Annotated in this window: 52 protein-coding genes and 1 tRNA gene (1 of these 53 running past the window's edge); 32 read left to right on the top strand and 21 right to left on the bottom strand. The window is 42.4% G+C overall.

Translation table 11 applies throughout. The annotated features are described in order from the left end of the window. Positions 1–139 precede the first annotated feature (139 nt). From BI198_RS15635 to BI198_RS15615, 5 genes are all read left to right on the top strand, one after another. A complete protein-coding gene (locus BI198_RS15635; protein WP_201243540.1) occupies positions 140–1,306 on the top strand; it encodes an HlyD family secretion protein in 1,167 nt (388 codons plus the stop codon). Between the two features lie 8 nt (positions 1,307–1,314). Next, complete coding sequence (locus BI198_RS15630; protein WP_070050448.1) at positions 1,315–2,337, top strand: FUSC family protein; 1,023 nt, start codon at positions 1,315–1,317, stop codon at positions 2,335–2,337. Positions 2,338–2,412: 75 nt separating this feature from the next. Beyond that, positions 2,413–2,742, top strand: coding sequence for a hypothetical protein (locus BI198_RS15625; protein WP_070050446.1), 330 nt, complete (start codon positions 2,413–2,415; stop codon positions 2,740–2,742). 405 nt (positions 2,743–3,147) lie between these two features. Further along, on the top strand, positions 3,148–3,309 hold the full coding sequence (locus BI198_RS16305) for a hypothetical protein (RefSeq protein WP_235605361.1): 162 nt from the start codon (positions 3,148–3,150) through the stop codon (positions 3,307–3,309). Then, complete coding sequence (locus BI198_RS15615; protein WP_201243538.1) at positions 3,297–4,265, top strand: glycosyltransferase family 4 protein; 969 nt, start codon at positions 3,297–3,299, stop codon at positions 4,263–4,265. Before BI198_RS16305 ends, BI198_RS15615 begins: the two co-directional genes overlap by 13 nt. A 102-nt stretch (positions 4,266–4,367) precedes the next feature. Here the strand turns inward: BI198_RS15615 and BI198_RS15610 are convergent, their stop codons facing one another. Beyond that, positions 4,368–5,030: a hypothetical protein gene (locus tag BI198_RS15610; protein ID WP_070050443.1), complete on the bottom strand. Its 663-nt coding sequence runs from the start codon at positions 5,028–5,030 to the stop codon at positions 4,368–4,370. Positions 5,031–5,400: 370 nt separating this feature from the next. Continuing rightward, positions 5,401–6,012, bottom strand: coding sequence for a DNA-3-methyladenine glycosylase I (locus BI198_RS15605; protein WP_070050439.1), 612 nt, complete (start codon positions 6,010–6,012; stop codon positions 5,401–5,403). A 171-nt stretch (positions 6,013–6,183) separates the two neighbouring features. On the opposite strand from BI198_RS15605, the gene BI198_RS15600 reads away from it, so the two are divergent. From BI198_RS15600 to BI198_RS15585, 4 genes are all read left to right on the top strand, one after another. Beyond that, positions 6,184–7,122, top strand: a complete 939-nt coding sequence (locus BI198_RS15600; protein WP_070050438.1) for an ABC transporter ATP-binding protein — start codon at positions 6,184–6,186, stop codon at positions 7,120–7,122. Then, the gene (locus BI198_RS15595; RefSeq protein ID WP_070050436.1) at positions 7,119–8,297 is read left to right on the top strand and encodes an ABC transporter permease; all 1,179 of its coding nucleotides are present in this window, start codon (positions 7,119–7,121) and stop codon (positions 8,295–8,297) included. The genes BI198_RS15600 and BI198_RS15595 overlap by 4 nt, the downstream gene beginning before the upstream one ends. Before the next feature lie 170 nt (positions 8,298–8,467). Next, complete coding sequence (locus tag BI198_RS15590; RefSeq protein WP_070050435.1) at positions 8,468–9,076, top strand: hypothetical protein; 609 nt, start codon at positions 8,468–8,470, stop codon at positions 9,074–9,076. 39 nt (positions 9,077–9,115) lie between these two features. Continuing rightward, complete coding sequence (locus BI198_RS15585; RefSeq protein ID WP_070050433.1) at positions 9,116–9,325, top strand: helix-turn-helix domain-containing protein; 210 nt, start codon at positions 9,116–9,118, stop codon at positions 9,323–9,325. A gap of 93 nt (positions 9,326–9,418) precedes the next feature. Here BI198_RS15585 and BI198_RS15580 read toward each other — a convergent pair whose 3' ends face one another. After that, a complete protein-coding gene (locus BI198_RS15580) occupies positions 9,419–10,801 on the bottom strand; it encodes an L-cystine transporter (protein ID WP_070050431.1) in 1,383 nt (460 codons plus the stop codon). Positions 10,802–11,167: 366 nt separating this feature from the next. On the opposite strand from BI198_RS15580, the gene BI198_RS15575 reads away from it, so the two are divergent. Further along, the gene (locus BI198_RS15575) at positions 11,168–11,839 is read left to right on the top strand and encodes an alternative oxidase (RefSeq protein WP_074467429.1); all 672 of its coding nucleotides are present in this window, start codon (positions 11,168–11,170) and stop codon (positions 11,837–11,839) included. Positions 11,840–11,849: 10 nt separating this feature from the next. Here the strand turns inward: BI198_RS15575 and BI198_RS15570 are convergent, their stop codons facing one another. From BI198_RS15570 to rpsU, 5 genes are all read right to left on the bottom strand, one after another. Then, the gene (locus BI198_RS15570; RefSeq protein WP_070050430.1) at positions 11,850–12,515 is read right to left on the bottom strand and encodes a peptidoglycan recognition protein family protein; all 666 of its coding nucleotides are present in this window, start codon (positions 12,513–12,515) and stop codon (positions 11,850–11,852) included. Positions 12,516–13,217: 702 nt separating this feature from the next. After that, positions 13,218–13,294: transfer RNA gene (locus BI198_RS15565), tRNA-Ile, on the bottom strand. Between the two features lie 321 nt (positions 13,295–13,615). Then, complete coding sequence (rpoD, locus tag BI198_RS15560; RefSeq protein ID WP_070050428.1) at positions 13,616–15,466, bottom strand: RNA polymerase sigma factor RpoD; 1,851 nt, start codon at positions 15,464–15,466, stop codon at positions 13,616–13,618. 85 nt (positions 15,467–15,551) lie between these two features. Further along, positions 15,552–17,306, bottom strand: a complete 1,755-nt coding sequence (gene dnaG, locus BI198_RS15555) for a DNA primase (RefSeq protein ID WP_070050426.1) — start codon at positions 17,304–17,306, stop codon at positions 15,552–15,554. Between the two features lie 180 nt (positions 17,307–17,486). Then, entirely contained in the window at positions 17,487–17,702 is a 216-nt protein-coding gene (gene rpsU / locus BI198_RS15550) for a 30S ribosomal protein S21 (protein ID WP_027671378.1), read from the bottom strand. Positions 17,703–17,881: 179 nt separating this feature from the next. Between rpsU and tsaD the strand changes: the two genes are divergently transcribed. After that, positions 17,882–18,895, top strand: a complete 1,014-nt coding sequence (gene tsaD, locus BI198_RS15545; RefSeq protein ID WP_070050424.1) for a tRNA (adenosine(37)-N6)-threonylcarbamoyltransferase complex transferase subunit TsaD — start codon at positions 17,882–17,884, stop codon at positions 18,893–18,895. Positions 18,896–18,957: 62 nt separating this feature from the next. Here the strand turns inward: tsaD and plsY are convergent, their stop codons facing one another. After that, positions 18,958–19,563, bottom strand: coding sequence for a glycerol-3-phosphate 1-O-acyltransferase PlsY (gene plsY / locus BI198_RS15540; protein WP_070050422.1), 606 nt, complete (start codon positions 19,561–19,563; stop codon positions 18,958–18,960). A gap of 137 nt (positions 19,564–19,700) precedes the next feature. Between plsY and folB the strand changes: the two genes are divergently transcribed. From folB to BI198_RS15525, 3 genes are read left to right on the top strand one after another with little or no spacing between them, the layout of a single operon-like run. Then, complete coding sequence (folB, locus tag BI198_RS15535; protein ID WP_070050420.1) at positions 19,701–20,099, top strand: dihydroneopterin aldolase; 399 nt, start codon at positions 19,701–19,703, stop codon at positions 20,097–20,099. Continuing rightward, on the top strand, positions 20,099–20,593 hold the full coding sequence (folK, locus tag BI198_RS15530; RefSeq protein WP_070050418.1) for a 2-amino-4-hydroxy-6-hydroxymethyldihydropteridine diphosphokinase: 495 nt from the start codon (positions 20,099–20,101) through the stop codon (positions 20,591–20,593). The genes folB and folK overlap by 1 nt, the downstream gene beginning before the upstream one ends. Next, complete coding sequence (locus BI198_RS15525) at positions 20,590–21,390, top strand: undecaprenyl-diphosphate phosphatase (RefSeq protein WP_070050416.1); 801 nt, start codon at positions 20,590–20,592, stop codon at positions 21,388–21,390. Before folK ends, BI198_RS15525 begins: the two co-directional genes overlap by 4 nt. 74 nt (positions 21,391–21,464) lie before the next feature. Here BI198_RS15525 and BI198_RS15520 read toward each other — a convergent pair whose 3' ends face one another. Beyond that, the gene (locus BI198_RS15520; protein ID WP_070050415.1) at positions 21,465–22,703 is read right to left on the bottom strand and encodes a multifunctional CCA addition/repair protein; all 1,239 of its coding nucleotides are present in this window, start codon (positions 22,701–22,703) and stop codon (positions 21,465–21,467) included. 79 nt (positions 22,704–22,782) lie between these two features. Here BI198_RS15520 and BI198_RS15515 point away from each other — a divergent pair, with 79 nt between their 5' ends. Next, positions 22,783–23,706 carry an ExeA family protein gene (locus BI198_RS15515; protein WP_070050413.1) on the top strand — a complete coding sequence of 308 codons (924 nt, stop codon included), beginning with the start codon at positions 22,783–22,785 and terminating at the stop codon, positions 23,704–23,706. Positions 23,707–23,748: 42 nt separating this feature from the next. Continuing rightward, positions 23,749–24,585, top strand: coding sequence for a general secretion pathway protein GspB (locus BI198_RS15510; protein ID WP_070050412.1), 837 nt, complete (start codon positions 23,749–23,751; stop codon positions 24,583–24,585). Positions 24,586–24,639: 54 nt separating this feature from the next. On the opposite strand, the gene BI198_RS15505 is transcribed toward BI198_RS15510, so the two are convergent. Continuing rightward, positions 24,640–25,770, bottom strand: coding sequence for an HD-GYP domain-containing protein (locus tag BI198_RS15505; RefSeq protein ID WP_070050411.1), 1,131 nt, complete (start codon positions 25,768–25,770; stop codon positions 24,640–24,642). 301 nt (positions 25,771–26,071) lie between these two features. Beyond that, positions 26,072–29,848 carry a bifunctional proline dehydrogenase/L-glutamate gamma-semialdehyde dehydrogenase PutA gene (gene putA / locus BI198_RS15500; protein ID WP_070050409.1) on the bottom strand — a complete coding sequence of 1,259 codons (3,777 nt, stop codon included), beginning with the start codon at positions 29,846–29,848 and terminating at the stop codon, positions 26,072–26,074. Between the two features lie 144 nt (positions 29,849–29,992). Here putA and BI198_RS15495 point away from each other — a divergent pair, with 144 nt between their 5' ends. After that, a complete protein-coding gene (locus BI198_RS15495; protein WP_449421110.1) occupies positions 29,993–30,490 on the top strand; it encodes a winged helix-turn-helix transcriptional regulator in 498 nt (165 codons plus the stop codon). A 52-nt stretch (positions 30,491–30,542) separates the two neighbouring features. On the opposite strand, the gene BI198_RS15490 is transcribed toward BI198_RS15495, so the two are convergent. Continuing rightward, a complete protein-coding gene (locus BI198_RS15490) occupies positions 30,543–31,148 on the bottom strand; it encodes a TIGR04211 family SH3 domain-containing protein (protein ID WP_070050407.1) in 606 nt (201 codons plus the stop codon). A gap of 132 nt (positions 31,149–31,280) precedes the next feature. Between BI198_RS15490 and BI198_RS15485 the strand changes: the two genes are divergently transcribed. Then, positions 31,281–32,183 carry a CYTH domain-containing protein gene (locus BI198_RS15485; protein WP_070050406.1) on the top strand — a complete coding sequence of 301 codons (903 nt, stop codon included), beginning with the start codon at positions 31,281–31,283 and terminating at the stop codon, positions 32,181–32,183. A 12-nt stretch (positions 32,184–32,195) separates the two neighbouring features. Next, complete coding sequence (glnE, locus tag BI198_RS15480) at positions 32,196–34,976, top strand: bifunctional [glutamate--ammonia ligase]-adenylyl-L-tyrosine phosphorylase/[glutamate--ammonia-ligase] adenylyltransferase (protein WP_070050404.1); 2,781 nt, start codon at positions 32,196–32,198, stop codon at positions 34,974–34,976. Between the two features lie 17 nt (positions 34,977–34,993). Here glnE and BI198_RS16300 read toward each other — a convergent pair whose 3' ends face one another. The 4 genes from BI198_RS16300 to tolC all read right to left on the bottom strand — a co-directional run bounded on the left by BI198_RS16300 (position 34,994) and on the right by tolC (position 38,117). Next, positions 34,994–35,227: a toxin co-regulated pilus biosynthesis Q family protein gene (locus BI198_RS16300; RefSeq protein WP_235605390.1), complete on the bottom strand. Its 234-nt coding sequence runs from the start codon at positions 35,225–35,227 to the stop codon at positions 34,994–34,996. A 23-nt stretch (positions 35,228–35,250) separates the two neighbouring features. Next, on the bottom strand, positions 35,251–35,580 hold the full coding sequence (locus BI198_RS16295) for a hypothetical protein (protein WP_235605360.1): 330 nt from the start codon (positions 35,578–35,580) through the stop codon (positions 35,251–35,253). A 195-nt stretch (positions 35,581–35,775) separates the two neighbouring features. Further along, positions 35,776–36,702 (bottom strand): LpxL/LpxP family Kdo(2)-lipid IV(A) lauroyl/palmitoleoyl acyltransferase, encoded by a 927-nt coding sequence (gene lpxL, locus BI198_RS15470; RefSeq protein WP_070050402.1) that lies wholly within the window; start codon positions 36,700–36,702, stop codon positions 35,776–35,778. A gap of 113 nt (positions 36,703–36,815) precedes the next feature. Then, complete coding sequence (gene tolC, locus BI198_RS15465; RefSeq protein ID WP_070050400.1) at positions 36,816–38,117, bottom strand: outer membrane channel protein TolC; 1,302 nt, start codon at positions 38,115–38,117, stop codon at positions 36,816–36,818. Positions 38,118–38,237: 120 nt separating this feature from the next. Between tolC and nudF the strand changes: the two genes are divergently transcribed. The 13 genes from nudF to BI198_RS15400 all read left to right on the top strand — a co-directional run bounded on the left by nudF (position 38,238) and on the right by BI198_RS15400 (position 53,611). Next, positions 38,238–38,870 (top strand): ADP-ribose diphosphatase, encoded by a 633-nt coding sequence (nudF, locus tag BI198_RS15460; RefSeq protein ID WP_070050398.1) that lies wholly within the window; start codon positions 38,238–38,240, stop codon positions 38,868–38,870. A gap of 6 nt (positions 38,871–38,876) precedes the next feature. After that, positions 38,877–39,680 (top strand): metallophosphoesterase family protein, encoded by an 804-nt coding sequence (locus BI198_RS15455; RefSeq protein WP_070050397.1) that lies wholly within the window; start codon positions 38,877–38,879, stop codon positions 39,678–39,680. A 40-nt stretch (positions 39,681–39,720) separates the two neighbouring features. After that, positions 39,721–40,320, top strand: a complete 600-nt coding sequence (locus BI198_RS15450; RefSeq protein WP_201243536.1) for a YqiA/YcfP family alpha/beta fold hydrolase — start codon at positions 39,721–39,723, stop codon at positions 40,318–40,320. A 115-nt stretch (positions 40,321–40,435) separates the two neighbouring features. After that, positions 40,436–42,328, top strand: coding sequence for a DNA topoisomerase IV subunit B (parE, locus tag BI198_RS15445; protein ID WP_070050981.1), 1,893 nt, complete (start codon positions 40,436–40,438; stop codon positions 42,326–42,328). Positions 42,329–42,356: 28 nt separating this feature from the next. Continuing rightward, positions 42,357–43,766: a tetratricopeptide repeat protein gene (locus BI198_RS15440; RefSeq protein ID WP_141728895.1), complete on the top strand. Its 1,410-nt coding sequence runs from the start codon at positions 42,357–42,359 to the stop codon at positions 43,764–43,766. Next, the gene (gene parC / locus BI198_RS15435; RefSeq protein WP_070050394.1) at positions 43,763–46,033 is read left to right on the top strand and encodes a DNA topoisomerase IV subunit A; all 2,271 of its coding nucleotides are present in this window, start codon (positions 43,763–43,765) and stop codon (positions 46,031–46,033) included. Before BI198_RS15440 ends, parC begins: the two co-directional genes overlap by 4 nt. A 168-nt stretch (positions 46,034–46,201) precedes the next feature. Further along, complete coding sequence (locus BI198_RS15430; RefSeq protein WP_235605359.1) at positions 46,202–46,846, top strand: 1-acylglycerol-3-phosphate O-acyltransferase; 645 nt, start codon at positions 46,202–46,204, stop codon at positions 46,844–46,846. A gap of 4 nt (positions 46,847–46,850) precedes the next feature. Next, complete coding sequence (gene rraB / locus BI198_RS15425; RefSeq protein WP_070050392.1) at positions 46,851–47,240, top strand: ribonuclease E inhibitor RraB; 390 nt, start codon at positions 46,851–46,853, stop codon at positions 47,238–47,240. Positions 47,241–47,468: 228 nt separating this feature from the next. Continuing rightward, positions 47,469–48,821, top strand: a complete 1,353-nt coding sequence (gdhA, locus tag BI198_RS15420) for an NADP-specific glutamate dehydrogenase (protein ID WP_070050390.1) — start codon at positions 47,469–47,471, stop codon at positions 48,819–48,821. A gap of 332 nt (positions 48,822–49,153) precedes the next feature. Further along, a complete protein-coding gene (gene gshA, locus BI198_RS15415) occupies positions 49,154–50,698 on the top strand; it encodes a glutamate--cysteine ligase (protein ID WP_070050388.1) in 1,545 nt (514 codons plus the stop codon). Between the two features lie 117 nt (positions 50,699–50,815). Continuing rightward, positions 50,816–51,205 carry an MmcQ/YjbR family DNA-binding protein gene (locus tag BI198_RS15410; protein WP_070050386.1) on the top strand — a complete coding sequence of 130 codons (390 nt, stop codon included), beginning with the start codon at positions 50,816–50,818 and terminating at the stop codon, positions 51,203–51,205. A 37-nt stretch (positions 51,206–51,242) separates the two neighbouring features. Further along, a complete protein-coding gene (locus BI198_RS15405) occupies positions 51,243–51,644 on the top strand; it encodes an ACT domain-containing protein (RefSeq protein WP_070050385.1) in 402 nt (133 codons plus the stop codon). A gap of 305 nt (positions 51,645–51,949) precedes the next feature. Beyond that, positions 51,950–53,611 (top strand): sensor domain-containing diguanylate cyclase, encoded by a 1,662-nt coding sequence (locus tag BI198_RS15400; RefSeq protein ID WP_141728894.1) that lies wholly within the window; start codon positions 51,950–51,952, stop codon positions 53,609–53,611. 123 nt (positions 53,612–53,734) lie between these two features. Here the strand turns inward: BI198_RS15400 and BI198_RS15395 are convergent, their stop codons facing one another. From BI198_RS15395 to BI198_RS15380, 4 genes are all read right to left on the bottom strand, one after another. Beyond that, complete coding sequence (locus BI198_RS15395) at positions 53,735–55,474, bottom strand: TIGR03545 family protein (protein ID WP_083256648.1); 1,740 nt, start codon at positions 55,472–55,474, stop codon at positions 53,735–53,737. 10 nt (positions 55,475–55,484) lie between these two features. Beyond that, a complete protein-coding gene (locus tag BI198_RS15390) occupies positions 55,485–55,976 on the bottom strand; it encodes a TIGR03546 family protein (RefSeq protein ID WP_070050383.1) in 492 nt (163 codons plus the stop codon). A gap of 114 nt (positions 55,977–56,090) precedes the next feature. Beyond that, positions 56,091–56,951 (bottom strand): DMT family transporter, encoded by an 861-nt coding sequence (locus BI198_RS15385; protein WP_070050382.1) that lies wholly within the window; start codon positions 56,949–56,951, stop codon positions 56,091–56,093. 104 nt (positions 56,952–57,055) lie between these two features. After that, positions 57,056–57,671, bottom strand: the 3' portion of a protein-coding gene (locus BI198_RS15380; RefSeq protein WP_201243534.1) for a Na+/H+ antiporter NhaC family protein. The gene runs 839 nt beyond the window's last position; 616 of the gene's 1,455 nt are visible here — the last part of the coding sequence; its start codon lies off the right edge, out of view; it ends in the stop codon at positions 57,056–57,058.

Below are 57,671 nucleotides of genomic sequence, written 5' to 3'. Positions count from 1 at the left end.
TAGTTTGCGCTATCGCTGTAGTGATAATCAGTATCAATGCTTATTAAACTTAAATAGGCAGTGGATAAAATAAAGACTATTCTAACATTATGTATTATGTATAGTTTTAAGCATTGTAAGATGATATTGGGTATGAGAAATGGATAAAGATAATCAGCTACAACAAAGCACCGACAAACCAACGGAACAAACTGCTGTTAAAACAGATACTAAAGATGAAGTAATAGCGGCACCAAAAGAGTCGAATAGTGCAAAAATGATGAGCCTATTTGTGTTGGGCTTATTGTTGGTATTAATAATGTTATATGCCTTAACCGATCGGATTGCGCCGAACAGCTCACGCGGTATTGTGTCTGCCCATGTGGTGCAAATAGCGCCTCGCGTATCGGGTGAAGTAATACAAGTGCTAATTGATGACGATGCCTTTGTACAAGCTGGCACACCATTATTTACTATAGATCCCTATCCATTTCAATTGGCGGTTAGGCAAGCAGAAGCTAATTTTAAAAGTACCCTACAAAGTGTTGATGCATCCGGTGCCGCTATTGTTGCTGCACAAGCAGGGGTAACTCAGGCACGCGTGGCACGAGATAATGCTCGTACAGAAGCAGAGCGCACTTTACGACTGGCTGAGCGAGGCTTAGTGTCTCAGGCTCAAGCTGATAGCGCTAAAGCTAGTGTTGATGATGCGAATGCGCGTTTAGTCAGTGCAGAGGCTAACTTAGATAGCGCTAAAGTAGAATTAGGATCTTTAGGTCGAGATAACCCCGCCATTGAAGCGGCGGCAGTGCAGTTAGAGCGCGCTCAATATGATTTAACTTCAGCAACCGTTACCGCCCCACATAAAGGTGTGGTAACTAATGTGTTGTTATCTGCCGGCCAGTTTATTAATGCCGGAGCGCCCTCGTTAACCTTTATTGATGCCGAAGCCGCTTGGGTCACAGTTGATCTGCGAGAAAATCAATTACAATTAGTCAATCCTGGCGATGCGGTACATTTATTATTTGATGCCGTACCCGGTAAGATTTTTGTAGGCAGGGTGCAAAGTATTGCTTGGGGCATAGATTCTGGCCGCAGTATGCAAGGTGGCTTGGTGGTGAACCAACATACTAATAGATGGTTTGAACCAGCACGGCATATCCCTGTTCGTATTGAACTAGAAGGTGGGATGGCAGCTTGGCCGAAAGGCGTCCGTGTCGGCGGTAAAGTACATACCGTGGTGTTTGCCGGAGGCAAAGACAATCCAATAAGCTGGTTAGCAAATGGATTACAACGCGCGCGCTCTATCACTAGTTTTTTACATTAAGGCAGGCCATGTATATTACGCCAGCACCTAGTATAAATGACGATCCTTTATATGCATTACGCTTAGGCTTAATTGGTATGCTTGCTTATGCCATGATCCCTATTATTGATCCGGCATTACCGTCAATGATAGCGGCTTTACCCATAGGCTTAATTGCGGCTCAGCGTAAAGCCTTTGAACCGGTTAAAGCTATAGCTGGGCCCATTACAATGATTGTTGCGGTGTTAATTATTAGCTGGCTAGTAGAACAACTGCGGCCAATGCCCTTAGTTTATGTCAGTGTAATATGGCTAATTTACTTTAAAGGATTTCACATGATCCTGAAAAGTGGCTCACCTGCAGGCATGTTATTGCTGATTATTACGGTATTAATGTCCATCATGGGCATGAATGGTAATGCGACGTTAGAGAGTATGCGCGATGGCTTTATCCAAGCATCCTTAGTCGCATTGGTACTGGCACCTATTGCTTATATGGTTTTTCCTGCTCGTACTAAACAGAAGCATGTCGACAAGCCTGTTCCTAGCGAAGGCAATATTGTGTTGGGTGCAGCTATTAGAGCCTCGGTATTATTGATGTTAAGCTTTTGGCTTTATTTAGTGATGCAACCATCTGATATGATGATGGCCATTATTGCGGCTATGGTATTGGTATTTCCAACAAGGCATGCAGTATTCTTTGAAGCTAAACAACGCGTTCGAGCCACCTTATTGGGTGGGGTAACGGCGTTAATTATATTGCTAATTTTTACGTTTTCTCAGCATCTATTGGTGTTGTTGGGCTTAATTTTTCTAGCAGGCATATGGTTTGGCACTAAAATGTTACACTCTTCTCAGCCAAGTATGGTGTATCAGTATGCTTTTTCAGTCGCATTGGCGCTCATTGCTGGCGCTTTATCTACACAAGATGCCGGTTATGCCACTTTTACCCGTATAATATTAACCATCATCGGCGCGTTTAGCGCAGCGTTTTTGGTGGCAGCATTAGATGCCCTGACTAACTGGCAACAACAGCGCACTGATATCGCTTAGCAATACGGTACTTATCAAAATAGTATTTATTATAATTGCGGCGACTTAAACAATTAACTCAATGAAGCTTATTAAATGAAATTAACAAAAACCTGCAGAAAAATAGATGGTTATATCCAAAAAGCCGTAGCAGTTGTTGAAGAACAGGCAAAGGCCGAGATAGAGGGTTTTGTCTCGCTAAGTTATACCGCCAGCTTTAACCATTTTCCGGCTAGCCTACGAGTAATCTGCTTATTTACCGATGATAATGCCTTGGCAACCGCTAAAACGTCTGGCGCTGAACAACTGCTACAAAAGTGGGTGCATAAGCAAATGTTTAAAGTCGGTTTTGTACTTAAAGATGCTCGGAATAATGTGATATTACAAAGTGTAACTGACACAGCGGGCACAACTACCTTAAACTAAAGCTTAGATTTCAGGTTGTTATATGCCTAATATTTATATTATTTACCGTGCTATGTTTGCCAATGATGGCACTATGCATACCCTTGGCGGTATCGAAAATTATATCTTAAATTTATGTGATGTTTTCAGCCAACAAGGCTGGCATTGCCATATTGTGCAACCGGCGAAAAAAATGTTTAGCCTAGCACAACCGCAATATACTGTTCATGGCGTAACAACCGGCTTATACCGTGGTAATTTAAAGAAACATGCTTTAGCAAAGTGGGTAAGCAAACAAGCCAATAAACATAACGATATTGTTGTTTTTGCGACGGACTCTTACTCCGTAACAATGGCTGACTATAAAACGTTAGCCATCCAGCATGGTATTTCTTNTAAACTAAAGCTTAGATTTCAGGTTGTTATATGCCTAATATTTATATTATTTACCGTGCTATGTTTGCCAATGATGGCACTATGCATACCCTTGGCGGTATCGAAAATTATATCTTAAATTTATGTGATGTTTTCAGCCAACAAGGCTGGCATTGCCATATTGTGCAACCGGCGAAAAAATGTTTAGCCTAGCACAACCGCAATATACTGTTCATGGCGTAACAACCGGCTTATACCGTGGTAATTTAAAGAAACATGCTTTAGCAAAGTGGGTAAGCAAACAAGCCAATAAACATAACGATATTGTTGTTTTTGCGACGGACTCTTACTCCGTAACAATGGCTGACTATAAAACGTTAGCCATCCAGCATGGTATTTCTTGGGATAAGCCACGCCGCTCAAAACTACGTTTAGGTCAATATTTTACGTCGCTACTAAATCAGTATAAATATTTGTCGCATATCAAAGCAGGCTGCAGTTTAGTTTGTGTCGACCATAACTTTGTTAACTGGTATCGCACTTGGTTTAATATCGAGCAGCAGCATATTAAAGTTATTTATAATTTTTATAATGAAAAAATTACCGAAAACGAATTTGAACAAAAGTGGTCTGAACAAAATACCACAATAAAAATTATTATTGCCCGTCGTTTTGTTGATTATCGCGGCATTAAACTTATTGCTCCTATTATTAAGCAATTATTACCGCAGTATAATATTCAGGTCAGCTTTGCCGGCGATGGCCCATTAAAGCCATATTTAGCAGAGCTATTTGCAAATGAGCCAAAAGTTAACGTAATCCAGTATGGCCCAGATGAGAGCTTTAAGGTGCATAAAAGCCAGCATATTGCGATTATTCCTACCTTAGGCTCTGAAGGTACCTCGCTATCTATGATAGAAGCCATGGCCGCGGGTTGCATGGTAATTAGCAGTAATGTGGGTGGTTTGTCGAATATTATTATTAACGGCTTTAATGGCCGTTTAGTGATGCCTAATAGACAAGAGTTCACGCAAGTATTAACGACAAGCCTAGATAGCTTTGAGCAAAGTAAAGTGCTGGCGTATAACGGTATAAAATCAATTGAACAGGTGTGTGCAAAAGCGAATTGGGCCCAACATTGGGTTGAAACTATAAATGAACTGCGTTGACATCATTAAGTTTATTGTTAATTCACCATTGTCAGCTTTCTTTAAAAATAAAAGGTACAAAAAAAGCACTTAACTAATAGCTAAGTGCTTTTTTATTTCTTATTATTTTTTAAAACGACGTAGCAGCAGTAAACCAAAGCCTAATAAAGCTAAGCTAGCAGGTGCTGGCACCCTAGCAGGGTCGGTAGTGTCATTTGGATTACCTACATCAACAGTTGAAGCAGTGCCATATACACTTAAATTAGCGCTATATAAATTAAACTGATCTTTGCCCCAAGTTTCTTCAGCAAACCATAAATAGAATTTTTTGTTATCAACAATATCACTGAATATTGAGGATAAATTACTAGAATTAAAAGTAAAAGTTTCGGTAATAATAGTACCTTGAGTTTGCGTTAATTGTTGCATCTCTGCAGTTGTCGCTGCTACCGATGTACTGCTAGCAGGGCGAACATTCCAGTCTTCAAATAAATGAAAAATATCTAAAGGACTGCCAGTCCTAGAAAAAGTAAGCTCTAACTCAAAATAATCAATGCTAGTAAAATCTAACGCTGTAAATTCAAACACATCAACAAAACGTTGGCAGCCCGTAGGACCATTATCTTTTATTGTTATGCTATCTGCATGTTTAGTATCGCAAGCACCTGAATTTAGGAAACTTGGAATATAGGTATCTGTGCCATAATTATGTTCAATATTGCCAATTAGGCCAGCAAAAGCGCTGCTGCTGAACAACAATACTAGCGACAATAATAATTTACTCATTCATAACTCCATTTATTTTTATTGTAATAGCCTGATTACATTGACTAGATTTTCTTAGCACTAGCTTTTAGCGCATAGTACTTAGCAAAGTGTACTTTGCACAAAGTAAGCCAACATTATTTAAGCGTTAATAAAGCCTGTGTTTATCACTGTTTTAGGGGCAAATGTTAATTGTAGTTATATTAGGAAATAATGAAGTTGTAAAAAAAGCTGACTAATACCTAAGTAAAAGAAATATATACATTTAATCTGGTTTTGAAATCGTGTAACGGAGCGGGTAAGCGTAACACGCTATCTATATTGAGCGATTATCATGCTGTGAAAGAGTGTAATAAATGCGGCTTTGACATCTTTAAGTGGTTTTAGGACGTTAAATCGCATAAGAGTGGTGTAAAAAGCATTGACGGCTGTGATCATTTACCAAGCCACAGGCCTGTAGATGGGCGTAGCAGATAGTAGAACCGAAAAAAGCAAAGCCACGTTGTTTTAAATCTTTACTAATTTTATCAGACAACGCTGTTGTCGCGGGATAGTCAGCTAAAGCGGCCATGTCATTAATAATCGGTTTATGATCAACATAGGCCCATAAGTAATTACAAAAGCTACCAAATTGCTGCTGAATTTCCATAAAGACTTTGGCGTTACCAATAGCGGCTGTAATTTTTGCCCGGTTGCGAATAATAGAAGCATCTTGCATTAGCTGCTCTATTTTCGCGTCGTCAAACTTAGCTACTTGCTCAACATCAAAATCAGCAAAGGCGTGTTTATATCCGGCGCGGCGCTTTAATATGGTGTACCAGCTTAGGCCAGCTTGGGCCGACTCTAATACTATAAACTCAAACATTTTTTTATCATCATAAACCGGCACGCCCCATTCCTGATCATGATAGGCAACGTAATCCGGCTTAGAGCAATCTAGCCAACGGCAACGAGTAAGGGAATCATCAAGGCTGTTAGCAATACTTTGCTTAGGTTTGATCATCAGTTTTGTCCTAAAATTATTAATGTGGCTTAAGAAATATATTACAGCGTCGATTTTAGGTTGCCGTTAGGCAGTTATATTTGCTTGCAATTAAGCAATAGTTACTCAGATTTTTAATGGTACGATAACTATACACTACTATAACGATAAATTAATAAGCAGGGTGTCTGAATGCAGTTGATTGTTACCGCAATTAGTAAGGCTTACAGTAAGGTACAAGCTGTACAGCAGGTAAGTTTTCAAATTAACAGCGGTGAAATTTTTGCGCTATTAGGGCCTAATGGTGCCGGTAAATCATCCATTATTCGTATGTTGGTCGGGATGACTAAGCCCGACAACGGTAGCATTATGATTAGTTATCAAGATCAACATTATGATCATGTACCACGGCGTTTATTGGGCTATTTGCCAGAAGACCGTGGCTTGTATCCAGATAAAAGCATTGAAAAAAACCTACTATATTTAGCGCAGTTGCACGGTTTATCTAAAGCGGCGGCACTTATTGAAATGAATGATTGGCTGGCGGTGTTTGAACTTACAGACCGTAGGCATGATGAGTTAAAGCAGCTGTCTAAGGGTAATCAGCAAAAAGTACAACTTATCGCCGCAGTGTTACATCGCCCCGCGCTGGTCATTTTAGATGAACCTTTTTCTGGACTAGATCCGGTTAACCAAGAAAAAGTGGTCGATTTTTTACAACAATTAAAAGCGCGCGGCATGACTGTTATTTTAAGCGCCCACCAGATGGCATTGGTGGAAAAGCTTGCCGATCATATGCTGTTAATGGCACAGGGCCAGGTAATATTAGCGGGCACTTTGCAAAGCATTCGCGACCAAAGCCAGTGCCAACGACAGATGAAAGTCGGTTTTAGCACAGAGTTAAGCTTACACCAGTTACAGCAGCTTGAATCTTTGGCAACGGTTGCAGCGCTAAATCCTCACCAATGGCTACTAACACTTACTGATAGCGTTAGTGTATCGGACTGCTTACAGCAACTATTACAACTAGCAGAGTTAACTCAGGTAGAAATGCAAGTGGCGGACCTACATCAGTTATATTTAGCGGCAATGGCTAAGCATCAGCAATATAAGTCGGAGGTGTCGGTATGATTTCACGCCAAAGTTTATTGGTTGCTCGCTGGGAGTTTTTGCGTTTTTTTAAATGGAAGCAGCAACTCGTGTCCTATTTACTTATGCTGGGTATATTAGGTGCAATAGTATTGTGGAGCTTTTTTACTGATGAAAGCCAGCAGCAATATCGTATCGCCGTGCCCGCTGACTTTAATATTGAAAACACTGAGCAGTTTCAGTTTCAGCGACCAAGCATTAGTTTTGATACCCAATTAACCCAGATGCAAAGTGATAACTCTTGGCATGCAGTGCTAAGTAAACAAGATGCGGGTGTTAGTATTCATACTTTGACCGGTAAAAAGTGGTTAACCCAGTTAGAGCAGGTACTACAGCAGCATTATCGTAAGCGCGCAGCTAACGAGATGGGGCTTGACGATGCGCAATATGCCCAACTGGAGCAACCGCTAAGCATTAATACTCAATATCTAGATCCCTCTTACAAAGGTAAAGACAGGCCCGAAAAAAAGGTCGCCATGGGCTTATTGATCTTGTTATTTGTTGGCTTAACTACCGCCTTTGGCCATATGCTGACCAGTATTACCGGAGAAAAGCAGCAGCGGGTAACCGAGCAGTTATACGCTATTTTAACCCCACAGCAGTGGATGGATGGCAAAGTGTTGGGTCATAGCTTCAGCGCATTAAAAGCCATGCTAACTTCGGGGTTAATCATGCTGATGAGCATTGTTGTAGTAAGCATGTTTACGAAAAAAGGACTGAATTTAGGCTGGTTGGATTTTAGCGTGATATTTTGGCTGCTGCCTTTTGCGCTGCTTGGCGTGGTGTTATGCGCAAGCTTTATGGGCGCGATTGCCGCGTCTATTGACGATCCCAATAATAGTGGTAAAAGCGCAGTTATGTTGCTTACTTGGCTGCCAATGGTATTCACCTACTTAGTAATAGACAGTCCCGCTGGCTGGGGCATGACGCTACTGAGCTTTTTACCGTTAACATCTTTTGCCGCGATGCCGGTAAAAATGTCGATGGTGGATATAGCTTGGTGGCAACCGGTATTGTCGTTGTTATTACTACTGGCGACAGTGTGGTGGATGCGCCGTGTTGCAGGGCGGGTATTTTTACGCGGTATGCAGCAGTATGGTAAAGAACCATCGTGGAGCCAGATTGTCCGTTGGGCACTTAGCAATAAGGCGGATTAAAACAGCAAGGATATCTAAAGGCCTGATCCTATTTTCATACCATTTAAACAGGGGCAGGTCTGTCAAATCCCATATATTTTACGTTTATCATAAAATATTTATTGATAAATGATGCTTTCTCGCTTAAATTAATAGGTGTAAGCACTGTTAATGTCGCCAAGGAGAGAGTCATGATGTCAAAATCAAATGTTTTAGCCGGTATAGCTGCAGCTAGTTTAGCTGTATTGTTTCCTATCTATTGGATTTACGCTTTTGGCGCTATCTTTAGCACCAATAGTGCCGAATTAATTGCTGATGATTTTTTAACGTTAAATGGCTGGGATGCGCTGTTTGTTATTATCGGCCTACTTGAAATAATCGTTTATATCGGTCTTTATAAACTGTGTCGTGAACAACTCAATGGTGGACTTTCAGCAATATTATTACTGATTATGGCTGCCGTTATTGCTGTATTCCATAGCACGGTTATTATTGATATTTTGCTTGCTAGCGGCATGGTAACTAGCAATAGTGAAGCTTGGATGAGTTGGGGAGTGGTAATCAGTTTAAGCTTACTATTTTTCTACGCTGTTGTTGCGTTTATCCTTGCCGTGGCATTTTTAACCCGCTTGAGTGAACTGAGTAATATTATGAAAGCATTTGCTTTCGGTTTATTAGTCATGTGTATTTTACAGCTTACAGTTGTGTTCGCAGCAGCAAATATTGTGCTTTTCCCGATACTGATGGCGTTGGTTGCTATCCAGTTTTTTCGTAACGACCATAGTGTTGAAATTGTCTAACTGAGCCACTAAAGCCAACAAAATCGGGGCGAATTATCCATGTCCATTAGAATTAATCTTGACGTTGAGCTGGCGAAAAATAAGATGTCATTAACTGAGCTTTCAATGCGAGTAAATGTTTCAATGACAAATTTATCGCTGCTAAAGAATGGCAAAGTTAAAGCTATTCGTTTCAGTACATTAGAGGCTATTTGCCAAGTATTGGGTTGTCAGCCAGGTGACATACTCGTCTACGAACCAACAGAGTAGACGTTTGGTTGAAAACCTAACAGGGCAAATACTGACTAAAACATTTAAAACTAAATGAATAGCTTCTCAATATTTGCCCGTTTTAGCCTGTGCTTAATCTTGAGTTAGAGCTGCTGTCGGTAGCGGCTGCTCTTGTTGCGACGGGCCGATTAACTTGCTGGTGATAACACCTGAGGTCATTGAACCCGACACATTTAAAGCTGTACGAGCCATATCAATTAAAGGCTCTATTGAAATTAATAACGCGACAATTTCGATTGGTAGGCCCATTGTCGGTAATACCACTAACGCGGCAAACGTGGCACCACCACCGACTCCAGCAATACCAAAAGAGCTAATGACAACAATACCCACTAACGAAGCGATAAATTCAAAAGTCATCGGGTCAATGCCAACACTCGGTGCCACCATGACGGCTAGCATAGCAGGGTAGATACCGGCACAGCCATTTTGGCCAATAGTGGCACCAAAAGAGGCCGATAAGTTCGCAATAGCAGGCGGCACTTTAAGTTGATTGACTTGAACATCAATATTCATCGGTATTGACGCTGCCGAACTGCGCGAGCTAAACGCAAAGGTTAATACTGGCCAAATCTTTGTAAAATATTGTTTTGGGTTGACGCCAACTAAGCTAAGCAACAAGCCATGTACCATAAACATAATTAAAATGGCGACATAAGAAGCGACAATAAATGCCAGCAAGTTAAAAATATCGTTACTACTCGATTTAGCCACAACACTCGTCATAAGGCCTGCAACACCATAAGGCGTTAAGGCAATGACCATTTTCACTAAACTCATCACTGTGGCTTGTAAGGCGTTAACAGCCGTACGAATAGGAGTAGCAAGTTCGGACCGCTCCTGCATTACTTTGCGAGCAGCTATGCCTACCAACACACCAAAAATTACTACAGCAATAATCGAGGTTGAACGCAGGTTACTTAGATCGGCAAATGGATTTTGCGGAATAAAACTCAGCAGCATCTGTGGCACAGTTAAATCGGCTACCGTAGCGGCTCTGCTTTGCAAGGTGGTCATCTGTGCCGCTTCGCGTGTGCCGGCCACTAAACCATCAATACTAAGATCAAAACCATAAGTGACTGCTATACCCACCAGAGCCGCAATGGCTGTGGTAAACAGTAAAATCGAAATGCTGACGAAAGAAATTTTACCTAACGAGCCTTGGTCTTCAAGCTTAACCACCGCGGCAATCATAAATATCAATACTAAAGGCATAATGAGCATTTTTAATAGCCCAACATAGCCTTGGCCTACAACAGCCACCCAGCCTAAGACATCCTTGATCACTTGTGGTTGTTCGGCAAATAAAAACTGTAACAGCAAGCCAAATACACTACCCAGTATCAAACCAAATAAAACAGTGCGAGATAAGGTGTGATTTTTTTGCGAATACCAATAAATCGCGAACAGTAAGCCAACAAACAACGCCAACATTAACAATACAGCAAGCGACATAGCATCCTCTTAAGAAACAATAATGTAACGGGATACTCTAGCTCTTTGTAGCGCAATAAGAAAATACGCTTTCGCTATGAGTTAGATGAAATAGTTATGTATTGACCAGACGACTTTCTCATTTTTGTATAACATAATAAATACTGAAAAAACTTTTCATGTTAGGTGTAATAGACAAAAGCTCAGCGAGTCTCATCACCTTAGCAACTATGTATATGAGCTATACCCCAAGCAACTTTGCGACAACTCCCGTTTATGGAGTGGGTGAACCAGATCATTTGCCAATAGGTGAATGGCTAGAATCAGCTAGGGTTAAGCATAGTGCTGCCATCGTGGAAACCATCCTGTTTACTAAGAGAGCTACCGATGTCTGAACCTGAAAACAAGACTAAAAACGTTAACGCCAGCAACAACGCCAACAGTACCGATGATCCATTAGCCTCACACCACACGCCTGCCAATATCTCCGATCGCATCGCTTTTCGTCTGACTAAAATGCTACGCTTTTGCGCTGATACTTTTTTTGCTAAACGCTATGGCCATAGGGCAGTTATTTTAGAAACGGTAGCAGGAGTGCCTGGTATGGTTGCCGGTATGTTGCGTCATATGCGTAGCTTACGTCGGATGGAAGACGACAACGGCTGGATCCGCACTTTGCTGGATGAAGCGGAAAATGAGCGTATGCACTTGATGACTTTTATCGAAATTGCCAAACCAAGTTGGTTTGAGCGGTTGCTAATTTTATTAGCTCAAGGTTTCTTTTTTAGTGGTTTTTTACTGCTATATATTATTTCGGCGAAAACAGCGCACCGCCTAGTTGGCTACTTCGAAGAAGAAGCCGTATACAGTTACAGCTGTTATCTGCAGGAAGTTGACAGCGGCGCCCTCGACAACATTCCGGCACCGCAGGTTGCTATCGATTACTGGCAGCTGCCGGCCGATGCCCGCCTGCGCGACGTTATTATTGTTGTGCGGGCCGATGAAGCCGGCCATCGCGATGTCAATCACGATTTTGCTAATCAGTTGGCAAATAATTAGCGGCCAGCCATTAGGGTAGCGGCTTAAGCGACAGTGCGCTTAGGCTGCTGCGCAGCCGTTGCATAAACGCAATATCGGGGTCATTCTTTTCAGTAAAATAGTTGGCGTCTGTCTCTTTCCACCAGTCGGTATCCCGAAACCTGTGGTACTCGCTGTGGCCAAGCACATACTTTATCGGATACTTGCCCGCTAAATAAGTAATCAGTTTGGTATTAGCGGCTAATTGCGCCTCAGTCATTGGCAGGCTATTGCCGTCAGCAATATTTTCAATACCAATGGCGGTGTAATTAATGCCAATAGTGTGGCGAGCCATGGTAGTTTCCGGCATTAACTGGTAAACGGTACCATCCCGGTCAATCACAAACTGGCTGGACACATTTAAATTACCACCGGCCCGAATGCCATCGCGCGCAGCGGGCAATTCCGGCGGGTTAAACGCCGCGAAGGTTTGCTCAAAAGTTGGGATTACCGTCCAGTGTACCACCACCATCTTTGGATCAATAACGGGCTCGTCCTGCACCATGCCATAGTGTTGTTGCATATACTGCAAGGTTAAAGCCTTACGCATCTCATCAAAAATAATAGGCTTTTGAATAATCACTAAACCGTCAGGCATACTGTCGCCAGCATATAAAGGCGAGATTGATCCCAGCAAACATAATAGTAGTTTTTTCATTATAAATATTCCTTGTGACCATAATGCTCGGTGGAATTCGTGCTTAAGCGTTTATAACATGGAAATGTTGTCGCTGCTTAGAAGACAAAAGAGCAATCATTTTAACTCTAAATATTATCGTGCCTAGTGGAGGATTTATCTTAGCCATCACCACTTTTGTCTATGGTCATTAAGGAGGCAGGTGTAGTGGTTCAATTATTTGTTAGGGGGATTACCGATGGTGAGAGCAAATCTATGCTCGTGCTGGCCGTGTCTGGCCAGCTTGGGACCTCTACAGAAAGAATATACTTTCAATGGGCCCTAGTATAGCTAAATTGTCCATTCATAGTTCACTTGTAGGGCAAGCGATGAGCGACGAATTTAGAGCTGTTCTGAAAATGACTCCAGAATCCTGAAGTAGCTATATATTTGACTAACAATCGTGCCTGGATTTCAAAAGGAAAGAAAAATTGAAAATGGCGAAAAAGCTTTACAAGTTAGCTTGAGGGAAAACTGATTTGCCTCATCCTTATTGTCATCAAAACTCATCATAAACCTATCTGATATAGAAATATTTTATGTATGTCAGTGGCGTAAGGAAGTACACAAGCAGTTTTAGAGTTTTTCTTGAAAGAATGCTAAATATTTCGTTAGGATATCGGTAGCGTAGAGGTAGAATCGGGCTATTTTCAGAAAGTAGGTAAAGCAAAAAGACTTTAAGAATGGTGGCCCCACCTGGACTCGAACCAGGGACCGATCGATTATGAGTCGAGCGCTCTAACCAACTGAGCTATGGGGCCATGTGAAACTTTTTGTACATCTGCTAAGGTACGTCCTGTAGCATTGTTCCGGCTCGACCATCCACGGTCTCGCCTTTGTGTCTTTCGGCGTGACGTTAAGTCACCCCTCATCATCTTACGATGACCGACCCTCAGCCAACTGAGCTATGGGGCCATGTGAAACTTTTTTCTGCGCTTTTATTAAAGCGAGGGCAGTATAAAAACTTTTCACTGCTTTGTCATCTGACTTGTGGGGTTAATGTGGCTTAACTGCTTACTTTTTAAGCTTTAGTGATAAATAAATAATAAAGGCGCCGTTTGGCGCCTTTATTTGCACTGCTTTTATTCGTCTAAGAAGCTTTTTAATACTTCTGAACGAGAAGGGTGGCGTAACTTACGTAACGCTTTAGCTTCAATTTGACGAATACGCTCACGGGTAACGTCGAATTGCTTGCCCACTTCTTCTAACGTATGGTCGGTATTCATATCAATACCAAAACGCATACGTAGTACTTTTGCTTCGCGAGCGGTTAAGCCGGCAAGTACATCGTTAGTGGCGTTTTTCAAGCTTTCGATGGTTGCTGAGTCTAATGGTGACTCGCCGCCAGCATCTTCAATAAAGTCACCTAAATGTGAATCGTCGTCATCACCGATAGGGGTTTCCATTGAAATAGGCTCTTTAGCGATTTTTAACACTTTCAGAATTTTATCTTCAGGCATTAACATCCGCTCTGATAATTCTTCAGGTGTCGCTTCGCGTCCCATTTCTTGCAGCATTTGCCGTGAAATACGGTTTAGCTTGTTAATGGTTTCAATCATGTGCACTGGAATACGGATAGTGCGTGCTTGGTCAGCGATTGAGCGCGTGATAGCTTGACGTATCCACCAAGTAGCATAAGTTGAGAACTTATAACCACGACGGTATTCAAACTTATCTACGGCCTTCATTAAGCCGATGTTACCTTCTTGGATTAAATCTAAGAACTGTAAGCCGCGGTTGGTATATTTTTTAGCGATAGAAATAACCAAACGTAAGTTTGCTTCGACCATTTCTTTTTTCGCCCGGCGCGCTTTCGCTTCACCGATTGACATACGACGGTTGATATCTTTAATGCTTGCGATACTTAAACCGGTTTCTTCTTCAACTTTTTTCAGCTTGTCGATGCTGCGGAATAAATCTTCCTGCATTTCATCTAGTTTAGCTGAATAGGGTTTACCTGCCGCTAATTCGGCATCTAACCAAGCAGTTGATGATTCTGAACCGGTAAAGGCCTTAACGAAGGCTTTTTTCGGCATTTTTGCGTATTCAACACAATTTTTTAAGATTAAACGCTCTTGTACACGCACGCGGCCCATCATTTCGCGCATACTTTTAACTAAGCGATCAAACTGTTTTGGTACTAAACGGAAACAACGGAAGACTTCACTTAATGCTTCGATTTCGGTTTTAGTTGTCGCGTGTTCGCGGCCATTTTTCTCAATAGAGCGTCGAGTTACTTCATACTGATCGCGAAGTTCAGTGAATTTTTCACGCGCTAACTCTGGATCTGGACCGGTATCCGCTTCTTCTTCTTCCTCTTCTTCTTCCTCTTCTTCGTCGTCATCGTCTTTATCTTTGTCGTCACGCTTATTCTGTGGTACTTCAGAACCAATATTAGTACCAACAATAGGCGCATCTTCAATTTCATTAGGATCAATGAAACCGATAACGATGTCACTTAAACGAATTTCTTCAGCTTCGTATTTATCCCACTGTTCTAGTAGGTAAGTAATAGCTTCTGGGTATTCTGCAACTGAAGACTGGACAGTGTTGATACCTTCTTCAATGCGCTTGGCGATAACAATTTCGCCTTCACGGGTTAACAGTTCTACTGTACCCATTTCACGCATGTACATGCGAACAGGATCGGTTGTGCGGCCCAGTTCTTTGTCAACGCTAACTAATGCTTGAGCGGCTTCTTCAACTGCATCTTCATCAGTATTGGCATCGGCCATGATTAAGTCATCGGCATCAGGGGCACTTTCAAATACTTGAATGCCCATGTCGTTGATCATGCGGATTATGTCTTCAATCTGATCCGAATCAATAATATCTTGTGGAAGGTGATCGTTAACTTCAGCAAACGTTAGATAACCTTGCTCTTTACCTTTCACGATCAGGAGTTTTAACTGCGACTGAGGATTTTGATCCATAGAGACGTATCTTCCACCAATGTTGATTAATGTAAAATTGCGAACTAGTGATTATAGCAAACTGCGGCTTTTCTAGCCAGCAGCATTAGGTCGCAAGCTTTGGTTTTTTGCTTTTCAGCGCTTGTAACAGTAATTTGTATTCGTGCCACTCTACTTTTGACAGCTGTTCTAGCTTGTCTTTGCGTTCAAGGGCTTCAAGCCTTTGTTGTAGATATTGGTCTTCAATTGAGTGAAAAGTGTCTACAAACTCTTGTGACAACTGTTCAGGTTCAATTTGGTGCTGCCATGACGCCAGTTTTAGCAAAATATTATGTTCAGGTAAATCTCGCCAGTGTTCTAATAATTGCGCTGTTGTCAGTGACGGCTGCTGTTGCAGTCTTTGTTGTAAAGAAAGTAATAAGCCTATACCAGGGATATTACTGTGTGCCAGTTCAGGTGCATCTGGCATTATATTTACTAAGTTGGGGTACTGCAGCAATAAACCAATGGCTCGGCGCATTGGCGTGATTTTAATTTTAGCAGGTTTTAGTTTATTCGCTGCTTTAGTTGTCGATTTTTTTTGCTGCTGCCGGGTTTGTCCCAACAAGTTAGCGAGCTTATCTAACAGCGTTTCTCGATAAAACTCACTAGGAATTTGTTTAATTAACTCAGTCGCTTGCACTGATAGCGCTGATTTTCCGGCATCAGTAGCTGGATTGTGTTCTTGGATTAAGCGCTGGAAAAAATATTGGGTTAGCGGTACGGCATCAGTAATACGCTGTAAAAAGGCAGTTTTGCCTTCTTTTTGCACTAAAGAATCCGGATCTTCACCTTGGGGTAAAAATACAAAATTTAACTCTACACCGTCTTTTAGTTGCGGCAGGGCACTTTGTAGTGCGCGCCATGCGGCATCTAAACCGGCACGGTCGCCGTCATAACAACATACCACTCTTGGCGTGTAACGAAATAAAGTGTGCATATGGTCGCTAGTAGTCGCAGTGCCTAAGCAGGCTACAGCAAAGCGAATATCTTGCTCTGCTAACGCAACCACATCCATATAGCCTTCAACCACCAAGACTTGCTCTAAATGTCCTGGTTGTTGCCGCGCTTCATATAAGCCATATAATTCACGGCCTTTATGGAATAATCGGGTTTCAGGTGAATTTAAATATTTGGGTGTGCCATCACCTAAAATACGACCACCAAAAGCAATAACTCGGCCGCGACGATCTCGGATAGGGAACATTAAACGCTGGCGGAAAAAATCGTATTCACGGCCGCTATCACTGCGATTAATTAAACGTAGTTCAACCAGTTGTTCGCGTAGTGGCTTGTTATTACTTGGGCTAAGCCGTTTTAATATATTGTCCCAGCCATCAGGTGCATAGCCAATAGCAAAATCAGCCATCGTTTGCTGGTTAATACCACGTTGAGCTAAATAGTCTTTGACGCTAGGGCTATCAGGATGTTGTTGTAACTGTTGTTGATAGTAGTCAGCTGCTTGCTGCATTAAACTGTAATCATCGGCTTGGGCTGCTGGGCGTTGCGGATGAATACTTTGTTCTCGAGGAATTTCAAGATGATGTAGCTGGGCTAATTCCTCAATACTTTCAACAAACTCAAGTTGCTCAAATTCCATCAAAAAGCTTATAGCATTGCCGTTAGCACCACAGCCAAAACAATGATAAAACTGTTTATCTGGGCTTACGGTAAAAGACGGTGATTTTTCGCTATGGAATGGGCAACAGGCGGCATAATTCCTACCGGTTTTTTTTAACGGTACACGGTGATCTATAAGTTCGACTATATCGGTGCGGGCTAGTAAGTCATCGATAAATTGTCTTGGGATTTGTCCGGCCACCTTTTTCCTTCACAGTTATTCAGAAAAAGACAAACCGTGCCTTGCGAGCACGGTATGCAGATGTCGGCTTGTGCGATACTATTTTACTTTAAAGTAAGCTTTATTTAAAAAGATTACTTTAAAAGAAGACTTAAAAAGTCTTAATTAGTAAGGTTCGCGCAGCTTTTAACTAAGCAGATCTTAGTAAAGCTTGATACGACGTGCGTTTTCGCGTGACAGTTTTTTAGCATGACGCTTAACTGCTGCAGCTTTTTTACGCTTACGGATCCAAGTAGGCTTCTCGTAGAATTCTTTTGCACGTACGTCTGCTAAAACGCCAGCTTTTTCACATGAGCGTTTGAAACGACGTAATGCTACGTCAAACGGTTCGTTCTCTTTTACTTTAACTACAGGCATTAAATTCTCACCTCAGGCCAAATTGGTTATCATTGAACCAATAGTATTAAAAATGGTGCAGCATTTTACGCAAAAAGGCGGGGCGATGTAAAGGGATTCTGCGATCTAAATCTGATCTCTAGCTCTATAGCGGTAGAAACGATATAATATACGGCTATTTTACCCAATTTGAGACACAGATGCGAGTTTTAGGTATCGAAACTTCTTGCGATGAGACCGGTATTGCTATTTATGATGGTGAGCAAGGTTTACTCAGCCATGTACTTTATAGCCAAATTCCTATTCACGCTGATTATGGCGGCGTGGTGCCTGAGCTTGCTTCTCGTGATCATATTCGTAAAACCATTCCGTTAATTAAACAAGCGTTAGCAGAGGCTAATTGTGATGCTGCTAGCATTGATGGCGTGGCTTATACTGCAGGCCCTGGCTTAGCCGGAGCCTTATTAGTTGGCGCCACTATAGGCCGCTCGTTAGCTATGGCATGGCAAAAACCAGCATTAGCAGTGCATCATATGGAAGGGCACTTATTAGCGCCTATGCTAGAAGAGAATGCGCCAGGGTTTCCATTTCTAGCTTTATTAGTCTCTGGCGGCCATACCCAATTAGTGGCGGTTGAAGGCATTGGTCAGTATCAATTACTGGGCGAATCTATTGACGATGCAGCCGGTGAAGCCTTTGATAAAACGGCTAAGTTAATGGGTTTAGAATATCCAGGTGGGCCATTATTGGCGAAATTAGCCCTGCAAGGCGATGCCAAAAAATATCGTTTTCCACGCCCCATGACTGACAGACCTGGCTTAGATTTTAGCTTTAGTGGTTTAAAAACCTCTGCTGCTAATGTGATTGCTAAAGAAGGTAATAGCCCAGAAGTGCAGGCGAATATTGCAGCGTCATTTCAACAAGCGGTGGTGGATACCTTAGTCATTAAATGCAAACGCGCGTTAGAGCAAACGGGTTACAAACGCTTAGTGATTGCCGGCGGTGTCAGTGCCAATACGTCTTTACGTGAGCAGTTAACGCTGTTATTAAACCGTTTTGGCGGTGAAGTGTTTTATCCGCGCAAAGAATTTTGCACAGATAATGGCGCCATGATTGCTTTTGCCGGTTATCAGCGCTTAGCCGCGGGCCAACAGCAAGATTTAACTATAGGCGTAACACCGCGTTGGCCGATGCAGGATTTGCCGCCAATTTAGTTATTTAACTATTTAACTATTTAAGATTTAGTGCAAAATCTAAATGTTTCATAAAGCTGAAACTATTCGCGAATGCGTTTAGTTTTATCCCATACCTTGCTTTCTTTACCACGCCATAAGCGGACGATGTTTTCGTGGTGGCGCAAGATAATCAGAATGCTCAGCATAGAAACCGGCACGGTATACAGGGGTTTAATAAACCAAGTGAACAGTGGGGCCAAACTAACCGTAATAATGGCCGCTAAAGATGAATAGCCGGTTATACCAATTAATAATATCCAGCTGGCAAATAATAAACCGCCTAAATCTAAGCCGATAGGTAACATGGCACCAAAAGCAGTAGCAACGGCTTTGCCGCCTTCAAAACCAAAAAAGATAGGGAAAATGTGGCCGATACAGGCGCTTACAGCGACTAAGCCAAGGTAGAAAGGTTCGATATTTAAAAAGTATGAGCCCCAAACAGGGATAGTGCCTTTAAGTAAATCAAACACTAAAACTAAACTAGCCGGTAACTTACCGCCTAAGCGTAATACATTGGTAGCACCAGGATTACCTGAACCATGTTTGCGAGGATCGGGTAAACCAAACAACTGACTAACCAGCACTGCAGACGAGATAGAACCGCACAAGTAAGCACCAAGCAGCATAATTCCTATCAGCGGGGTCATTAATGCGGTTCCTCAACACCAGTTTTTACGTTAAGATTGCGACTTGCTTTTCAGCTAGCACAGTATAGGCTTTTAACGCTTTTACCTATCCGACCAGCCTACCTGAAACCAGAAATAACGCAATGCGGATTAACCAAATGGACATAGTTTTTATAAAACAGCTACAAATTAATACGGTAATTGGCGTTTATGAATGGGAAAAAAATATTCAACAGCGCTTATTAATCGATTTAGAGCTAAGTACCGATATTCGTATTGCAGCGGCGAATGATGATATTCGTCAGGCATTAGATTACGCCATTATAGCAGAGCGCATAAAGCAATTTGTTACCGCTAAACCGATTGAGTTAATTGAAACGGTGGCCGAGCAAGTTGCAAATTTGTTACTGACTGAGTTTGCTACGCTCAGCGTTAAAGTCACTGTTTGTAAACCAGATGCATTATCGGATGCCCAAACCGTAGGTGTGACTATTATCCGCAGTGCTACTGAATGCAGTGAAACTGTGGACATCGCCGTCGTAAGAGGTAACGGCTAATGGCGCTAATTTATATTAGCGTGGGTAGCAATATGAATCGTGACTATCATATTCGCCAAGGTGTAAGCGCCTTACAGCAACATTTAGGTGCTTTGCAATTATCATCGGTTTATGAAAGTGAAGCGGTTGGTTTTAGTGGCGATAGTTTTTATAATTTAGTGGTCGGTGCGACGACTACGTTATCTATAGCTGAGTGTAAAACTCTGTTTAAACACATTGAAGACCAATATGGCCGCGATCGTACCGCTGAGCGCTTTAGTGGTCGAACGTTAGATTTAGACTTGCTAACTTTTGATTCGTTAATTTGTCAGCAACCGGTGCAATTGCCGCGTGCAGAAATAACTGAAAATGCCTTTGTATTGTGGCCATTAGCCGAAATTGCCCCTGAGCAAATTCATCCCCTTACCCAGCAAACCTATGCCGAGTTATGGCAAAACTATGCTAAAGCGCAAAAATTATGGCCAGTGCCATTTGATTGGAGTCATCTGCAGTGAGTACAGTAGAAGTTATTATCCTTGCGATTATTCAAGGCATAACCGAGTTTTTACCTATTTCTTCCTCTGCCCATCTTATTTTACCGTCTGCTATTTTTGGTTGGCAAGATCAAGGTATTGTGTTTGATGTTGCCGTGCATGTCGGGACCCTATTTGCGGTGATGTTATATTTTCGTCAAGATATCGCCAATTTAACCGTGGGTTGGGTTAAGTCGTTAGGTGGCCAACATAGTACTGATAGCAAACTAGCGTGGTGGGTAATATTAGCCACGATACCCGCTGGTTTAGCTGGCTTGTTTGCTGCTGATTTAATCGAACTGTATTTACGCTCGCCTTATGTAATTGCTATTACCACTATCGTTTTTGGTTTAGCACTGTGGTTTGCCGATGCTAAAGCAAAACAAATTCAAACTATGGAGAGCTTAACCTGGCGCCAAGCATTATTAATTGGTATTGCCCAAGCTGTGGCGTTAATACCTGGTACCTCGCGCTCGGGTATTACGATGACGGCTGCGTTAATGTTAGGTTTAGACCGAATTAGTGCTGCGCGGTTTTCGTTTTTATTATCTATTCCGATTATTATTTTAAGCGGTGGTTATCAAGGCCTGAAGTTGCTTTCTACACCGGCAAATTACGATGTGAATGCCATATTATTAGGCACCGGCTTATCTTTTATTAGTGCCTTAATTTGCATTCATTTGTTTTTAAAAGTGATAAATCGCATGGGTATGTTGCCGTTTGTTATTTACCGTTTATTGCTAGGGGTATTATTAATTGCCGTATTAAACGGCGTCTAATGCGGCAAGGCATTTACAAACAGACTTAATTATAAGTGCAATGGCCTGTTTGGGCCGGAGCTAAGACTTATCGTCTAGCCCGCTTCAGCAGACCATTGTTGTTTAGCCAGCGTTAGCGCCTCTAAACGCAGCTGTTGTAAGGCTGGTTTAATATCGGCGCCAGTAATACCTTTTGCCATTACTTCTTGAGCATTTACTTTACTTGCCGCCTTGGCTAAATAAGTTAAGTATTCCGCTTGTGGATATTGCGCTTGTTCAAAACCAGTGCGACCACGTAAGTCGGCGGTACATGCTAATAATATGGCATTTAACCGCTCTGGCTTGCGCCATAAATCAATGCTATTAAACATTTTAAGCACGGTGGCCGGTTTTAGCTCAAGGGCGTTGTGAATAATTTGATGATACTTGCAGACCAGTAAGGCTAAATCTTTACAGTCATTGGGCACTCGTAGACGTTGGCATAATTGTTCAATTAATTTTAAACCGCTGTGATCGTGGCCATGGTGGGCAGGCCAGTTTGCTGGATTAGTAGCCCCTTTACCGACATCATGAACAACCGCCGCAAAGCGGATATCCAGCCGTTGGCTTAGTTTAGCGGCTTGCTGTAACACTAGTAAGGTATGAATACCGGTATCAATTTCTGGATGCCATTTTTCAGGTTGCGGCACGCCCCATAATGCCGCAACTTCAGGCATCAATTGCTCTAGTGCTGAAGTTTGCTGTAATACGCTAATAAAGGCGTCAGGCGTACGTTCTTGCAAAGCTTTGGCGGTTTCAACCCAAATACGCTCAGGGCTAATAGTCTTAAGCTCGCCGCTTTGGCTAATATCGTGCATTAAATTTAAGGTTTCGTCGGCCACGGTAAAGCCTAAATGGGCATATCGAGCATAGAAGCGGGCGACACGTAATACCCGAAGCGGATCTTCACTAAAAGCAGGGGAAACATGGCGTAATACTTTGTTTTTAATATCGTTAACGCCGCCAAAAGGGTCAACCAACTGGCCATTTTGATGCTTGGCAATGGCGTTTATAGTCAGATCGCGACGCATTAAATCTTGTTCTAGTGTAACATCGGGATCGGCATATACGGCAAAGCCGGTATAGCCTTGGCCATTTTTACGCTCAGTACGTGCCAGTGCATATTCTTCTTTAGTTTTAGGATGAAGAAAAACCGGAAAATCTTTGCCAACTTGTTGGTAGCCTAAATCTAAAAGCTGTTGAGGCGTTGCGCCGACCACCACCCAATCACGCTCAGTGAACGGATAGTTTAAAAGTGTGTCGCGTACTGCGCCCCCAACCAGATAAATTTGCATTGGCTTTCCTGTTAGCTATTTTTTTGCCATTATAGCGTTGTTGTAACAAATTGCAGTGACTTAACCGCTAGGAAGCAGCATGTATACCGGATTTTTCGGCTTAACCAGCGCACCTTTTTCAATTGCGCCTAATCCAGATTTTCTCTATTTAAGTCCGCGCCACGCCGAGGCATTAGCGCATTTGCGCTATGGCCTAGGGGATGCGGGGGGCTTTGTGTTATTAACCGGCGAGGTTGGCACCGGTAAAACCACGGTATCGCGTTGTTTATTACAAGAGTTAGATGATAGCGCTGAAGTGGCCTTTATTCTTAATCCTACGTTATCGGAGTTAGAGTTATTAGCCGCTATTTGTGATGAATTAAAAATCCGTTATAAAAAGTCGGATGCCAGTTTAAAGCTACTGGGTGATAAAATTAAAACTCGGTTATTAAAGAATCATCAACAAGACAAACAAACCTTACTGATTATTGATGAAGCCCAACATTTACAACCCGCAGTATTAGAACAGCTTCGATTACTAACCAATTTAGAAACCAATACCCGTAAATTACTCCAGGTCATATTAATTGGTCAGCCAGAATTACAGCAATTACTAAAACGCAATGATTTACGCCAGCTAGCCCAGCGTATTACTGCGCGCTATCATTTGTTGCCGCTTAATCAACATGAAGTACAGCAGTATTTAAGTTATCGCTTAAAAGTGGCAGGTTGTGAACGGCCCATCTTTACAAATAGCGCGATAAAAAAATTATTTCAACTTAGTGGCGGTATTCCGCGCTTAGTAAATTTAATGGCAGATAGAGCATTACTAGCGGCTTATAGCCAACAACAAGCGTTAGTAAATGAGAAATTAGTGTTACGCGCCGCCAGTGAAACTTTACCTCTGACTGATTCGGTGCAGCAGGCTAAGTTGCCCAGTTGGTTCTGGCCGTTGCTAGGTTGTTCGGCTATAGTGCTTGGCTTTAGTTTAGCGGTAATACTGTTACCCCTGTTACAAAAATAATTAGCTACCGGCAACAATCAAGGGTCACTATCAAGGGTCACTATGTCAATTCTAATGGATGCGTTAAAACAGCAACAACCCAGACCGGCTGAAGCACAAAACAGCAATCTTTGGCGGACTATAGCGCTAGTATTAGGCTTAGTGTTGGCCTTAATGGTAGGGGCTGCTGGCGGCTACTTTTTAGTATTAAAATCAGCAGTAACATCATCATCAACAACAACATCAGTACCGTTAGCTACAACGACTATACCCGCAGCAGAGGCGGAGCCTGAACAAATATTGGCAGCACTAGCTAGCCAAGAGCTAACAGCAGACATCAGCACAGAGCCTTTAGCTCAAAAAAAGCCTGCAGAAAATATAAGCGCCTTAGCCAATAAACCCCCAGCCGTTACAACCGACAGTTTTAAAGCAGACAGTTTTAAAACCCAGGCCGCGATAGTGACCGTTACCGCGCCTACGCCAGAAAAAAATTCAGTAACAACACCCGTAACAACAGCTGCAGCTACACCTGCAACAACAGAGGTAGAGATTTCTGCTGCACTGCGTGATAAGTTTTCTTCAGCGTTGCGAGCAACAGAAAATAATAATGCTAATCACAATTCAAAGCCAACTCGCAGCTTGACCGAGGCGCCGGCTGCCGATGTTAGTGAGCTTGCAGTTACTATAAGGCAGAGCATACCCAGTATTGCTTTTGAAGCCCATGTTTATGCTACGGCAGCTCGGCAACGTTGGGTAAAGGTGAATGGTAAAACCTTACAAGAAAACCAATGGGTCACGGCAGATATTAAAATTAAAGAAATTACCGCGCAATTTGTGCTATTGGAATATGGCAATACGCTATTTAGTATGGCCGCATTATCAAGCTGGACCCAGGGTTAAAGAAATGCTCACAGTTAAATAGCTAGCGGTTAAATAGTGGGTTAAGAATAGAAGTTAAAGGTAGTTTTTAATATCTAAATTATAATGTTTTAAATCTATACAAGCCTCGATGGTTTCATCTTGCTGTTTGGCTAAATCGACTACTTTTACCGGAATATGATGCTGGTGGACGCTGTGATAAAACAATTTTACTTTAGGTAATAATGGCTTTTTAACATTATTTTCTAATACTAATGCTAACTTTCCACTACTTAATTTGACCACTGATCCCGGTGGGTAAATGCCAATACACTTAATAAACTGCTGTAATAAAGTTGAGTCTAATTGCTGAGGTGATTGTTGTAATAATTGTCTTGATGCCGTTAGCGGGCCAAATTTACCCTGTTGTGGCGAAGTCAATTTTTCATAGTTATTGACAATCGCAAGCATCCTACTGCCATGATCAATATGCAAACTACTCATTTTAGGATGACCAGAGCCATCTAAGTGGGCACAATGCTGGCCGATCCACAATGAGACTACACCGGCTAAATGTGGATGTTTTTGCAGTAATTTCAACGTTTTAGAAATGGTTAAATGATCCGCTTGCTGCAACGGTTCGGCATAACTTGCTTTACCAATATCATGCAATAACGCAGCCGTAATTAATGCCTGCACTTTATCAATTGGCAAGTTTAGGTGGCGCGCAAAAGCAGCAATGTAGATGGCACAATTGATACTATGTTGCAGTAATGCATCACTTTGCTCGGCCATGCGGATTAAAAATAACAACACATCTTGATTACGGGCAATAGAATCGGAGATGCCCGCACTGACTTCATGCACTAAGCTAAGATCAATCATCTTGCCGTGTTTAGCTGCATCTAAAACATGGCTTTGTACCTGTTGGCTTTGTTGTATTAGCCGTTCTGCTCGGGGCATTTCATCAGCAAAAAGTATGGGATCAGCTGGCGCTTCTGCTATTGCTGGTTCAGTGTTGTCGGTAATTGGGCTAATTGCGGCGGCTAATTGCTTGCTGGGGTCGATTAGTACTACTTGTACCCCTTTTTTTTGCAATAGTGCAACTGCCGAAGCGGTTCTTACCCAGCCGGCATGTTTTACAGCAATATCACCGCTTTGCTGTAGCACTTGTACCACAAAGCTTCCTGGTGATAACTCAGAGATAGGAACTTGTTTAAATGCCATAATCCGCCAAAACGTAGTCTATTAATTGTTAATTATTAATAATATAACGATAAATACCGACTTCACTTAACATCATACTAACGTTAGCGGTAAATGCACAATAAAGTTAAGAAATGAGTAAAATAATTTTAGACAGAAAGTCGTTATTACCTAGCGGGAACGTAATTTAGACAGGGATTAACTCTAAGTGTATGAGACTGACAGCGCTATAAAGAGCGAAATACAGTAGGATTTTAAAAAAAAGCTGCCAAATTCAATTTGATTTTGGCAGCTTTATTAATAGCCTAGTTGGGAACAAACTTTAGGCTAGGTTTTCTTCCATGGTCATTAACGTCGCATTACCACCAGCGGCAGTGGTGTTAATAGTAATGGTTTTTTCCGTGACTAAGCGTTGTAATAAACGCGTACCAGCCGGAGCGGTAATTAACGGTAATATTGCTCCTTCACGGCTGGCAAGTAACTCAGCACATAATGGTTTTACAGCACTACTTACTTCAACCATAGCGCCCGCTAAATCAACGTGAGCCAATAAAGTGGTTAAGCAGTCAATACGTACCGCTGAGACTAAGTTTAGCGGCATGCCAGCTTGTACCAAGGCTTTAATACAAGCTTCTGCTTCTAATAAGTCTTGTTCTTCTACTGCCGTTATAACCGCATTACCGGTGGCAAGAGCGGTAATAATCGCCAGTAACCAATGCTGAAATGAGCTGGTTTCATCGCGAATTAAAGCCACAGTACCACGTGGATCTAACACCAATTGGTTCGATTCACCTGTTGGTCCAGGTAAGGTGGTTGGCTTTAGTAACACACGCTCTACCCGTTGCAGTTTTTTCTGGGCTAAAGTTAAAATTTGCTCTAAATCGGGCTCATTTTTACTGACCACGCTATTGGCGGCTAATAAAGCTAAAAACTGGCGTAATACCGAGGTGCGCTGGTTAATATCAATTTGTGCCCATTGCTCCTGTGCTATTGCTGCCACTGGCATAGCGTAAGCAACGGCACTACTGGTGGTTTCGCTTAATAAACGTTGCCGCGTTTCGTCCGATAACTCAGCACAATCTGTGTTGTCGTTATCTTTAACTAAACGCGTTAAATACAACGGACCACCTGCTTTAGGACCTGTACCCGATAAGGCACGGCCACCAAAAGGTTGCACGCCAACAACAGCGCCAATCATATTGCGGTTAACGTAAATATTACCGGCTTTTATTTCGCGAGTGATTTGGTTAGTAAAGCTTTCTATGCGGCTATGTACGCCCATAGTTAAACCATATCCAGTGGCGTTTATCTGCTGAATAACTTTATTTATATCTTCGGCTTTAAAGCGAATTATGTGCACTACTGGGCCAAATACTTCACGTTCGAGTACCGTTAAATCACTAATTTCATATAAATGCGGTGCAAAGAAATAATGATTATTACCCGCTGGGATTTCACAGCTGTAATGTAACGTAGCTTTGTCATTTAAATACAGCACATGATTAGTTAAACGATCATGTGCTTTAGCATCAATAACTGGGCCTAAATCAGTGTCTAAATTAGCTGGGTCGGCTACTTTTAACTCGGCCATCGCACCTTTAAGCATGGTGATAATGTTATCAGCTACATCTTCTTGTAAAAACAATACACGTAGTGCTGAACAACGTTGACCGGCACTTTGGAAGCCTGAAGAAACAACGTCATCAACCACTTGCTCTGGTAAAGCCGTCGAGTCAACTATCATACAGTTTTGACCGCCCGTTTCAGCAATCAAAGGCACGGGTTCGCCACCACGCTCGGCTAATTTACGGGCAATCCAGCAGCCGGTTTCTGTTGAGCCAGTAAACATAACGCCTTGGATCCGCAGATCAGGCACAATATGCTCACCTACTTCACGACCTGGAGCGATAACAAGTTGCACCACGTGTTCTGGCATGCCACATTCAAGCATCAGTTCTAAGGTACGTTTTGCCACTAAGCTGGTTTGCTCGGCAGGTTTAGCCACAACAGTGTTACCCACCACTATAGCCGCGGCAACTTGACCTAAGAAAATGGCTAATGGGAAGTTCCACGGACTAATACATAAAAATACGCCGCGCGCTTGCTGTGGCTCTGCAAATAACTCTTCAGCACGGGCAGCATAATAACGGCAAAAATCAATAGCTTCGCGAACTTCAGCAATACTATCTAATGCTGTTTTGCCGGCCTCTTTAATACACAATGCTAATAGTTCATCACGGTGTGTTTCTAAAGAGTCGCCAATACGGCGCAATAAATTTGCCCTTACAGTGACATCTGTTTGCGACCATTGCTGAAAAGCGGCATCGGCATTAGTGATAATCTGCTGCATGGTGGTTGCATCAGCGAACTGTAAATAACCAATCACCTCATCTAAATTCGCTGGGTTTGTTACGGGTGTGGCATCAGTTTGTACTGGCAAATTCTCAATAGAGGTTAACCATTGATCCATAGCCGCTTTAACAGCAGTAATTTCATCGGCGTCGGTTAGATCTAAACCGTTAGAGTTTAGGCGTTCTGCACCATATAAATGGGCAGCCTGTGGAATTAGCTGATTGGTTTTTTGTTGCCAGCCAGAAACAATTTCTACCGGATCGGTCAGTAGTGATTCTACCGGTATGGTTTCGTCAATAATGTTATTAACAAATGAGCTGTTAGCCCCATTTTCTAATAAACGACGCACTAAATAGGCTAATAAGTCGGCATGTTCACCAACAGGGGCATAGATACGGCAAGGAATTTTATCTTCATTAACAATAGTGTCGTATAACGCATCGCCCATACCGTGTAAGCATTGGAATTCAAAGCCGGTATAGTCTTTGGTCATTTCCATAATCGTGGCAACAGTGTAAGCATTATGGGTAGCAAACTGCGGATAGATACTATCGCGATACTCTAACAGTTTTTTAGCACAGGCTTGATACGACACATCGGTAGACGCTTTACGGCTAAACACCGGAAAACCGTCAAAACCTTCGACTTGGCAGACTTTAATTTCGCTATCCCAGTACGCACCTTTAACTAAGCGAACCATCATTTTACGACCAACCCGTACGGTTAAGTCGCGTAGCCATTCAATTACGTGGAAACCGCGTTTTTGATAAGCCTGTACGGCTAAGCCAAAGCCTTGCCACTCACCTAAATCGGGGTCACTAAATACGGCTTCAATTATATCTAAGGATAAATCTAAGCGGTCGGCTTCTTCAGCATCAACAGTAAAGTTGATATCGTAGGCTTTAGCAGCAAGGACTAAGGCTTTTAAGCGAGGTACTAATTCTGTCATCACTCGTTCGCGTTTTGCGAACTCATAGCGCGGATGAATAGCAGATAATTTAACTGAGATGCCAGGGCTATTAAACGGGCCACGACCTTTAGCGGCTTTACCTATGGTATCAATAGCATTCATATAGCTAGCAAAGTAGCGATCAGCATCGGCCATGGTCCGTGCGCCTTCACCTAGCATATCGTATGAATAACGAAAACCTTTACTTTCTAATTCTGTAGCGCGTTCAAGTGCGGCAGTAATGGTAGTGCCCATAACAAACTGCGCACCCATAATTTGCATGGCATAACGTACAGCTTGACGAATAACCGGTTCACCTAAGCGACCACAAGTACGTTTAAGCACACTAAACTGCTGCTTTTTCTGCTCATCACTGTAATTAACTAACTTACCGGTTAACAATAAACCCCAAGCAGAGATATTGACGAAGATAGATTTACTATTACCAATATGTGCGCCCCAATCACCGTTGGCTAATTTGTCGCGGATTAGGCGGTCAGCGGTAATATTATCAGGCACACGTAATAAAGCTTCGGCTAAGCACATCAGTACTAAGCCTTCTTCGGTCGATAACGAGAATTCATTTAATAATGCATCGACGCCACCTTTACCTACTTGGGCTTGGCGAATACTCAGTACTAGCTGGCGGGCACGCTCCCAGGCTCTACTGCGGGCATTAACACCAATATTAGCGATAGGTAGTAAAAAATTTAGCACTTCATCTTCATCGGCGCGGTAATAATTACGGATAGTTTGACGCAGCGGTTGGGTAGCAACCAGGGAACCATTAAACATCATAGTACTAAGCTTCCTGACATAGGGTAAGATTGCGGCATTCTATTGAAAAGTCCGCAGCATAGGGTGGTTATTTTTGCTGTTAAACGCTATATAATTCTGTATAACGACTATAAAACCAGATATTAGATGGTAATGACAATAGCAATGAAAACTAAAGCACTCGATCGGATTGATCTTAACATACTTGAAACCTTACAGCGCGACGGTAGAATTTCTAATGTTGAGCTGGCCAAAAAAGTAAACTTAAGCGCTAGCCCCTGCATTGATCGGGTAAAACGGCTAGAAAAAGAAGGCTACATTGATGGTTATGGTGCGCGTTTAAATGCCGCCAAACTGGGCTGTGGCACTGCCGTGTTTATTCAAGTCACACTAGATAGAACCACCAGTGATGTGTTTAATCAATTTCGTGACGCTGTGGTTAAAATACCTCAAGTTGCCGAATGCCATATGGTGGCGGGTGGTTTTGATTATTTGTTGAAACTAAGATTAGCCAATATGGATGCGTATCGTAGCATGCTGGCCATCATCGTTGATTTACCCGGCGTGGCTCAAACTCATACCTATGTAGTAATAGAAGCCGTAAAACAAGATCAAGGTGTGCCACTAAAGCCCGCCGCAGAAAGTGTAGCGGGTTCTAGTTAGCAGATTCTGCTTAGCTTAGATGCTGGTTAGCTTAGTTCTGCTAGTAGCAGTATTACATCCAGCGATCTTTACTGCGACGCTTAGGTACAATAATGGGTAATACTAAGCCGAAAATTAAGCCTACCACTAAAATTAATGAACCCAGTACCATAGGCTTTTGCCAAACTGAAGTTTGGGTAGCATCTAAGCGTTGCTTTAACAGGCTATAGGTTTGTTGGGTTTGCTCTAATTGTTCTAGCGCGGCATTGCGCTCTGAAATTGCTGTATTTAGCTCACTACTTAAATCATTCCGCTGCTGCTGTAATGTAGAAACAATTCCATCATGATCAGCATAGTCGGTTTTAAGTTGTTCTAATTGGCTAGCTAAGCCTGGGGTGAAGTTGACATATTCTTTTGGTAACCATGCGGTTTTATCATCTTCATACTTAATTTGGGCATAACCTGTTTCAGCATCCTGCGAAATATAGGTTACACTTTCTCCAGCGTTTATGGTGCCAACAATTCGATATTTGTTACTGGGACCTGAATGTAAATAGACAAATAATGCATCACTAATAAAAGCCGCTTTACTCGCTTGGTTGTTAGTTGTTTGCTGTGAAAATACAGAAAATGGCAGTAAAAATAATACCAGCAAGATGCTTTTATTTAATGTGAACATAGGTATCCTGAGCTAATTTACGAAGGCAGTTTTGCGACCGATGGTTTCGATGATAGGCAGTTGTACTGTATTTGACAAGGCCTAATCTTCAAGTCTGCTGTGATTTTCCGTTAGTTATTTATAGAGTAAAGCATGACAACTGAACTGGAACTGAAATTTTTAATCTCGTCTGATGCTGCTGAGCAATTACCTGCTTTAGCGAGCCAAATAGCCAAAATAGTACAAACAGATGAAAACAAGTTACTTAATGCTTATTTTGATACGTCTGACAACTGGTTTCGCCAGCATGACTTTGGTTTACGCAGCCGTGAGAAAAACCGCCAGTTTGAACAAACCATTAAATTAGCCGGAAAGCATCATGGTGCGCTGCAAATGCGCCCAGAATATAATGTGTCTTGTGATGGTGTTATCCCGCAACTAGCCGCTTTTCCAGCAAAGATTTGGCCAGAACAGACTGATTTAAGCCAACTACAACAGAATTTAATTGAATTATTTCGCACCGATTTCAACCGTAAACGTTGGTTGCTGCAATTAGAAGACGGTACTGAAATTGAGCTGGTGTACGATTTAGGTCAGGTCATTGTGGCTGATAAAACTCAGCCAATATCTGAACTTGAACTAGAGCTAATATCGGGTGATGCTAAGCATTTATTTGTATTAGCAAGGCACTTAATTAGACATTTACCATTGCGAACGGGTTGGTTAAGCAAAGCTGCTCGGGGTTATCAATTATTTAACGGCCAACAACTTAATTTACCGGCTGATATTGGTAAAAACTTATTGCAGCAAGTTACCGCGTTACAACAAGCTGAAACCTGCTTTTTACAGCAGCAATCAACGCCAGCATTGCAATTTTGTAGCCAAGCATTAACGGCTCTAGCCGGCGCAGTACATCATATTGAAGCGCTACAGCAATGGCATGATGTGGCTATGGCGCTAGCAGAAATGGTGAAAGACGATGGGCAAGTGTTGGCAAGTGAGCAATATAATTTACTGCTACTTGCGGTCAGTGAATATCTGTTTGCAACGACCTAAACGGAGCTAACTATGGCTGATAGTACGACGGATAGCGCAAAGGTTGAGCCGGTAGATTTAACAACTCAAGCTTTAGCGCGCTTTAACAAGCTCATTGCCGCTAGCAGCTTTATCGAGCAAACACTGCAGCACCAAGCCGAGCTTTTAGCGGTGTTAACCCAGCCAGATAGCTTAACCCAGTTTATTGAGCATGGCGTTAAATCGATACAGTTAACCGCAACCGATGATGCCGGGGTATTTAAGCAGTTACGCCAACAACGTAATGCTATGTTAAGTGCTATTTTAGCTGCCGACATTTTACAATTACAAAGTATTAGCGATAGCTTAGTGCAAGTTTCTAGCTTAGCAGATAATTTAATTAACAGCGCTTATCATTGGGCGTATCAGCAATTAGAATTGCAGTGGGGCACACCGCAAGATAGCAAGGGTAATAAATTACCGCTGTTGATACTGGGTATGGGCAAGTTAGGCGGTAAAGAGCTTAATTTCTCATCTGATATTGATCTTATTTTTACTTATCCGCATCACGGCGACACTATAGGTGGCCGGCGCAGTATCGAAAACCAACAATTTTTTACCAAACTAGGCCAAAAGCTAATAGCGGCTTTGCATCAAGTTACCGCCGATGGCTTTGTCTACCGGGTAGATATGCGTTTACGCCCGTTTGGCGATAGCGGTCCCTTAGTTCTGAGTTTTGCCGCCATGGAAGATTATTATCAAGAGCAAGGCCGAGAATGGGAGCGTTACGCTATGCTCAAGGCGCGGGTGATTAATGCTGACACGCGCTACACCCCAGAACTGCAGAAATTGTTACGACCGTTTATTTATCGGCGCTATATTGATTTTTCAGCTATTGAATCTTTGCGCCGAATGAAGCAACAAATTGAACAAGAAAACCGACGTTTAAATCGAAAAGATAATATTAAGTTGGGTGTCGGCGGTATCCGCGAAGTTGAATTTGTGGTGCAAACTTTACAATTAATTCGGGGGGGCCGGATCCCAGCACTGCAGCAAACCTCGTTATTGCAGGCATTAGGTTATTTAGTCAGCGAAGACATTCTTACAGAGCAAGATGCTGCAGAATTAAAGGCTGATTATTTATTGTTGCGCAAAGTAGAACAAGCGCTGCAAGGTATTAATGACCAACAAACCCAAACCTTGCCGCAAGATGCTGCAAGCCAACAGCAATTGCTAACCTCGTTGTCTATAACTGACTGGCCTACGCTAACGGCTGATATTGAGCAAGCGATGCAACGCGTGCACCAACAATTTCGCCAAGTCATCGATATCGAAGAAGACGTGGAAGAGCAGGATATTACGCTTGGCCGTTTATTGTGGGATAGCGATCAAAACGTTGATGAACTAGCTGAATTAATAGACTGGCTTGAGCCGGATGAAGCCAAGCAAACAATAGTGTTATTGCAGCAATTTAAACATGATTGCCAAAAGCGTAGTTTAGGCGTTCGCGGTCGGCAGTTTTTAGCCAAGCTAATGCCGCATTTATTATTTATGTTGCAACAGCAACAATCTGCACCGGTAGTATTAGAGCAAGTATTAGTGGTATTTAAACAAATTGTTACTCGTACCGCTTATTTAGAATTACTGTATGAAAACTTGGCGGCCTTGCAACAGTTAGTCACGCTGTGCACAGAAAGTGGTTGGCTAGCTCGGCATTTATCGCGCTTCCCGATGTTGCTAGATGAGTTAATTGATCCGGCTCAATTATATCAAGTGTCGACAAAACAAGATTATGCCGATCGTTTGCGCCAGCAATTACTCCGAGTGCCTACGGATGATCTTGAGTTATTAATGGAAACTTTGCGTCAATATAAACAGACGCAGCAACTGCGTATCGCCGCTGCCGATATACGCGGTGTATTGCCGTTAATGCAAGTTAGTGATCACTTAACTTGGTTAGCCGAAGTGATGCTGGAACAAGTAGTAGATATGGCGTGGCAGCAAATGGCTGCCCGTTATGGCGAGCCAGAAGGCTTTAATGCGCTGGAAAAAGGTTTAGCGGTCATTGCTTACGGTAAACTTGGTGGCATAGAACTGGGTTATGGCTCTGATTTAGATTTAGTGTTTGTTCATCAATGTTCTAGTCAAACGGCCACTAGTGGTGAGCGGCAAATAGATTCACGCCAATTTTATTTAAAATTAATCCAACGGGTACTGCATTTATGCACCACTCGGACTAATAGCGGCGTGCTCTATGATATCGACACCCGGTTGCGGCCATCCGGTAACTCAGGGTTATTAGCTATTCATATTGATACTTATGGCGAATACTTATTGCGTGAAGCTTGGACCTGGGAGCATCAAGCTTTAGTTCGGGCACGCGTGGTTTATTCTAGTGGTAATTTAACTGAAAAGTTTAGCCAAATTCGTCAGGAAATTTTAACCCTACCAAGAGATATTGCTGAATTAAGTACCGATGTGCAGCAAATGCGGCAGAAATTACGCCAACATCACGGCGCTGAAATACTTGATTTAAAGCACAGTATCGGTGGCATTATCGATTTAGAATTTATTAGCCAATATTTAGTTTTAGCCTATGCAGCTCGTTATCCAGAATTATATCGCTATAGCGACAATATCCGTATTTTAGATGCCGTTGCTGCTGTAGGTTTATTACCTAACGATCAAGTTGAGGCGCTGCAGCAAGCGTATCAATTGTTACGTGGAGTGGGGCATCGGCAAACATTAATGCCGGCCACACTACCGTTGGCAGAGGCAGCAGAGCAAGCCCAGCAGCAAGTTGCTGTTATTTGGCAACAGCTATTTAGTGATTAGCCGTTATAGATGATGAATTATAGCGTTACGGGGTCTCTTTGCGCCGGTATACAGTGCTGCTGAATATAACTGTTTGCTTTATCAGTAATAATGGCAGCTCTTTGTTGGGGACAAAAGTAAGCTAGTACGGGCGAAGCAAAGTCGGGGGCAATGGCTTGGCTTATTTCATAAACAGTACCTATTAAGCTGGTATCAGTTTGAAAATAATGTTTTACGATGTAATCACGCGGTAAAGTCCAGTAAAGTTGTATGCCTTGCTGCTGTGCATAGTCTGTTAAGCGGTTTTTAAGGTTTCGCCTTCACGAAAACGGCGGTCAGACACTTGGCCGCGCCATATGACTTCAAGCGGTGTGACTATTGCTGTACGTTGTTGTAATTTATCGGTTAAATCTTCACTAGTGTCGGGTAGGACTAGCCTAAAATCCGAAATCTTACCGGCGCTATCGCTAATAGAACTGCGAATACTGCTATAAAAATTACTTAGGCCTTCAGCTGCTTTATTGGTTCTGTTAGACAACACCAGGATATCAGGGCGTGCTAGTAACACATAACCCACACTACCGAGTATTAACAATAGTATGATGTTTCGGATCCAAAACCACATGTGTTACTCCCTTATCGTGCGACTGTAAGTATTGTCACACCTGTATTCGCTACTATTGCTACTATTGCGACTAACGTTATTATTACAACGCACTCTATTATCACAACTCATTCTATTATCACAACGATAACGACTAGCACTACTGTCGCTGCTATGAAAACGGCGATAAATTTAACTGCTTTTTACGTTAAGCTGTTATTTATATAATGAAGCATCATCAGGGTTAGGTCGAGTTTTAAAACGGCGATGTAACCACATATATTGCTCTGGATTTTGTTGCACCACTTTTTCAACCCATTGATTTACAACTGTAACATCTGCTTTATTGTCACCAGAAGGAAATGGCTGTAATGCCGGTAAAATGCGAATTTCATAACCTTTATTATTAGCTAAGCGACTAGGAATAACCGGTAGTACCACGCAATTAGCGGCATTAGCAAACAGTAGGGTGCCGGTTGTGGTCGCGGTTTCTTTTACAGCAAAAAACGGTACAAATTCAGCTCGATTACGGCCGTAATCTTGATCAGGTAAATAAAAGCATACTTCGCCTTGGTTTAAGGCGGCAATAAGGCCTTTAACATCACGCTTACCAATCATATATTTATTGGCGCGACTGCGACCGTGATATTGCAGATAATCTAATAGCGGATTATTGTTCGGCCGATAAAAACCAACACTTGGATGGGTTAAACCAAAGGCACGACAGGCTGCTTCTAAATGTAATACATGTGGCGCTAATAACAGTACGCCTTTGCCTTGGGCGATAGCAGCTTGAATATGTTCATAACCATAAAAATGGGCTAATTTTCGGATGCGCCAATTGGGCCACCACCAACCAATAACGGTATCAAATAAAGCTCGGCCGGTTTCAACAAAGTTCTGCTGGACCAACTGCTGCTGTTCGGCAGCGGGCATATCAGGGAAACACAACTCAATATTGCGTAAGGCAACTTTGCTTCGGGATTTCAGCAGTGTCAATAATAACCGGCCAAAACCTGCACCCAACCACATAAGGACTGAATAGGGCAGCCAGCTAATTAACCATAATAGACCCGCGCCTAACCACAGTAGCCAATATTTGGGTAATAAGAAGCGCCAGCTAAATTGAGGGGCGTTAATCACAGCATGACCTCAGTAATAAATAAAGCGGTATTGTATCGAAAAAACGGCAGGACAACAGGCTAAACTGGTATGAGCTTCAGAGATAATGCCCTGAAGCTCACTTTTATAGCTGATTATTGATTGGTTAGCGCTTGGTTAACGGCTAATAAATCTTGCTCTGACAAATTACCAGCAGCTTGCTTTAACTGCATCATCGATAAAATGTAAGTGTAGCGCGCACTGGCTAAGTTACGTTTTGCCTCGAACAAATTACGCGTGCTTAATAACACGTCAACAATAGTACGAGTACCTACTTCAAAACCGGCTTCAGTCGCGTTTAATGCACTTTCAGCTGAAACAACGGCTTGCTCTAAGGCGCGTATCGATGAAATCTGGGCATTGACACCATTGAACGAGCTGCGCACTTGACGCATCACTGCGCGATGATTTAATTCTAAGGTTTGGCTTACTTCAACATAATTAGATTGAGCTACTGCAACACCGGCTTCAACACCACCACCGCTATAAATTGGCACTGCTAAGTTGATGCCTAGCGAGCTATCGTCTGCCCGATCAAAACCTGAAGCTTTAGCTACACCTAGGGTAGCTTGTAAATTTAAGGTTGGATAATGACCGGCTTTGGCTAAATCAATATCTTGATTAGCAATATCTAATAACACCCGTTGGCTTTTTAACACTAAATTATTATCTTGAGCTAAGCCTACCCAATCTTGCACTTTTTCAGGGCTTGGCCGACCTGGTGCAAATTTATCAGTGTTAAGTTCGGCTAATTCTTGGTGATACTGTCCTGTTATTTCACGTAGAAATTCTCGGGCATTTTCTAATTCGTATTGGGCAATAATTTCCCGTGCCACTGCGCTATCAAATTGCGCTTGGGCTTCATGGACATCGGTAATGGCAGTTAAACCAACGGCAAAGCGTTGTTTGGTTTGTTCTAATTGGCGTTCAATTGAACGTTTTTCTGCTTCGGCAAAGCCTAAATCATCTGCAGCGCCTAATACTTGAAAGTAAGCACTGGTAGCCCGGACAATTAAGTTTTGCACTTCACTGTCATAAGCCGTTTGGAATTGTAGTGCGACTTTTTCAGCACGATCTAATCGACCCCAATCTGCCCAGTTAAATAAACTTTGGTTTAACGTAACGCCTGCAGATAACGTATTAGGGCCATCAAAACCAAAACCATCAACATCACGACGACCATAGCCTGCGCTACCCGTCACATTTGGCAATAAAGCCGCGCGAGACACGTCAATGCTTGCCGCAGCGCGGTCACGGGAGGCGGCAGAGCGCAAAACAATAGGATCTTTTTGAGTGGCTAACTGATAAATGTCTTGTAGGTCATCAGCAGCAAAAGTCTGCCAACTAAGTAAGCCTAACGTAGAGGCTAATAAAGTACTTAATAAGGTTTTATTCATATTTACCAATTCCTGGCCAGATAAATGGATACTGCGCAAATGATACTCTTATACGGTAAACTAAGTAATCATTAAACCGTAAAGTTACGCTTAAGAGTGTAACAGAATGTGAGTATCGTTATGTCAAATTACAATGCTGTACAGTATCCGTCATTTAGCAGCAAAGATCTGGAAATACTCGATAAAAGCACGGTTTTTCAAGGTTTCTTTCGCATTGAGCAGTACACTTTGCGCCATCGTTTATTTGCGGGTGGCTGGAGCGAGCCAATGCAGCGCGAAATTTTCGAACGTGGTCATGCTGCAGCCGTATTACCCTACAACCCGATCACCGATGAAGTGGTATTAATTGAGCAAATTCGGGTGGGTGCGGCTAGCTCAAGTGCCAGCCCTTGGCTACTGGAAATTATAGCAGGTATGATAGACACTAATGAAACGGCAGAACAAGTTGCTATTCGCGAAGCAGAAGAAGAGGCCGGTATTGTTATAACTGAACTATTACCGATGTTAAATTACTTATCTAGCCCAGGTGGCACAACCGAACGAATTCAGCTGTATATGGGTAAATTAACTAGCCCAGTCGAAAGCGGTATTTTTGGTTTAGCCCAAGAACATGAAGATATTAAGGTGCATGTTATGTCGCGGGCAAAAGCATTACAGTTATTAGCCGAACAAAAAATCGACAATGCGGCAACGGTAATTGCGCTACAATGGCTGGCACTAAATTTAGCTAAAGTACAACAAGCTTGGGATTAGTCATTGATGGATTATGTTTTTCCACCGCAGTCACAGTATCGGCTAGCACAAATTACTGATTGTCACTTAATGCCAACGGCAGACGAATTTTATCAACAGATCCAACCGGCGAAATATTTACAAGCGATAGTGGAACAGCTGTGCCAAGAGCAGCCAGATGGCGTGATTTTAAGCGGTGATTTGGTGCAAAATGCCAGTGCTGCTTCCTATCAATTATTAGCCGACATTTTTGCGCCGTTAACCTGTCCAGTGTTTTGTTTGCCCGGCAATCATGATGATTTACAGCAGCTTGAGATGTTAAGTCATATTGCGCCGTTTCAAGCGGCAACAAGTTTACGCTTAGCCAGTTGGCAGCTGCTGTTGCTTAATACTAAAGGCCCAACCCCTAGTGGAGTGTTTGGACTTGAGCAACAACATTGGCTACAACAGCAGTTACAGCTTAGTACTAAACAATTTATTCAGCATAGCGCTGAAAATAGCGCGGCCAAAGCAGTGTGGTTGTTTTGTCATCATCACCCACGACCATTAGGCTGCTCAATTGATATCCATGGTCAATTGGATGCCGACATTCTGTGGCAGCATATTTTGGCTGATAGCCGGATCCAGGGCATTGCACATGGCCATAGCCATTATGCTTACAGTGCGCGTTTTGCTAAGGTAAATATAGTAGGTTGTCCGGCCAGCTCGGTGCAGTTTTTAGCCACGCCAGAGTGGCAAACTATCGATCAAGGTCCACAGTGGTGTGACTGGATATTTAATGCCGATCAAACTGTACAATGGCAATTTCGATCCTTAGATAGAAACAATTAGTTAGTAATAATTAGTTAGGGACACTTACATAGGAGCATGAATGACTAAAATAGTGGTATATTTGCATGGCTTTGCTAGTTCATCACAATCAGAAAAAGCACAACAAACCCAAGCCTATTTTGCAACTCATTACCCACATATACATTTTACAGCTTTAGATGTGCCATACGAACCTGACGCTGCTCTGGCCACCATTAAACAGCATCTTGAGCAATCGGGTATTACCACTACAGGGGGGAATGGGCAACAACTAGCATTAATTGGTAGTTCGCTAGGCGGCTTTTTAGCCACCTGTATTGCCGAAGAGTATGGTTGCCGTGCATGTTTGATTAATCCAGCGGTTGCGCCGCATACGGTATTATCACAACATTTGGGTGATTATTATCATCCAGTGTTAGAGCAGGCTTATCAGGTAACGCCTGAGCACATGACCAGCCTTAAACAGCTTATGCCAACGACATTACAGCAGCCACATAACTATTTGGTATTATTGCAAACCGGTGATGAAGTGTTAGATTACCGTTTAGCGCTGGATTATTATCAAGGCGCATTGATTAATGTCCGTGAAGGCGGTAATCATAGTTATACTGATTATCAGCAACAATTAAGCACTATTACTGAATTTTGCCAACTTAACTAGCGTTTTGGTAGTCTACGCCATATTTTGTTTATATGGCGTACTGATATTGCGTACAGATATTGCGTAATAATATCGCGGATGAATGCGCAGAGGTTTTCTGCTAATGACTGAGAATATGACGACACAAATATATAATGCCGATTCAATTGAAGTTTTAACAGGTTTAGAGCCGGTACAACGCCGTCCTGGAATGTATACCGACACCACAAGACCGAACCATTTAGCCCAAGAAGTCATCGACAACAGTGTGGATGAAGCCTTAGCGGGCCATGCCGATAAAGTGCAAGTCATATTACACAGCGATCAATCCTTAGAGGTAATTGATAATGGCCGTGGTATGCCGGTCGATATTCACCCTGAAGAGGGCGTAAGCGGGGTAGAGTTAATATTTTGCCGCTTACATGCCGGTGGTAAGTTCTCGAATAAAAACTATCAGTTTTCGGGCGGTTTGCATGGTGTAGGTATTTCAGTTGTTAACGCTTTATCTAGTCGGGTCGATGTATCAATACGTCGAGATGGCAGCATTTATGAAATGGCTTTTGAGCAGGGCAATAAAGTTAGCGAGTTAGCCATTACGGGTACCGTGGGTAAACGTAACACCGGTACCCGAGTCCGGTTTTGGCCTACGCCCACTTATTTTGACTCAGCCAAATTTTCTGTTAGCCGTTTACTGCATGTATTAAAAGCAAAAGCGGTTTTATGTCCGGGTTTAACCGTTAGCTTTGATGATCAAATTAATAAACAACAATATGAATGGTGCTATCAAGCCGGTATTGAAGATTATTTAGCCGAAGCGGTACAAGGCTATGTTTGCTTGCCCGAAACCCCTTTTGTGGGCAAATTTGCTGCCAGTAACGAAGCGGTAGAATGGGCTCTGTTGTGGTTGCCAGAAGGTGGCGAGTTAATTACTGAAAGCTATGTTAACTTAATTCCAACTCCACAAGGCGGTACCCACGTTAATGGTTTACGCCAAGGTTTGTTAGAAGCCTTACGTGAATTTTGTGAGTTTAGAAACTTATTACCTCGCGGCATTAAACTCTCAGCAGATGATATTTGGGATCGTTGTGGTTATATTTTATCGACCAAAATGCAAGATCCACAATTTGCTGGCCAAATTAAAGAGCGCTTATCGTCACGCCAATCAGTGGCGTTTGTTAGCGGGGTAGTAAAAGATGCCTTTAGTTTATGGCTAAACGAACATACTGTTATTGCTGAGCAATTAGCTGAGTTTTGTATCAACAATGCGCAGAAACGATTAAAAGCTGCAAAAAAAGTGGTCAGGAAAAAAGTGACCTCAGGCCCTGCATTGCCGGGTAAATTAGCCGACTGTTCAGCCCAAGATTTAAAGCAAACAGAATTGTTTTTAGTCGAAGGAGACTCAGCCGGTGGTAGTGCTAAACAAGCGCGAGATCGCGAATTTCAAGCTGTTATGCCGCTGCGCGGTAAAATTCTTAATACTTGGGAAGTCGATTCTGGACAAATTTTAGCTTCACAAGAAGTACATGATATTTCAGTCGCTATTGGTATCGACCCCGATAGTGAAGATTTATCGGCATTGCGCTACGGTAAAGTATGTATTTTAGCCGATGCCGACTCAGATGGCTTACACATTGCCACCTTATTATGTGCGTTGTTTATGCGTCACTTCCGGACTTTAGTCGCAGCAGGACATGTATATGTGGCCATGCCGCCACTGTATCGCATTGATATTGGTAAAGATGTTTATTATGCGCTAGATGAAGCCGAAAAAGATGGTGTGCTGGATCGAATTGAAGCCGAGAAAAAACGCGGTAAAGTTAACGTGCAGCGTTTTAAAGGTCTAGGTGAAATGAACCCGCTGCAACTGCGCGAAACCACGATGGATCCCAATACTCGTCGTTTAGTGCAATTAACCATTGATGATTACGAGCAAACTTTCGAGTTAATGGATATGTTATTAGCGAAAAAGCGCGCCTCCGATAGGCGTGCTTGGTTAGAGCAAAAAGGTGATAAAGCGGTTGTTGCTTAACGGTCACATGCAGAAAAGGGCTGAGGCTTTGCAAAAATATCTTGTATTCATACTGGTTTTCCTGACGTTGATAACGGGCTTTTCTGCGGTTGCTAATAGCGAAAGTGCTGAATTACCGGCGTGGCTAAAAAAAGTGACAACAGAAAAGTACCAACAACCTGATGCTATGCTGGCACTATTGCAACAGCATCAAGAGGAACGGGTTGGTTTATCAAGCCAACTTCAAGCACGTTGGTATTATGAGCAAGCCATATTATTTGAAGTATTAGGCCGGCATATTGAACAGCAGCAAGCGGCCGAGCAAGGCTTAACCTTATTAGCAGAGCAGCAATCTTTGTTAAGAGTTAAATTACTCTATGCGCTGGGTTTTGCATTGGAAATGCAGGCCGATACCGAGCAAGCTATGCAGCGCTATGAAACCGGCATCGCGCTGGCGACCTTATTAGATGATGAGGTGCAAATTTTACGCGGTCATATTAACCAAGCTGCGATTTATTTAAGCTTCAATAAACATAAACAAGCCTTGGCATTATTACAAGATACCTATCATCGGGCGCAAATTTTACAAAATAAAGCCTTAATAGCTGAAGTTAATGCTGAATTAGGCTTATTGTATGTCAGCATATCATTTGAAGAAGAAGGTATCGTTTTATTAAAAACAGCCTTGCAACTTTATCAAGAGCTAGGTTGGCAAAAAAATATCGTTACGGTAAAGTTTAATCTAGCCCGCACTTATGGTTTTTTACAACAATATCAGCTGTCACTGCAGCTATATAATGAAATATTGCAAGCTGAATCTGCTTCGACTGATGTAATGAACTTGTATCACACCTATTTAGGATTAGCGATTACCAGCAGTGCCAGTGGCGCAGGTGATGCGGCAATTTCCTATATTAATAAAGCCGAAGCATACTTACCGCAGTTACAAGCCAAAGTGCATATAGCCACTCATCATTATGAAAAAGCGCTTATTTTACAGCGATTAAAACAAACCAGTTTAGCGATGCAGCAGCTATTATTGGCCGAGCAAAGTTTGGCGCTGGAAAACGATAGCGAACTCGCGATGGGCTTAACTTATGTTAAAAGCCAATTGTTAGCAGAGTCGGGTGAGTTTGAGCGGGCTTATCAGCAATTAGAACAGTTTATGCAGCAATTTAAACAGCAGCGAAATGAGGATAATGAGCTGGCGCTAGAACGGATGCGTTTAGTGTTTGCTCAAGAACAACAGCAACAACAAAATTTATTATTATTACAAGATAACGAACTAAAAGCGTTACGGCTGCAAGAAGTTGAAAGTAGCCATAAGTTGCAAATGTTATGGCAAATAGTGTTAGGTAGCAGCACGTTAATATTATCGATCTTGCTAATATGGCAGCTTTTTCGGCGCAAAAAATTGTTAGCTAGCAATAACAAGAACAGTAAACAGGAACAAGCATGACAGAAACGGTAATTTCTCACGATGGCGTTGAACAACTGGCGTTAAGACGTTTTACAGAAGACGCCTATTTGAACTATTCAATGTACGTTATTATGGATCGTGCTTTACCGCATATTGGCGACGGTTTAAAGCCAGTGCAAAGACGCATAATTTATGCGATGTCAGAATTAGGCTTATCCCATTTAGCTAAATATAAAAAATCAGCCCGTACTGTAGGTGACGTGTTAGGTAAGTTTCACCCTCACGGTGACTCTGCCTGTTATGAAGCTATGGTATTAATGGCTCAGCCTTTTTCATATCGCTATCCGTTAGTTGATGGCCAAGGTAACTGGGGTGCACCGGATGATCCAAAATCATTCGCCGCTATGCGTTATACCGAATCTAAACTGTCCCGCTTTGCCGAAGTATTATTATCAGAATTGGGTGCGGGCACTACAGATTGGTTGCCTAACTTTGATGGCACTATGGATGAGCCTAGAGTGTTACCGGCTCGGTTACCACATATTCTACTCAATGGTATTACTGGTATTGCGGTTGGTATGGCCACGGATATCCCGCCACATAATGCCCGTGAAGTCGCCAACGCCTGTGCTTTGTTATTAGATAAACCAAAAAGTACTGTTACTGACTTAATGCAGTTTGTTAAAGGCCCTGATTACCCAACTGATGCCGAAATTATTAGCCCAAGTCACGAACTAGCTGCCATTTATGAAACTGGCCGCGGCAGTGTGAAAATGCGAGCACTGTATCAGTTAGAAGATGGTGATATTGTGATTACGGCGTTGCCGCATCAAACATCGGGCTCAAAAATATTAGAGCAAATTGCCGCGCAAATGCAGGCAAAGAAACTGCCGATGGTGACCGATTTACGTGATGAGTCAGATCACGAAAGTCCTACTCGTATAGTGGTTGTGCCACGCTCAAATCGGGTTGATACCGAGCAATTGATGCAACACTTATTTGCCACAACCGATTTAGAAAAAAGTTATCGAGTTAACCTAAATATTTTAGGGCTAGATCAGCGACCACGGGTAAAAAACTTAGTAGAAATTCTTAGCGAATGGTTAGTGTTCCGTCGTGATACCGTGCGCCGCCGCTTACAGCATCGCTTAGATAAAGTACTGGATAGATTACACGTATTAGAAGGCTTATTAATTGCTTTTTTAAATATTGATGAAGTTATTCGGATAGTGCGCAGTTATGATAAACCTAAACCAGAGTTAATGGCTGCGTTTAGCATTACCGATCGCCAAGCCGAAGCAATTTTAGAATTAAAGCTACGCCAGCTAGCTAAGTTAGAAGAAATCAAAATCCGTGCTGAGCTCAATGAGCTAAGCAAAGAACGAGATAAATTAGAGGCCATTTTGGCTTCAGAGAAAAAGCTGACCAAATTGATCCGTGATGAATTAATAGCCGATGCTGAAAAATATGGTGATGATCGCCGCAGCCCCATTGTATTGCGGGGCGAAGCCAAAGCCTTAAGCGAAAGAGAATTACTGCCCAGCGAGCCTATAACCGTCGTGTTGTCAGAAAAAGGTTGGGTACGCTGTGCTAAAGGTCATGATGTCGATGGCAATGCCCTAAGCTATCGTGCCGGAGATGCTTTTAAAGCCATGGTCAGTGGTCGCTCAAACCAGCAAGCGGTATTTTTAGATTCATCAGGCCGCAGTTTTGCCACCGAAGCCCATGACTTACCCTCTGCGCGAGGTCAGGGTGAACCGCTAAGTGGTCGTTTTGGTATTGTTGCTGGCGAAAGCTTTGAACACTTGTTAATGGGTGAAGATAAACAAGCCATGTTATTAGCATCCGATGCTGGTTATGGATTTATTGCTGAGTTTGCTGATTTACTTAGCCGCAACAAAGCCGGTAAAGCCGTGCTTAGTTTGCCTAAAGGCTCGAAAGTGCTGGCACCGGTAGTGGTAAAACAACCAGCAACCGACTTAGTGTTAGCTATCTCTAACGAAGGCCGAATGCTAGTGTTCCCCGTGGCAGAATTACCTAAGCTTAGTAAAGGTAAGGGTAATAAAATCATGTCGATCCCAAGTGCACGTGCTGCCAGTAGAGAAGAATATATTTGTCAGTTAGCCATCGTACCAGTTGATGGTAGCGTGACACTGATAGCAGGTAAGCGTAAACTGACGTTAAAACCAGATGATTTACAACATTATCATGGTGAGCGAGGTCGTCGCGGTAATAAATTACCAAGAGGCTTACAGCGTATAGATGCTGTACAGCTAAATAGTGATCCAACCAGCACAGATAATTAAACTCGTTATACTAGGCGCCCTTTTTTTGGCGCCTTTTAGTTCGCTTGTAGTGTCAACGGAGAATATAGTGATAGCGGTTTTACGAATAGTTTTATTAGTGTTGTTTTTATTTTTAGTACTTTAGCTGGCTTACTTATTTGTTTAGTAAGGCCATTTCACGCTGATAACGTGCGCATTTTTTCGCATTGGTATGGCAGTGTATCAAAAATTTTAGGCATCCAAGTTGAAATACGTGGCGTTGAAAATATCGACAGCTCAAAGCCTTATGTTTATGTCGCTAACCATCAAAACAATTTAGATTTATTTACTATTAGTAATGCCGTTCAACCACGCACGGTGACCTTAGGTAAAAAAAGCTTAAAATTTGTGCCTTTTTTTGGTCAATTGTATTGGTTAAGTGGCAATATTTTAATTGATCGTAAAAATAAAAGTCGGGCATTATCTACTATGCTAGCAGCCGCTGAGCGCATTAGCCGTGACAATATCTCAGTGTGGATGTTTCCTGAAGGTACGCGTAGCTATGGCCGGGGTTTATTGCCCTTTAAAGCCGGGGCATTTCATATTGCCTTAGAAGCGAATGTGCCAATAATACCGGTATGTATGAGCAGCACCCACCAGCAATTTAAATTTAATCGCTGGAATAATGGCAAGGTTATTATCCAAATGTTAGCGCCTGTGCATTTGCCAGAAGGTAAGCCTAATATCCGTCAGTTTTCTGAGAATCTGAACCAAAAAATGGCTCAGCAGATCGCAATGCTTGATACCGAACTGGGCAAAGATTACACTGCGCAAAATATTACCGTTAAAGAGTAGAACTATGGAAAACTGGCAAGAGTTTACTGAAGAAACAATCAATGCACTATTAGAAGATGGTAGCGATCCAGATGCAGAATATACTATTGAGCATCACTTTTATGATCAAGATTTTACCAAACTAGAAAAGCTGGCGGTTGCGTTATTCAAGTTAGGCTATGAAGTTACCGATGCAGAAGAAGTCGAATTTGAAGATGGCGACAGTGCTTGGGTATTTGATGCTATTCGTGAACAATCACTGGTCACAGAAACTATCGTTGCCGATGCGCTTAAGTTAGAAGCTTTAGCCAAAAAGCATGGCGTAGAATATGACGGTTGGGGCACGTATTTCGAAGGTGACGAAGCAGACTTTGACGATGCTGATGATGAAGACGAAGAGCATACCGCTCACTGAAAGCGCATATTGCACTAAAAAGTAGTTTTAGCCAAAGCCAGTTGCCAGCCGCAACTGGCTTTTTTATTGGTATTGTCATAACCACCTATAATCAGTGTATATCATTAAAATCTATATTTGATATTTCGCATATTTATGCATTTTAGCTGAGTTATATTTCATTATCTGTTGACGGCTAGCGTGCTTTTCATCAAGAATGGAGTGAACATTAAATATACAGGGATACTTATGACGTACATACACAGCACCATAGCAAAACTGATGCTAAGTAGCCCTGCACAAGCAGAGTTCTATCAAGCCGTAGAAGAAGTATTAGAATCTTTAACCATGGTGCTTGAGCAAGATGATAAATATCGGCGCCATGCCATTATTGAGCGAATGATTGAGCCTGAGCGGCAAATTATGTTTCGGGTGCCTTGGGCTGATGATAATGGCGTGATCCATGTTAATAAAGGTTATCGAATAGAATTTAACTCAGCATTAGGGCCGTTTAAAGGCGGCTTACGCTTTCATCCTAGTGTTAATGCCAGCATTATTAAATTTTTAGGTTTTGAACAAGTTTTTAAAAATGCGTTAACCGGTTTACCTATTGGCGGCGCTAAAGGCGGGGCTAACTTTGACCCTAAAGGCCGTTCAGATGCCGAAATTATGCGTTTTTGTCAGTCTTTTATGAATGAACTGTATCGACATATTGGCCCAAATACCGATGTGCCAGCAGGTGATATTGGCGTAGGGGCGCGCGAAATTGGTTATATGTTTGGTCAATATAAGCGCTTAGCCAATAGTTTTGATGGGGTTTTTACCGGTAAAAGTTTATTGTGGGGCGGCTCATTAGTGCGTAAGGAAGCCACTGGTTATGGTTGCGTATATTTCGCCAAATATATGCTGCAAGATCGGCAGCAGACTTTGCAAGATAAACAATGTTTAGTCTCAGGCTCGGGTAATGTGGCCATTTACACTATTGAAAAGCTGCAGCAATTAGGTGCTATTGCTGTTAGTTGCTCTGACTCTGCAGGCACTATTTATCACAAATCCGGCATTGTTCTAGCGACATTAAAACAATTAAAAGAAGTGCAACATGCGCGGTTAAGTGAATATATTAGTCACCATCCTGATGCGGAATACACGCCAGTAGCTGACTATCCCGACGATGGCCATGCGGTATGGCGCTACCCAGCAGACTTAGCCTTCCCCTGTGCCACCCAAAATGAGTTAACGGCTGCAGATGCTACTGTATTAGTTCAAAATGGCTGCATCGCGGTGTCTGAAGGCGCTAATATGCCCTCAACTCAAGCTGCGGTAGAAGTGTTTTTAGAAGCTAAAATCGCATATGGTCCGGGCAAGGCAGCTAACGCAGGAGGTGTCGCGACTAGTCAGCTAGAAATGGCTCAAAATGCCAGTATGCGTAGTTGGAGCTTTGCAGAAGTAGACGAGCAGTTAAAAATAATTATGCGCAATATCTACAGCAGCGCCCGCGATACCGCGAGTGAATTTGGTGCGGAAGGCAATTTAGTGTTAGGAGCCAATATTGCCGGCTTTCGCCGCGTCGCCGATGCCATGATTGAGCAAGGTTTAGTGTAATTAAGTAAAATAGAACGCCTAAAAAGGGGTCGTAGCATATTAATTTTTTGTTAATACGCTACAACCCCTTTTTATTGCAAATTTTTTATGACCTGAATGACTGTTTTTAATCAATAATCTGCCGTTGGCATTAAACAGTTATTTAAATCGATTATTGTTACATATAGTTAAAAGTCATTTGCAGTTTTAGGGGATTGTCTGTTATTGAGCTGCAAATATAATACTCAGCTCTAATTTGGCAAGTTGGAGCCGCTAACCCTTATTAAATGATTGGCTTAGCAAAACGAGTAAGGCCGATAGGTCTAATTAATTGATTTAATACAGAGGTTTTTATGACGCCATCCCTTACTCCACGTTTGGCACAGCTTGCAGATACAGGCCTAAACCAAACCCTAGTACATATTGTTCGCGGCATCGAAAAAGAAGGCTTGCGAGTAACCACAGCTAGTAAGTTGTCACAACAGGGTCATCCACTGGCATTTGGTTCGGCTTTAACCCACCCGTATATCACCACTGATTATTCCGAATCGCTATTAGAATTTATTACACCTGCGGGTGAACATATCAGCGATACCCTTGGCTTTTTAGAGCAGATCCATCGCTATAGTGCCAGCGAACTTGCGGATGAGCATTTATGGCCAGCGAGCATGCCTTGCGCGGTGCAAGGTAATAAAAGTGTGCCTATAGCCCAATATGGTAGTTCTCGAGCTGGCCAGATGAAGCATATTTATCGGCGCGGTCTGGATATACGCTATGGTCGCATAATGCAAAGCATCGCCGGTATCCACTTTAATTTCTCACTACCGGATAGTTTTTGGCAAGGCTACCGGCAATTGCTCGGCAGCCAAGATTCACTAGCCGACTTTCGCTCGGCGCAATATTTTGGCTTAATCCGTAATTTTCGCCGTTATGGCTGGTTGTTGCTGTATCTGTTTGGCGCTTCACCGGCACTTAGTCAGACGTTTATGCAGGGTCGGCCACATAAGTTGTCTGAACTTGGTGCTGATACGTTGTATTTACCCTACGCAACTTCGTTGCGCATGAGTGGACTTGGCTACCAGAGCGACGCCCAAACCAGTCTGAAGATTAGTACCAATAGCTTAACTGAATATAGCCGCGATCTTACCCTAGCTCTTAACACGCCTTATCCACCTTATACTCGGCTTGGCGTTGAGGTTAACGGCGATACACGGCAGCTTAACGACAACATCCTGCAGATAGAGAATGAGTATTACAGTGATATTCGTCCTAAGCGAGTTACTCGAGCGGACGAGACGCCATTACAAGCGATGGCAGAGCGCGGGGTAGAATATATTGAAGTGCGCAATTTGGATATTAATCCGCTGCTAGCCTTGGGTATCGATGATACCCAGATCCGTTTCTTAGATGCCTTTTTACTGTTTTGCTTGTTGCAAGACAGTCCAGAGATTGGTGAGCAAGAATCACAGCGTATAACTCGTAATCAAACCCGCATCACCGAACAAGGCCGCAAGCCCGACTTGCTTTTAGAAACAGCAAGTGGAGAACTAAGTCGGACAATCTGTGCTGAACAGATTTTTGCTGAATTAGCAGCAGTAGCTTTATTACTCGACAAGACGTCTAGCGGTTACGCTGATGCAGTACAGCACTATACACCTCTACTACAACAACCCGAACTAACTCCTTCGGCGCGTATTTTACAACAATTGACGAGTAGCAAGCTGGAATACACCACATGGACCCAGCAACGAGCCGTTGAGCTAACTCAGTACTGGCAACAAGCTCCACTTAGCTCTGAGCAGACGGGCTATTTCAAACAACTGGCCACCTCAAGCCTAGCTGCGCAGCAGCGTTTGGAAACGGAAGATGCAATAACACCTTTAGCCGCATGCCAATAAAGGAATTAAAATGGGTCGGAGTAACTTAACTAATCGGTTAATGTATTATGCCCCATTTATTACTATACTCAGCCTATAACGTTAGATTAGCTAAGGCGTTACAGGTTAAGTTTGAGTATGGATTATGAACAGTTTAATCAATTTTGTCGCTCGCTTCCTGCCACTAGTTATGTGATGCAATGGGGTGGTTCTCACGTCTGGAAAGTCGCGGATAAAGTCTTTGCAATCGGCGGCTGGGGTAAAGCTGCTCAACCTGCCTTCAGCTTTAAAACCTCTGAACAGAATTTTCATTTTTTAAATTTGAAGTCAGGTTATCAACCAGCACCTTATTTAGCCGCACGCGGTATGAAATGGATCCAGTTGTATGATGGGCAAGATATTGCAGACGAAGAACTGATCTATTACCTAACAGAATCCCATCGTATAGTATCCTTAGGTCTTTCTAAGAAAAAACAATTAGAGTTGGGCCTGAATCAACACCTAGATAAAGATCTGGATAAAGGTTAAACCTCTAATTTTGCAAAATAACAACGAGCGTTTAACTATGAGCGGAATTACTGAGCTAGCAACATTAATATCGGCCATGCAACCTAAGCTAATGGCGAATGAATTTGTATTTTGTACCGTGCAAGGCGAACTGGCCGACTATGTGTGGTTAAATCCGTTAGCGAGCTTTAGTGAAGTTGAAGGCTTAACATTAATAGTTAGTAAAACCACAGCCAGCGATGCCGGCTTAGCATTTTCTGGTATCTTTAAACAGATCACTTTGAATGTGCACTCTAGCTTAAATGCTGTTGGTTTAACGGCTGCAGTTTCTGGTCAATTAGCTGCCAAAGGCATCAGTGCCAATGTATTTGCTGCTTATTATCACGACCATATTTTTGTTGCTTCAGAGCATGCCACAGCTGCGTTATCAGCATTAACCGACTTAAGTGATGGTGTGTAAATCAGAATAAAAAATGTTAACGCACATTGTTTTTTAGATAAATATGGTTATCAGCTATTTATTAAGTGCTAGGCTTAATAATTCTGTTTACCACACTGGCCAAAAATAACGTTATTCATATCTGTTTAATCGGCTGTAAATAAAGCATATAACACCAGATTATGGGATACTGAAATCATGCTAATCAAATGTAGCGTTGCAACAAGGTGTGACTAGTGTTGTGAAGTTGGTTTATATCAGACTGATTTAGCCAAATTGAGAACTCAAAATTTTGTAGCTATAAAGTCGATGTTCAAAGGTACAGTATGAATGACAGCACTGAAAAAGGTCTTAGCTTGACTAAAGCCCTAACGGCACGGGCTTTAAAACACTTTTTCACTCTCCTCGCTATAGTAAGTTTAGTTGCTGTAGGTTTAATGATATGGCCAAACCAAGTACTTGAAGCCGAATTTAGCTGGCTAATATTTTATCCCGCGGTCATTGTTGCCGCCTTCTATGGCGGATTTTACGCTGGGTTAATTACCACCGTGTTTGCCTGCCTCGCTATCATTTTTTTGTGGCCGTTAGTTGTTGAACAGGCTTACATTATCGATAGTTTTGAATTGGTTAAAATCGCTATTTTTGTCATCACTTGTAGTTTTATCTCATATTCTATCGAAGCCATGCAACGGGTAAAAAAGGCGCTTAAGCAAGCTGAGTCGGTTTCGCAAACTACGAGTCAAACTGAGCAGTTTATTAAATCGATTATCAATAATACGCCAAATATGATCGGTTATTGGGATAGAGATCTACGTTGCAGGTACGCAAATAATGCCTATAGTGAATGGTTTGGTATAGCAGCAGAAGACATCGTTGGTATGACATTTCAACAACTCGCCGGTGAGCAGTTATTTAATCGCAATAAGCCCCATATTGAAAAAGTACTGACCGGTGAGCCGCAACGTTTTGAACGCAGTCTGCGTAAGGTGGATGGTAGTGTTGGCCATATTATTGGTCATTATATTCCAGATTTTGCCAGCGATGGAACCGTGCAAGGTTTTGTAATTCAGTCTAATGAAGTCACATTGCTTAAAGCAACTGAGGCCAAACTGAAACTGGCAGCGTGTGTGTTCGACAGTATGCTTGATGGTGTGCTAATCACCGATGCTAATAATATTATCATTTCGGTTAATCCAGGCTTTACTGAGATTACCGGCTACACGGTACAAGACGCAATTGGCCAAACGCCAAAATTATTACAATCTAACCGGCAAAGTCAGGCCTTTTATGCTGCTATGTGGCATGAGATTACTACTCAAGGTCGCTGGCAAGGCGAAATGTGGAATCATCGTAAAGATGGAGAGTTGTACTTGCAACGTATGACTATAAATTTGCTACGCGATGGTGACGGTGAGCCTGTCCGGTATGTTTCGGTATTTAGTGATATAACAGAGCTAAGGCGTAAAGATGAGCATATTAAGCATTTAGCTTTTCATGATGCCTTAACCGATTTACCTAATCGTACTTTATTGATGGATCGTATAAATCAAAAATTGCTTAACTCTCATCGCGAGCAATGCAAGTTAGCGTTGATGTTTCTTGACCTTGATGGCTTTAAACCCGTTAACGATAAATTTGGTCATAACGTTGGCGATATTTTATTAAAAGAAATGGCGAAAAGGCTACAGGCGTTAGTTAGGCAATCAGACACGGTGGCGAGAGTTGGTGGCGATGAATTTATTTTTATCTTAAACAACCCGCAAGGTACCAGTGATGTTACTGAAGTGGCCAACCGAATTATCAGCTCCATTAATCAACCAATAACCATTTTAGGTAATGAATTTCAAATTGGCGTATCAATTGGCATTGCCATGTATCCAGAGCATGGCGATAGCTCGCTAGAATTAATCCGCAATGCAGACACCGCAATGTATATAGCGAAAAGCTCAGGTAAAAATAAAGTGAGTTTTTTCTCGTTAAATAATTAATCGGTTTTAACCGTTATCGCTAGAGATAAATCTAACGATAACGGCAATTGCGCTAGTTTTAGTAGCAACTATTAAGACTATTCTAATAATTTATTTAAACACTAAACACTAAACACTAAACACTCAGTTACCACCACCAAACTTGTCTTTTAAACGATCTTTTAATTTATCTTTGGCTTGGTCTTTAAAATCAGCCAACTTAGCGGCTAACAATTGTTCAATATTAGCGCTGGCGTCTTCTGTGCTAGCAGATTGCTGGCTTAATAGTGCCGACCAATCTGCTTGGCCAGCTAAGCCTGATTGTAATTGGCCATCAAGCTTAGTTTTAAGATCTGCCTGTAACGCCGCTATTTTTTGTTTCGCCTCACCCAGTAACGCATCGCCTAGTAGCTTATCTAACGACGAGCGAATGCTAACGTCAGGTGCGCTAATTAAACCACTAGCATCAATAGTTAACGGAATGCTGGTTTGCTGGTTTAAGATGCTGGCTAATTGTTGTAGATACTTATTACCCACGCTAGTAAAGTTAGCATCATTTAAGGCTAAGCTAGCATGCTGGATTAATTGTTTGTCAGTAAGGTTAATCTTACCGTTAGAGCTGACTAAACTGCTGGCTAAGGCTAATGCATTTTCGCCTTTACCTAGTAACATATCTTGAACTTGTAAGCCGTCTAACTGCCAATTTAAGTTGGTTACCATCTGTTGTAAAATGGCAAAATCACCGTTTAAGCTAATGCGCTTTAATTGCGGTAAATCGGTAGCGTCCAATGCAAACTTAGTCGCTTTATCAATAATGTTGTGTTGAGCAGTAATATCTTGCAGTGACATAGCCACATTACCACCACCAATCAACCAATTTATCTGGGCATTTTTAACCCAGAAGTCAGGGTAGGGTTGGCTAGGTAAAGGTAAAATTCTATTGGGTAGAATAACGACATCTTCGGCTGCTGAGTCAGATTTAACCGGAAGGTAAGGCTGAGCATATTGGTACAAAGCATTTAATTGACTTAAACGATCTGCCCATTCTTGGCCAAGCAAAATTTGGCTAATACCGGCTAGGCCACCGTCTGATAAATTTGCCAGTTGTTGCGCTTTTTGCCAATCGGCTGTGCTGGCTTGCTGCAATTCAGCGACGGCCAGTTGCAGTTTATCTTTGCTTTGTTCTAGTTGTTGCTTAGCCAACATAATCCGTTCTTTTTCAGCTAGCAATTGCTCTTTTAGTTGTTTTAACTGCGCGGTCTTTTTGGCTAAGTCGGCAGCATCTTCAATTTTGCTTTCGGTAAGAGCTTTAATGTCTGCTTGGTATTTAGCTAATGAGGCTTTATTAGGTAACTGCTCTGGCAGTTTTTGCAGTGCTGTTTGCTCACGAGCGGCTAAATCTTGCAAGGCTTGGGCTTTAGCGGGGCTTTTTAAATCAACCCGGGCCAATAATTCATCTGCAGTAGGTAATTCAGATTTTAATAAATCTGCTAACGATGCTGCACTGCCATCGGCATTAGGTTGGCGATACACCTCACCGGTTTTAGCCCGCTTGCTACCGTAAGCAGCATCAATCACTTCTAAGTCGTTAATCACATAATAACCTAGCATCGCAGGCCATACTTCTAAGGCTGCTACAGCGTAATTAAAACTAAAACTATTGTACTCAGGTGCCGCAGGATCGGTTAATTGTAGTTTATTAATTTTTAATGCTAATGGCGCCAATTGCACTGAGACCTTAGCAATATTTACTTCAGCACCGGTCACTTTTTCTAAGCTGTAGATCATGCCAAGGCGTAGTGCTGGGCCAATAAATAAATAAATTAACGCTAACAGAGCAGCAGTAATGCTAATAAAAATAAGCCATCCAGATTTACGGATCATTGTGCGCTCCTTAGTGAATTTTTTGATATAGAGAGAATAACTTACTGGCTTTTAGCATCTGGGTCAGCTTCCATTTTTCAACATTACTCATCACGCGTGTACGATACTGTTTAACCAACAAACTGCTTAGCCAAGCAACCGGTACTAGCAAGATCAGGCCTAGCACAAAGCTGCCTAAGGTTAATGTATGGTGTAGATGCAGCAGCTGTAAGGTTTCACCTTCCGCCAAGATCTGTAAAAACCGCTCATTTTGCGCTAACTGCCAGGTTAAGTTTTCTAAGGGCGTGGCAAATAGCAGCATTAACCCTTCGGTTAAGCCCCATACCACTAAAAATATGGATAAGTTGACCGTTAATAAACAGACGATCAATAGCAGGAGAAAGGTTAATAAACCTAAAGGTAAAATACCAATAAATAAGCCTAACGCCACCGCCCAGCCTATTTGCCAGGTGGAAGTTTGTGAATTAAGCACTTTGAGAACTTTTGCTAGTAAGGTCAACATTATCTATCCCTGAATATAGAATGATTTGAATCTATTAAGGTTACCAGCGTATGAGCCGTTTGTCAGGGCAAACAACGCTCTAACAACAAGTTTTACCTATAATGTACTAAAGAGTTAATACAATAATATACCGACACCGACTAATGCCAATAGAGTCCATCTCCAGCTGCCGCTAGGGATGGTATCGCCGGCTAGCCTGCTTAATATTAAAGACAAAATAACGCTAGTGGTTAGCAGGGTTTGCACTACCGCCGCTTTGGTATAACTAAAGGCCACCATTTGTAAATACAACGAGGCAGTGGTGCCAATGAGGGTGGCGACCAATAACAATAACCAAGGGCGTAACGGGGTATTAGCGCTAGGTAGCCAGCGGCTGCGCTTAATGGTCATCAAGATGATAATTAGCGCCATGCCGCCAACTAAGCGCCAGCTACTGCCGCTAAGAGCGTCTATTTGGCTATTAACTAATACATCACGACTAATAACTGCACCTATCGCCTGACATAATGCCGCGAGGGCAGCATAACTGATGCCACTAAGTTGCAAGGTTTTATCACTGCGTTGTAATCGCAGTACCGCATCGACGGCAAATAAAATAATAGCAATAGCTAGCCACTGTTGGCCGGTTAGCCATTCTTGCAGCCAAGCGATGGCTAATAATGCGGTTAAAATAGGGGCTAAGGTTTCGGCAATCAGTAACGATAATCTGTCGCCAATTTTACTTAAGGCTAAAAAAAAGCAGGTATCGCCCAAACCTATGCCAATGGCACCGCTAATTAATAACCAGATAATATGCTCGTTTGCGGCGGCAGTGTCGCTGTAGATTAGGCTTAATGGTAATAAAACCATTAGGCTAAGCAAGCCCTTCCAGAAGTTAAGCGTTAAGGCCGCAAAGTGCGTGCCGAGCTGTCGATATAAGCGCGCCGCTATTGCCCAGCATAATGCAGTGGTTAACGCCGCGAAAATTCCTAACATAAAATCCTATAAAATAAAGGCGTTAGCTTTGCAACTAACGCCTAGTTCTTCAATAACGCCTCAGCGCTACGTTGTTCAACGCCTTGCTATTAAGCGCCTTGCTATTAAGCAATAAGAATAAAGCCAATAAAAGCCAAGGTCGCGGCAATTAACGCATACGGTAATTGCGTGATGGCATGTGACACCAAGTTACAGCCCGAACCTTGAGCGGCTAATACAGTTGAATCACTGTAAAAACAAGCTTGGCTACCAAAAGAGCTCGCTGACATTAAAGCACCAATTATTAATGGAATATTAGCATCAACGGCATAAGCTAATGGCATAACAATAGGAATGCTGACGGCAAAAATACCCCAGCTAGATCCGGTAGCAAAAGCCAGAAGAGCCATGGATAAAAACACCATTGCTGGTAACAATTGTGCTGTCATATAAGGCGCTAAGTTGTTGATCACATATTGTGGCAGCATTAACTTGTCACAGACGTCTTTAAAAATAAAGGCGGCAATAACGGTGCCTATTGCAGGCAGCATAGTTTTAAAGCCATTAATCATGGTTTCCATCATGTCGGCCAACGGCATTAAGCGCTGGATAGCATAAAACGGTAACGTGACTAGTAGCGTGACAATTAAGCCTTTCCAGACATCAATATCAAAATAAACCGTAAATAATACCAACATGATCATGGGAACTAAAAAGTTATGTAACTTGCCTTTAGTCTGA

The organism is Rheinheimera salexigens (assembly GCF_001752395.1).
GTDB classification, from domain to species: domain Bacteria; phylum Pseudomonadota; class Gammaproteobacteria; order Enterobacterales; family Alteromonadaceae; genus Alishewanella; species Alishewanella salexigens.
This window is presented reverse-complemented; position numbering and strand designations above follow the sequence as displayed.

Coding starts and splice junctions, on each gene's coding strand:
- BI198_RS15635 (WP_201243540.1), top strand. CDS start 140: ATGGATAAAGATAATCAGCTACAACAAAGCACCGACAAACCAACGGAA.
- BI198_RS15630 (WP_070050448.1), top strand. CDS start 1,315: ATGTATATTACGCCAGCACCTAGTATAAATGACGATCCTTTATATGCA.
- BI198_RS15625 (WP_070050446.1), top strand. CDS start 2,413: ATGAAATTAACAAAAACCTGCAGAAAAATAGATGGTTATATCCAAAAA.
- BI198_RS16305 (WP_235605361.1), top strand. CDS start 3,148: ATGCCTAATATTTATATTATTTACCGTGCTATGTTTGCCAATGATGGC.
- BI198_RS15615 (WP_201243538.1), top strand. CDS start 3,297: ATGTTTAGCCTAGCACAACCGCAATATACTGTTCATGGCGTAACAACC.
- BI198_RS15610 (WP_070050443.1), bottom strand. CDS start 5,030: ATGAGTAAATTATTATTGTCGCTAGTATTGTTGTTCAGCAGCAGCGCT.
- BI198_RS15605 (WP_070050439.1), bottom strand. CDS start 6,012: ATGATCAAACCTAAGCAAAGTATTGCTAACAGCCTTGATGATTCCCTT.
- BI198_RS15600 (WP_070050438.1), top strand. CDS start 6,184: ATGCAGTTGATTGTTACCGCAATTAGTAAGGCTTACAGTAAGGTACAA.
- BI198_RS15595 (WP_070050436.1), top strand. CDS start 7,119: ATGATTTCACGCCAAAGTTTATTGGTTGCTCGCTGGGAGTTTTTGCGT.
- BI198_RS15590 (WP_070050435.1), top strand. CDS start 8,468: ATGATGTCAAAATCAAATGTTTTAGCCGGTATAGCTGCAGCTAGTTTA.
- BI198_RS15585 (WP_070050433.1), top strand. CDS start 9,116: ATGTCCATTAGAATTAATCTTGACGTTGAGCTGGCGAAAAATAAGATG.
- BI198_RS15580 (WP_070050431.1), bottom strand. CDS start 10,801: ATGTCGCTTGCTGTATTGTTAATGTTGGCGTTGTTTGTTGGCTTACTG.
- BI198_RS15575 (WP_074467429.1), top strand. CDS start 11,168: ATGTCTGAACCTGAAAACAAGACTAAAAACGTTAACGCCAGCAACAAC.
- BI198_RS15570 (WP_070050430.1), bottom strand. CDS start 12,515: ATGAAAAAACTACTATTATGTTTGCTGGGATCAATCTCGCCTTTATAT.
- rpoD (WP_070050428.1), bottom strand. CDS start 15,466: ATGGATCAAAATCCTCAGTCGCAGTTAAAACTCCTGATCGTGAAAGGT.
- rpsU (WP_027671378.1), bottom strand. CDS start 17,702: ATGCCTGTAGTTAAAGTAAAAGAGAACGAACCGTTTGACGTAGCATTA.
- tsaD (WP_070050424.1), top strand. CDS start 17,882: ATGCGAGTTTTAGGTATCGAAACTTCTTGCGATGAGACCGGTATTGCT.
- plsY (WP_070050422.1), bottom strand. CDS start 19,563: ATGACCCCGCTGATAGGAATTATGCTGCTTGGTGCTTACTTGTGCGGT.
- folB (WP_070050420.1), top strand. CDS start 19,701: ATGGACATAGTTTTTATAAAACAGCTACAAATTAATACGGTAATTGGC.
- folK (WP_070050418.1), top strand. CDS start 20,099: ATGGCGCTAATTTATATTAGCGTGGGTAGCAATATGAATCGTGACTAT.
- BI198_RS15520 (WP_070050415.1), bottom strand. CDS start 22,703: ATGCAAATTTATCTGGTTGGGGGCGCAGTACGCGACACACTTTTAAAC.
- BI198_RS15515 (WP_070050413.1), top strand. CDS start 22,783: ATGTATACCGGATTTTTCGGCTTAACCAGCGCACCTTTTTCAATTGCG.
- BI198_RS15510 (WP_070050412.1), top strand. CDS start 23,749: ATGTCAATTCTAATGGATGCGTTAAAACAGCAACAACCCAGACCGGCT.
- BI198_RS15505 (WP_070050411.1), bottom strand. CDS start 25,770: ATGGCATTTAAACAAGTTCCTATCTCTGAGTTATCACCAGGAAGCTTT.
- putA (WP_070050409.1), bottom strand. CDS start 29,848: ATGATGTTTAATGGTTCCCTGGTTGCTACCCAACCGCTGCGTCAAACT.
- BI198_RS15495 (WP_449421110.1), top strand. CDS start 29,993: ATGAAAACTAAAGCACTCGATCGGATTGATCTTAACATACTTGAAACC.
- BI198_RS15490 (WP_070050407.1), bottom strand. CDS start 31,148: ATGTTCACATTAAATAAAAGCATCTTGCTGGTATTATTTTTACTGCCA.
- BI198_RS15485 (WP_070050406.1), top strand. CDS start 31,281: ATGACAACTGAACTGGAACTGAAATTTTTAATCTCGTCTGATGCTGCT.
- glnE (WP_070050404.1), top strand. CDS start 32,196: ATGGCTGATAGTACGACGGATAGCGCAAAGGTTGAGCCGGTAGATTTA.
- BI198_RS16295 (WP_235605360.1), bottom strand. CDS start 35,580: ATGTGGTTTTGGATCCGAAACATCATACTATTGTTAATACTCGGTAGT.
- tolC (WP_070050400.1), bottom strand. CDS start 38,117: ATGAATAAAACCTTATTAAGTACTTTATTAGCCTCTACGTTAGGCTTA.
- nudF (WP_070050398.1), top strand. CDS start 38,238: ATGTCAAATTACAATGCTGTACAGTATCCGTCATTTAGCAGCAAAGAT.
- BI198_RS15455 (WP_070050397.1), top strand. CDS start 38,877: ATGGATTATGTTTTTCCACCGCAGTCACAGTATCGGCTAGCACAAATT.
- BI198_RS15450 (WP_201243536.1), top strand. CDS start 39,721: ATGACTAAAATAGTGGTATATTTGCATGGCTTTGCTAGTTCATCACAA.
- parE (WP_070050981.1), top strand. CDS start 40,436: ATGACGACACAAATATATAATGCCGATTCAATTGAAGTTTTAACAGGT.
- parC (WP_070050394.1), top strand. CDS start 43,763: ATGACAGAAACGGTAATTTCTCACGATGGCGTTGAACAACTGGCGTTA.
- rraB (WP_070050392.1), top strand. CDS start 46,851: ATGGAAAACTGGCAAGAGTTTACTGAAGAAACAATCAATGCACTATTA.
- gdhA (WP_070050390.1), top strand. CDS start 47,469: ATGACGTACATACACAGCACCATAGCAAAACTGATGCTAAGTAGCCCT.
- gshA (WP_070050388.1), top strand. CDS start 49,154: ATGACGCCATCCCTTACTCCACGTTTGGCACAGCTTGCAGATACAGGC.
- BI198_RS15410 (WP_070050386.1), top strand. CDS start 50,816: ATGGATTATGAACAGTTTAATCAATTTTGTCGCTCGCTTCCTGCCACT.
- BI198_RS15405 (WP_070050385.1), top strand. CDS start 51,243: ATGAGCGGAATTACTGAGCTAGCAACATTAATATCGGCCATGCAACCT.
- BI198_RS15400 (WP_141728894.1), top strand. CDS start 51,950: ATGAATGACAGCACTGAAAAAGGTCTTAGCTTGACTAAAGCCCTAACG.
- BI198_RS15395 (WP_083256648.1), bottom strand. CDS start 55,474: ATGATCCGTAAATCTGGATGGCTTATTTTTATTAGCATTACTGCTGCT.
- BI198_RS15390 (WP_070050383.1), bottom strand. CDS start 55,976: ATGTTGACCTTACTAGCAAAAGTTCTCAAAGTGCTTAATTCACAAACT.
- BI198_RS15385 (WP_070050382.1), bottom strand. CDS start 56,951: ATGTTAGGAATTTTCGCGGCGTTAACCACTGCATTATGCTGGGCAATA.